The organism is Arthrobacter sp. EpRS71 (assembly GCF_001512285.1).
GTDB lineage: Bacteria > Actinomycetota > Actinomycetes > Actinomycetales > Micrococcaceae > Arthrobacter.
This window is the reverse complement of sequence record NZ_LNUV01000002.1, coordinates 1-57,671: the sequence shown is the minus strand read 5'-3', so window position 1 is coordinate 57,671 and position 57,671 is coordinate 1. Positions and strand designations below refer to the sequence as shown.

The 57,671-nt window shown below is 61.3% G+C and carries 47 protein-coding genes and 1 pseudogene (1 of these 48 running past the window's edge); 17 read left to right on the top strand and 31 right to left on the bottom strand.

Translation table 11 applies throughout. The features are described from left to right. Positions 1-22, bottom strand: partial view of a DegT/DnrJ/EryC1/StrS family aminotransferase gene (locus tag AR689_RS02240; protein ID WP_062066211.1) — the beginning only. Its footprint begins 1,070 nt before the window's first position; only the first 22 of its 1,092 coding nucleotides appear in the window; it begins with the start codon at positions 20-22; the stop codon falls past the left edge of the window. Further along, positions 19-636 carry an acyltransferase gene (locus AR689_RS02235; RefSeq protein ID WP_062066208.1) on the bottom strand — a complete coding sequence of 206 codons (618 nt, stop codon included), beginning with the start codon at positions 634-636 and terminating at the stop codon, positions 19-21. Before AR689_RS02235 ends, AR689_RS02240 begins: the two co-directional genes overlap by 4 nt. Before the next feature lie 34 nt (positions 637-670). Between AR689_RS02235 and AR689_RS23490 the strand changes: the two are divergent. Beyond that, positions 671-1,330 (top strand): annotated as a pseudogene (locus AR689_RS23490) (FHA domain-containing protein); the annotation flags it as partial. Between the two features lie 1,053 nt (positions 1,331-2,383). After that, positions 2,384-4,939 (top strand): FtsK/SpoIIIE domain-containing protein, encoded by a 2,556-nt coding sequence (locus AR689_RS23485; RefSeq protein WP_231745420.1) that lies wholly within the window; start codon positions 2,384-2,386, stop codon positions 4,937-4,939. 32 nt (positions 4,940-4,971) lie between these two features. Here the strand turns inward: AR689_RS23485 and AR689_RS02225 are convergent, their stop codons facing one another. Beyond that, the gene (locus AR689_RS02225) at positions 4,972-5,457 is read right to left on the bottom strand and encodes a hypothetical protein (protein ID WP_502685996.1); all 486 of its coding nucleotides are present in this window, start codon (positions 5,455-5,457) and stop codon (positions 4,972-4,974) included. 253 nt (positions 5,458-5,710) lie between these two features. Here AR689_RS02225 and AR689_RS02220 point away from each other — a divergent pair, with 253 nt between their 5' ends. Then, positions 5,711-5,959, top strand: coding sequence for a WhiB family transcriptional regulator (locus tag AR689_RS02220; protein ID WP_003804966.1), 249 nt, complete (start codon positions 5,711-5,713; stop codon positions 5,957-5,959). Between the two features lie 111 nt (positions 5,960-6,070). Here AR689_RS02220 and AR689_RS02215 read toward each other — a convergent pair whose 3' ends face one another. Genes AR689_RS02215 through AR689_RS02200 form a run of 4 tightly spaced genes read right to left on the bottom strand, consistent with a single transcriptional unit; the run spans position 6,071 to position 14,431 of the window. Continuing rightward, a complete protein-coding gene (locus tag AR689_RS02215) occupies positions 6,071-7,540 on the bottom strand; it encodes a sensor histidine kinase (protein ID WP_062066201.1) in 1,470 nt (489 codons plus the stop codon). Between the two features lie 31 nt (positions 7,541-7,571). Next, positions 7,572-12,428 carry an NAD-glutamate dehydrogenase gene (locus AR689_RS02210; RefSeq protein WP_062066198.1) on the bottom strand — a complete coding sequence of 1,619 codons (4,857 nt, stop codon included), beginning with the start codon at positions 12,426-12,428 and terminating at the stop codon, positions 7,572-7,574. Positions 12,429-12,485: 57 nt separating this feature from the next. Beyond that, positions 12,486-13,790, bottom strand: coding sequence for a CpaE/TadZ family protein (locus AR689_RS02205; protein WP_062066195.1), 1,305 nt, complete (start codon positions 13,788-13,790; stop codon positions 12,486-12,488). Continuing rightward, positions 13,787-14,431 carry a CpaB family protein gene (locus AR689_RS02200; protein WP_062066194.1) on the bottom strand — a complete coding sequence of 215 codons (645 nt, stop codon included), beginning with the start codon at positions 14,429-14,431 and terminating at the stop codon, positions 13,787-13,789. The genes AR689_RS02205 and AR689_RS02200 overlap by 4 nt, the downstream gene beginning before the upstream one ends. 155 nt (positions 14,432-14,586) lie before the next feature. On the opposite strand from AR689_RS02200, the gene AR689_RS02195 reads away from it, so the two are divergent. Next, complete coding sequence (locus AR689_RS02195; RefSeq protein WP_062066551.1) at positions 14,587-14,808, top strand: helix-turn-helix domain-containing protein; 222 nt, start codon at positions 14,587-14,589, stop codon at positions 14,806-14,808. On the opposite strand, the gene AR689_RS02190 is transcribed toward AR689_RS02195, so the two are convergent. After that, complete coding sequence (locus AR689_RS02190) at positions 14,805-15,392, bottom strand: hypothetical protein (RefSeq protein ID WP_062066191.1); 588 nt, start codon at positions 15,390-15,392, stop codon at positions 14,805-14,807. The genes AR689_RS02195 and AR689_RS02190 overlap by 4 nt on opposite strands. Positions 15,393-15,541: 149 nt before the next feature. Here AR689_RS02190 and AR689_RS02185 point away from each other — a divergent pair, with 149 nt between their 5' ends. Together AR689_RS02185 and AR689_RS02180 are read left to right on the top strand one after the other, a co-directional pair. Then, entirely contained in the window at positions 15,542-16,318 is a 777-nt protein-coding gene (locus AR689_RS02185) for a LysM peptidoglycan-binding domain-containing protein (RefSeq protein WP_062066188.1), read from the top strand. Positions 16,319-16,475: 157 nt separating this feature from the next. After that, a complete protein-coding gene (locus tag AR689_RS02180) occupies positions 16,476-16,898 on the top strand; it encodes an Rv3235 family protein (RefSeq protein WP_231745412.1) in 423 nt (140 codons plus the stop codon). A gap of 94 nt (positions 16,899-16,992) precedes the next feature. Here the strand turns inward: AR689_RS02180 and secA are convergent, their stop codons facing one another. The 7 genes from secA to mtrA all read right to left on the bottom strand — a co-directional run bounded on the left by secA (position 16,993) and on the right by mtrA (position 27,408). Beyond that, complete coding sequence (gene secA / locus AR689_RS02175) at positions 16,993-19,734, bottom strand: preprotein translocase subunit SecA (protein ID WP_062066183.1); 2,742 nt, start codon at positions 19,732-19,734, stop codon at positions 16,993-16,995. 42 nt (positions 19,735-19,776) lie between these two features. Next, positions 19,777-21,066, bottom strand: a complete 1,290-nt coding sequence (locus tag AR689_RS02170) for a winged helix-turn-helix domain-containing protein (protein ID WP_062066180.1) — start codon at positions 21,064-21,066, stop codon at positions 19,777-19,779. A 29-nt stretch (positions 21,067-21,095) separates the two neighbouring features. Then, positions 21,096-21,824, bottom strand: coding sequence for a ribosome hibernation-promoting factor, HPF/YfiA family (gene hpf, locus AR689_RS02165; protein ID WP_062066177.1), 729 nt, complete (start codon positions 21,822-21,824; stop codon positions 21,096-21,098). Between the two features lie 143 nt (positions 21,825-21,967). Beyond that, positions 21,968-22,975 carry a ComF family protein gene (locus AR689_RS02160; protein ID WP_062066174.1) on the bottom strand — a complete coding sequence of 336 codons (1,008 nt, stop codon included), beginning with the start codon at positions 22,973-22,975 and terminating at the stop codon, positions 21,968-21,970. A gap of 83 nt (positions 22,976-23,058) precedes the next feature. Next, the gene (locus tag AR689_RS02155; protein WP_062066171.1) at positions 23,059-24,777 is read right to left on the bottom strand and encodes an LpqB family beta-propeller domain-containing protein; all 1,719 of its coding nucleotides are present in this window, start codon (positions 24,775-24,777) and stop codon (positions 23,059-23,061) included. Continuing rightward, a complete protein-coding gene (gene mtrB, locus AR689_RS02150) occupies positions 24,774-26,762 on the bottom strand; it encodes an MtrAB system histidine kinase MtrB (protein ID WP_062066168.1) in 1,989 nt (662 codons plus the stop codon). Before mtrB ends, AR689_RS02155 begins: the two co-directional genes overlap by 4 nt. Further along, positions 26,734-27,408: an MtrAB system response regulator MtrA gene (gene mtrA, locus AR689_RS02145; protein WP_014922244.1), complete on the bottom strand. Its 675-nt coding sequence runs from the start codon at positions 27,406-27,408 to the stop codon at positions 26,734-26,736. Before mtrA ends, mtrB begins: the two co-directional genes overlap by 29 nt. A gap of 572 nt (positions 27,409-27,980) precedes the next feature. Here mtrA and AR689_RS02140 point away from each other — a divergent pair. From AR689_RS02140 to AR689_RS02115, 6 genes are all read left to right on the top strand, one after another. Continuing rightward, the gene (locus AR689_RS02140; RefSeq protein ID WP_231745411.1) at positions 27,981-28,946 is read left to right on the top strand and encodes a DUF7847 domain-containing protein; all 966 of its coding nucleotides are present in this window, start codon (positions 27,981-27,983) and stop codon (positions 28,944-28,946) included. A gap of 50 nt (positions 28,947-28,996) precedes the next feature. Further along, positions 28,997-29,632: a DUF4129 domain-containing protein gene (locus AR689_RS02135; RefSeq protein ID WP_231745410.1), complete on the top strand. Its 636-nt coding sequence runs from the start codon at positions 28,997-28,999 to the stop codon at positions 29,630-29,632. Beyond that, a complete protein-coding gene (locus AR689_RS02130) occupies positions 29,629-30,822 on the top strand; it encodes a DUF4350 domain-containing protein (protein WP_062066163.1) in 1,194 nt (397 codons plus the stop codon). Before AR689_RS02135 ends, AR689_RS02130 begins: the two co-directional genes overlap by 4 nt. Continuing rightward, entirely contained in the window at positions 30,819-31,892 is a 1,074-nt protein-coding gene (locus tag AR689_RS02125) for an AAA family ATPase (RefSeq protein ID WP_231745409.1), read from the top strand. The genes AR689_RS02130 and AR689_RS02125 overlap by 4 nt, the downstream gene beginning before the upstream one ends. A 32-nt stretch (positions 31,893-31,924) precedes the next feature. Continuing rightward, the gene (locus AR689_RS02120; protein ID WP_062066160.1) at positions 31,925-33,217 is read left to right on the top strand and encodes a DUF58 domain-containing protein; all 1,293 of its coding nucleotides are present in this window, start codon (positions 31,925-31,927) and stop codon (positions 33,215-33,217) included. Between the two features lie 68 nt (positions 33,218-33,285). Beyond that, positions 33,286-33,999 (top strand): DUF4166 domain-containing protein, encoded by a 714-nt coding sequence (locus AR689_RS02115; protein ID WP_062066157.1) that lies wholly within the window; start codon positions 33,286-33,288, stop codon positions 33,997-33,999. 10 nt (positions 34,000-34,009) lie between these two features. Here the strand turns inward: AR689_RS02115 and AR689_RS02110 are convergent, their stop codons facing one another. The 10 genes from AR689_RS02110 to AR689_RS02065 form a co-directional block, all read right to left on the bottom strand. Beyond that, positions 34,010-35,044: a uroporphyrinogen decarboxylase/cobalamine-independent methonine synthase family protein gene (locus AR689_RS02110; protein WP_062066155.1), complete on the bottom strand. Its 1,035-nt coding sequence runs from the start codon at positions 35,042-35,044 to the stop codon at positions 34,010-34,012. 3 nt (positions 35,045-35,047) lie between these two features. Continuing rightward, positions 35,048-35,437, bottom strand: coding sequence for a chorismate mutase (locus tag AR689_RS02105; RefSeq protein WP_062066153.1), 390 nt, complete (start codon positions 35,435-35,437; stop codon positions 35,048-35,050). A 146-nt stretch (positions 35,438-35,583) separates the two neighbouring features. Then, positions 35,584-37,290, bottom strand: coding sequence for an ABC transporter ATP-binding protein (locus tag AR689_RS02100; protein WP_062066151.1), 1,707 nt, complete (start codon positions 37,288-37,290; stop codon positions 35,584-35,586). Further along, positions 37,287-38,300: an ABC transporter permease gene (locus tag AR689_RS02095; RefSeq protein ID WP_062066148.1), complete on the bottom strand. Its 1,014-nt coding sequence runs from the start codon at positions 38,298-38,300 to the stop codon at positions 37,287-37,289. Before AR689_RS02095 ends, AR689_RS02100 begins: the two co-directional genes overlap by 4 nt. Positions 38,301-38,302: 2 nt before the next feature. Beyond that, complete coding sequence (locus tag AR689_RS02090; RefSeq protein ID WP_062066146.1) at positions 38,303-39,394, bottom strand: ABC transporter permease; 1,092 nt, start codon at positions 39,392-39,394, stop codon at positions 38,303-38,305. A gap of 128 nt (positions 39,395-39,522) precedes the next feature. Beyond that, positions 39,523-41,151 (bottom strand): ABC transporter substrate-binding protein, encoded by a 1,629-nt coding sequence (locus tag AR689_RS02085; protein WP_062066543.1) that lies wholly within the window; start codon positions 41,149-41,151, stop codon positions 39,523-39,525. 171 nt (positions 41,152-41,322) lie between these two features. Next, positions 41,323-42,462, bottom strand: coding sequence for a tRNA 2-thiouridine(34) synthase MnmA (gene mnmA, locus AR689_RS02080; RefSeq protein ID WP_024817389.1), 1,140 nt, complete (start codon positions 42,460-42,462; stop codon positions 41,323-41,325). Positions 42,463-42,629: 167 nt separating this feature from the next. Further along, positions 42,630-43,847, bottom strand: a complete 1,218-nt coding sequence (locus AR689_RS02075; protein ID WP_062066144.1) for a cysteine desulfurase family protein — start codon at positions 43,845-43,847, stop codon at positions 42,630-42,632. A 72-nt stretch (positions 43,848-43,919) separates the two neighbouring features. Further along, positions 43,920-44,591: a hypothetical protein gene (locus AR689_RS02070; RefSeq protein ID WP_062066142.1), complete on the bottom strand. Its 672-nt coding sequence runs from the start codon at positions 44,589-44,591 to the stop codon at positions 43,920-43,922. A 119-nt stretch (positions 44,592-44,710) separates the two neighbouring features. Beyond that, on the bottom strand, positions 44,711-45,637 hold the full coding sequence (locus AR689_RS02065; RefSeq protein ID WP_231745408.1) for a diacylglycerol/lipid kinase family protein: 927 nt from the start codon (positions 45,635-45,637) through the stop codon (positions 44,711-44,713). Between the two features lie 123 nt (positions 45,638-45,760). On the opposite strand from AR689_RS02065, the gene AR689_RS02060 reads away from it, so the two are divergent. The 4 genes from AR689_RS02060 (at position 45,761) to AR689_RS02045 (ending at position 48,889) form a co-directional block, all read left to right on the top strand. Continuing rightward, positions 45,761-46,705 (top strand): J domain-containing protein, encoded by a 945-nt coding sequence (locus AR689_RS02060; RefSeq protein WP_062066139.1) that lies wholly within the window; start codon positions 45,761-45,763, stop codon positions 46,703-46,705. Positions 46,706-46,791: 86 nt separating this feature from the next. Further along, the gene (locus AR689_RS02055; RefSeq protein WP_062066137.1) at positions 46,792-47,259 is read left to right on the top strand and encodes a tRNA (cytidine(34)-2'-O)-methyltransferase; all 468 of its coding nucleotides are present in this window, start codon (positions 46,792-46,794) and stop codon (positions 47,257-47,259) included. Positions 47,260-47,448: 189 nt separating this feature from the next. After that, positions 47,449-48,054 (top strand): ECF RNA polymerase sigma factor SigK, encoded by a 606-nt coding sequence (gene sigK / locus AR689_RS02050; protein ID WP_062066536.1) that lies wholly within the window; start codon positions 47,449-47,451, stop codon positions 48,052-48,054. A gap of 1 nt (position 48,055) precedes the next feature. Continuing rightward, positions 48,056-48,889, top strand: coding sequence for an anti-sigma factor (locus AR689_RS02045; RefSeq protein ID WP_062066135.1), 834 nt, complete (start codon positions 48,056-48,058; stop codon positions 48,887-48,889). 82 nt (positions 48,890-48,971) lie between these two features. Here the strand turns inward: AR689_RS02045 and AR689_RS02040 are convergent, their stop codons facing one another. The 6 genes from AR689_RS02040 to AR689_RS02015 form a co-directional block, all read right to left on the bottom strand. After that, entirely contained in the window at positions 48,972-50,375 is a 1,404-nt protein-coding gene (locus AR689_RS02040) for a GntT/GntP/DsdX family permease (protein ID WP_062066134.1), read from the bottom strand. Beyond that, positions 50,372-50,917: a gluconokinase gene (locus AR689_RS02035; RefSeq protein WP_062066130.1), complete on the bottom strand. Its 546-nt coding sequence runs from the start codon at positions 50,915-50,917 to the stop codon at positions 50,372-50,374. Before AR689_RS02035 ends, AR689_RS02040 begins: the two co-directional genes overlap by 4 nt. A 74-nt stretch (positions 50,918-50,991) precedes the next feature. Then, positions 50,992-51,771 carry a PIG-L deacetylase family protein gene (locus AR689_RS02030; protein WP_062066128.1) on the bottom strand — a complete coding sequence of 260 codons (780 nt, stop codon included), beginning with the start codon at positions 51,769-51,771 and terminating at the stop codon, positions 50,992-50,994. Between the two features lie 5 nt (positions 51,772-51,776). After that, the gene (locus AR689_RS02025) at positions 51,777-52,730 is read right to left on the bottom strand and encodes an electron transfer flavoprotein subunit alpha/FixB family protein (protein ID WP_062066126.1); all 954 of its coding nucleotides are present in this window, start codon (positions 52,728-52,730) and stop codon (positions 51,777-51,779) included. A gap of 14 nt (positions 52,731-52,744) precedes the next feature. After that, positions 52,745-53,548: an electron transfer flavoprotein subunit beta/FixA family protein gene (locus AR689_RS02020; protein WP_062066533.1), complete on the bottom strand. Its 804-nt coding sequence runs from the start codon at positions 53,546-53,548 to the stop codon at positions 52,745-52,747. Between the two features lie 270 nt (positions 53,549-53,818). Then, the gene (locus tag AR689_RS02015) at positions 53,819-55,423 is read right to left on the bottom strand and encodes a trypsin-like peptidase domain-containing protein (RefSeq protein ID WP_062066124.1); all 1,605 of its coding nucleotides are present in this window, start codon (positions 55,421-55,423) and stop codon (positions 53,819-53,821) included. Positions 55,424-55,743: 320 nt separating this feature from the next. Between AR689_RS02015 and AR689_RS02010 the strand changes: the two genes are divergently transcribed. Next, the coding region (locus AR689_RS02010; RefSeq protein WP_197412792.1) for a TPM domain-containing protein at positions 55,744-57,671 on the top strand (1,928 nt) is incomplete at its 3' end.

Genomic DNA, 57,671 nt, shown 5'->3' with positions numbered 1-57,671 from the left:
GGGGAATGAATTCGGGGCTCATGCCTCTACCTCTCGAAGGGTCTCGTTCTGTTCAACATATGTGGCGCCGGTCTCCGGGCAAACCCAGCTCTCACCTAAGCGCTGCAGCGGGAAACCAGCTTTTCCGACCCAACCGTGGCGTTTGGCCGGGACTCCGACCATCAGGGCAAAATCAGGGACGTCTTTGGCAACAACAGCACCAGCAGCCACTGTGGCCCATCGTCCGATTGTCACGGGCGCGACGCAAACAGCGCGGGCGCCGATTGAGGCACCTTCACGAATGGTTACACCAACAGGTTCCCAGTCGTGAGCGCTCTTCAATCCGCCATCCGGGCTAACCGCCCGAGGGTAAGTGTCGTTTGTGAGTACTACAGCCGGGCCGATGAAGACGCCGGCCTCCAGCACCGCAGGCTCGTAGACAAGTGCATAATTCTGAACTTTGCAGTTGTCCCCCATCTTGACCCCGGTGCCTATATAGGCTCCGCGTCCCACGATGCAGTTGACGCCCAATTCGGCCTGCTCGCGGACTTGGGCCAGATGCCAAATCTTTGATCCGTCACCAATTACCGCCTCGTCTGAAACATCGGCGCTCTCCGCAACCACTATCACCGGTGAAGGTCCTTCCTCATTGAGCACACGCGACAACGAGATTCATCTTAGCTGAGACAACATGCCACGGTGTCAAGGCGTTGCCTGTGCGGGCTCTGGCAAAAGTTGTCCACATAGGCCACAACGTCCCCAGCGCTTGAGTTCGCAGGGCCTTAGCGTGATGAGAGCCAGCCAGGCAAATATCCGCCGAGTCGTAGAGGAAGTACCCATGGCCTTGGAGTGCACATTGGTCAGCGCCCCCGGTGCCGCTGGAACGACGAAACCGGAAGAACTCAGCATCGACGTCCCGGACGGCACATCCGGTACCCAGGTGGAGCAGCTTCTCAAGGAAGCCCGTGGAACCGGGACTCTCTCGGTGAGCGGCCATCCTCTGACCGCTCTCACAGTGGGAGAGCCGCCTCTCATTAATGGCGCCGTCCTTGTGGATAATGCTCCGCATCATCCGGGCGGAAATGCCTCTTCCCCACCCTTGTTGCTTCTAACCCACTCAGGCCCCGGGGCAGGCTCTGTCTTCAGGATTCAACGGGGCCGGTACCGGGTAGGAAGGGCTTCCGCCGAAATCCTTGTGTTGGATCCCGGGATGTCCCGGGAACATGCCACGTTGGAAGTTTCCAGCACAGCCCTCGTGGCGAGGAGTGTACGCGGCGCCAACCCGGTGTTCGTGGACAACCGGCCCATCAAGCGAACCTTGCTGACATCCGCGTCCACGATGCGATGTGGAAACTCCACTTTCGGTGTCATTACGGACAGCGATCCCTACCAACCGATTTCCGGCGACGCAGGCCTGTCTATTGAAGAACCATTGGAAGTACCTCACAGTCCTCGCCACGCCAACCGTTTGGCGATGGCACTCGCGGCCGTACTGCCGTTGGCGGCCGGAATCGGGCTCTCCTTGGCAACAGGAATGTGGATGTACTTGGGCTTCACTGCAATCTCAGCGATCAGCCTGCTCGTCCCGTTGATCGCAGGGCGGAGAGGCCGCCTACAGGGGCAGCTGGCCATAGCGCTGGCTGTCCAAAGAGACCTTGAACGAAGGCGCCGATGCTCCCCATCGGCAGCAGAGCTGCTTTTAGCGGTTAGCGGTCCCTCTGCAGGGGACCAGCTGGCGAAAAAACCTGCCATGCGAGATCCATCAGACACCCCCTTGGCGCCGGCGGCATCTTCCCGGGCTCAGGGGGAAGGGACGTGGCTCCGCCTCGGAACCACGGAAACAGTGGCAAACATTCGGCTGGTTCCTGACGATCCACACTTTCGGCAACCACCTATTGGGTCAGTTGCGATGACTTTGGATCCCGGGAGCCCCGAAGTGACGCTGTGTGGACAGCCCCGTCACACGGATGCTTTGCTTCGCTTCTTCTTGATGCAGCTAGCCGGTTTCCCGGGTGCCGCTGAAACTCCGGTCATAGTATTCGGGCGGGTCGGAAGGTTGCCGTTGAGCGCACGGTTCCTACCCAGCGTGACGCTGACAAGCAGCGCGCACCACGTTCTTAAAGCGTTGCACCTGGCGGAAGGCAGTGCAAAAGGAAGGCTCTTCATGGTCGATGATCTTCCATCCGAAGACTCAGAATTCCGTTTGTCCGTCCTGAAAGCCGCACGATCCGCCGGGTGGCAAGTGCTCAGATGCTGCGTTTCGCCCCAACGTTCATCAGTTGTTATCGAAATCTCGCCATCAGGAACTGTCGGTCACCTGGAGACGAATGGCCTGCGCCGGACGTTCGTGCCGGACCTTCTTTCGGCCGAAGTTTTTGACAGGTTCTGCCGTAAGGCACCTGCCATGTCATTCTCTGAAGCTCTTGGCACAGCGATTCCGGAGGCATGCTTTCTGGCTGAGTTACTCCCCCACGGTCAGCGCAGAGTACTCCGCAAGTGGACCGAGTCGGCCGGCAACAATGGGCCAACCGCTGTGCTGGGCACGGGCCACGGCGGTCAGGTGACCTTTGACTTCAAGCTCGACGGTCCACACCTACTGGTAGCCGGAACCACAGGATCCGGCAAATCCGAACTCCTGAGGACGCTTGTGGCTTCCATCGCGTTGAGTCACTCTCCGGATCACACAACGTTTTTGTTCTTTGACTTCAAGGGCGGGTCGGGCCTGCAGCCACTTGCACGTCTTCCGCACTGCGTCGGGCTTCTCACAGACCTCAGTAAGCACCATTTGGAGCGAGCTCTTGTTTCATTGCGTGGTGAGATCCGATACCGAGAACAAATATTCGCTGCCGCAAACGCGTCTGACCTTACGCAGTACCGACGCGTGGCCTCCGCATCAGACCCACATGTGCCGTGTCTGGTCTTGGTGATCGATGAATTCCGCATGTTGGTTGACGAAGCCCCAAACAGCCTCCGTGAGCTCATGCGCATCGCGACCATTGGGCGCTCCCTGGGCATTCATTTGGTGATGGCTACGCAGCGACCCCAAGGGGCCCTGACCGCGGACATCCGCGCAAACGTGACCTCAAGCATAGCCATGCGGGTGCAAACGGAATCAGAATCCATGGACATCATCAACACGAAGGCGGCCGCGTCCATCAACGTAGGGGCTCCGGGACGGGCCTACTTTGCCAGGGCATCGACCAGCCCCGAAGAGTTCCAAACAGCCTCACTCTCGCGCCCCCCCGGCTTTGCGGTACACGGGCCAGGGCGTGACAGTTCCATGGAGCCCGTACAGCCGGCCTTGCAGGCTTTGCAGCAGCGTTGTGACGTCCGGAGTGCGTCCAGCCAGCAAAGCTCACTCCCGGACGCTGGTCCCGAGTGGGTCGTTTCAATAGCCCACGAGGCTTGGCGGTTGCTTGGCAAACCTCTCCCCAGACAGCCGATAGCAGCACCATTGCCCACATCGATCCCTTGGCACGAACACATTACTGCTGTGGCAGGAAATGGGTCCGGGGTGAAAGACCATTGGACGGTGGGGCCGTTAGCGATCATCGACAGGCCGGAGCACCAAATGGTGGAACCACTGCTGTGGTCGCCGTCCGAAGACGGCCATCTGGCCATGATCGGCAGCGAGTCCAGCGGAATGAGGGAATGTTTCAGTGCTTCGTCAGCGATGCTTGCTGCCCGGAAACCCCAACCCCATCTGTATATCCTCGACGCGACGGGCACGCTTGGCCACCTCGGCGACGAAGATCGGATCGGCGCCTCGGTGGGCCTGCACCAACTTCACCTGGCAACCCGGGTCTTGAAGCGCCTTGCCACAGAAATGGAACGACGACGAAGCGCTGGTGCATCCGCGGCAGGTGATTCACCCTTGGTCTTGATCGTTGCGGGGTGGTGCTCATGGGCCACTGCGCTCCGGACAGGGCCTTTCGCTTACGCAGAAGGAATCCTGCAAGACATCATCCGGGACGGTGGTTCCCTTGGCCTCACTGTACTCATTTCAGGGGAAAGGGAACTCGTTAGCTCGCGCTTTTTTGGCGCAATACAGAATCGCGCATACTTCCCTTCGGGATCCACTGAAGAGTCCCGGTTCCACTGGCCGCGGCTCCCGGACATGGAATCGCTTCCAGGCCGTGCGGTCGTCATGGGGAATTTCGCGGGAGAACCCGGTGCGGTGGCTCAGTTTCGCAGAGCCCCGGTCAAGGGGCTGTGGCCGTTCGAAGAACTCGAGCCATCCGAACCGCCGTTCCGTGTACGCCCCCTCCCGGACCTTCTACTCGCTGATGACTTTCCGGCCCTGTTGGCCTCGTACCGACGGAAATTTCCGAGCGGTGCCGGGACGATAACTCACGCTGCGGGCGGCCGAGCCGAGCACTCCCAAGCAGAGGCTCCGCTCTGGTTCGGCGTCGGCGGAGATGAAGCCGAACCCGTATCGATGCCTTTGCGCGAAAACGGCGTCAGCACGGTCCTCGGTGGCCCACGTTCTGGAAAGAGCTCCGCTCTGGCGTCACTTCATGCCCTAAACCCCTTGATTCCATGGGTTTTTCCGCCGGCAGCGTCGAAGCCTGGGGCCTTTTGGGTATCAGTCGCCTGCGAGGCCGAAGCCGGCAGCGTTGACCCTAGCAGCATCCTGCTCGTTGACGACGCAGATTCACTGGATCCCCAAGGCCGTCAGGCCTTGTCTGCCTTGATCGGAAAAGTACGCGGCATCATCCTGACCGCAACACCAGGTCCGTCCCTGCATCTGCATCTCCCACTGGCAAAGGAAGCGCAAGCTTCCAGCACGGGGCTGGTGTTGGCGCCCGGGACGCCCCATGATGGCGACCTTCTGGGCGTGAGACTAGATGCTGATCGGGACAGACGCCCGGGTCGCGGATTCCTCATCGACGGGCCCGCGATGAGGCCAGTTCACGTCGCATTCACCGCAGGCTTTACGCGACGTGCCGAAACCCGGTGAGGCGCAGTGTCAGGTCGCGAAGTGCCGGGGCTTCAGAGCGCCGCGGACGCTCCCCCGGTTCGTGAGGCGTAGGCCACGACGTCCTTCTGGAAGAGGAAAACAATCGCGACCAACGCTGGTAGCAGCATTGTCAGGCCCTGCCATACCAGGCCGCCGGTCATCGTGGGAAAGCCAATAGTGAGGACAAACAACTGGGCTACCAAGGCTGCTGCTCGAGTCCATCTAAAGCCTCTGAACAAGAAGTGGCCGACGGCAAATAACCATCCAGAAAATGCCAGCAGCAGGCCAAGGGTAAAAATGGCTCCCCAGAAAGTCAGTACCGGAGCACCGCTGAGCAGCTCAAATGCGTACCAGGCGGCGGCGCCGAGGAGGGCGAGAGCTTCAAGCAGCACAACCACTGAAATAACCACAATTCCCACGGGCCGGTGAGCTGCGCCGGGTCTGTTCGACGTGAGATTCCCCGTCGCATCGGAATCATCGCTTCCGTCCGGGCCGGAGGCGGGCTGGGCTGGGTTCACGGGAGGTCTTGACACACTGGCACACTACCGGACATAGTCATCTAGCAGTGAGGGCACTGGCGGCTGATGTGATGCATCGCTCACGGATTCCGAGCATTTCGACCACTAACACCCCTTGTTTACAAGGCGTTAACATGAAACGCTTGACTCAGACGACCAAGGGGGCCCATGCGGGCCCCTTTCCTTTGGAGCCTCTCGTGAATGTTTTCACAAAAGGCCCTTCTAGTTCTCACGAATGGAGTGACTGATCAGCATGGATTGGCGTAATCGCGCAGCCTGCCTCGACAAGGACCCGGAGCTCTTTTTCCCAGTAGGCAACACGGGACCAGCACTTCTGCAGATCGAGGAAGCCAAAAGCGTCTGCCGCCGCTGCCCCGTCGTGGACACCTGCCTTCAGTGGGCCTTGGAGTCCGGACAGGACGCCGGCGTTTGGGGCGGTATGAGTGAAGACGAACGACGCGCACTCAAGCGCCGCGCGGCACGCGCACGTCGCGCTTCCTAGCCCAACGAACAAAAAGGCCGCGGACCGTTTGGTCCGCGGCCTTTTCGTTAGCTTCTGCTCGCTCTTTTCGTTGACTTCTGCTCGCAGAGTCAGCCGTCTGGCCCCGGGGGGCTAAGCCCTGGCGAGGTTGAGGACGATCTCGACGGCGGTACCGCCTCCTTCACGCGGGATCCACTGAATAGAACCACCCAGCTCACTGGTCACGAGTGTGCGAACAATCTGTAGGCCCAGCCCCTCGGTGTACTGGCCGTCCGGCAGACCAACGCCGTCGTCGGCAATGGTCACCGTCAGGAATTCGTCGTCGCCATCGCCTTCCGCCCTGTCGGCCAGAAGCCACACTGTTCCTGTGCGCCCCTCAAGTCCGTGCTCAACAGCGTTGGTCACCAGTTCGTTGATGACCAACGCCAGTGGAGTGGCGAAATCGCTGGGCAGCTCTCCGAACATGCCGGCACGTTCCGTCCTTACCTGTTGGGACGGGGAGGCTACTTCCGCAGACAACCGGAATTGACGCCCGATCAGTTCGTCGAAGTCGACGCTCTGAGTCAGTCCCTGAGAGAGAGTTTCATGGACGAGTGCAATGGTGGCCACACGCCGCATCGCCTGCTCCAGCCCCTGCTTGGCTTCGTCGCTGACCATTCGCCGCGATTGCATCCGCAGAAGAGCCGCCACCGTCTGAAGGTTGTTCTTGACCCTGTGATGGATTTCCCGGATCGTGGCGTCCTTGGTAACAAGCTCCATTTCCCTGCGACGCAATTCCGAGACGTCGCGGCAAAGGACAAGGGCGCCGAAACGGTGCTGCTCGTCGCGCAGGGGGATGGCCCGCAGTGAAAGGCTGACACCCCTGGACTCGATCTCGCTTCGCCAAGGCATACGCCCTGTCACCACCAGGGGCAGCGTCTCATCCACCATGCGCCGGTCCTTCAGGAGGCCAGCTGTCACCTCTGCGAGCGACCTACCCTCCAAGGACTCCACTTCGCCAAGTCGACGGAATGCGGAGACACCATTCGGGCTGGCGTATTGCACGATGCCGTCGGCGTCGAGTCTGATGAGCCCGTCACCAACTCGCGGTGCTCCTCGACGGGAGCCCGTCGGCGAGGCAAAGTCAGGCCATAGACCCAGCGTTCCCATCCGCAGGAGGTCATAAGCGCACTGGCGGTACGTGAGTTCCAGCCTCGATGGCATACGCGAGCTGGATAAGTCCATATGCGACGTCACAACCGCAAGTGTCCGGCCGTTGCGCACCATCGGCACAGCCTCTACCCGGAGCGCCATCTCGCTGCTCCAGCTCGTTTCACTGGAGCGCTCGATCGATCGGCTGTTCCACGCCTTATCTACCAAGGGGCGTAGATCCGAGCGGATACCCTCGCCCACGAAGTCCGCGTGGAACACCGTATGCGATGTCGACGGACGGACGTGGGCGAGGGCAATGTAGCCGAATTCCGGGTGCGGGAACCACAGAGCAAGGTCCGCGAAAGCCAAGTCAGCGACCATTTGCCAGTCACCGACGAGGAGGTGCAGCCATTCGGCATCTCCAGGCCCGAAATCAGCGTGTTCCCTGATGGGGTCTGTAAAGATTGCCACTGCACCTCCATTTGCGACGCCGGGACTGACCCTAGCGTCGAACGATTGACCTCAAGAGCCTTAATGCTACCGACAGTGAAGCCATGTCGTCGGCTTCCAGCGCGTTGACCTCGTCGAACATGGTCTTGGCGCGTCCCAGCTGCTCGGCATTTTGCCCTTCCCAGGCTTTGAGACGATCCTCAGCCATGGTGCCGGAGTCAGTCGACTCAAGGACCGACGTCGTCATATCCGCCACTGTGGAGTACAAGTCATCCCTAAGGGCTGCTCGCGCCAAGGCCTGCCAGCGGTCATCGCGGGGCAGAGAACTGATGCGTTCCAAGAGCGAATCAACGTGGAAACGGTTGAACACCGTGTAATAGACGTGCGCAACGTCCTCCACGCCTTCGCTTCCGGTCTGGGCAATGCGAGCTATATCCAAAAGTGCGTAGCTCTCGAACAGCTCCGCCCACCTGTGCGCAAGGTGGTCCGGCAGCTCCCATCCACGGGCTTTATCCAACCAGCCTGAGATGCGGACTTTGTCCTCACCCCGCAGGTACTCCAGAAGCTTGGACCTTAGCGGGGCCAACATGGGCTTGAAGGATTCCACCACCTCGGCAATAGGCTGCGAAGCCATCCCTTGCCCCAGCACCCAACGCACTGCCCGGTCAAGTAAGCGCCGGATGTCCAGATGGACTTCACTCCAGTGTTCAGTTGGGAATGATGCCGGAAGTGCGTTCAGCTCAGCCACCATCGGATCGAGATCGTAGATTTCACGCAGCGCAACGAAGGCTTTGGCGACAGCTACCTCGTTGGCCGACGTTTCTTCGATGGCCCGGAAGGCGAAGGTAATGCCGCCCAAGTTGATAATGTCGTTGGCTACCACAGTGGCGATAATTTCGCGCCGCAGCGGGTGAGTGTCCAACTCATCATCGAACTTCTCCCGCAGCTGCCGCGGGAAGTAGTCGCGGATGGTGTCCGCGAACCACGGATCATCGGCGAGGTTGCTGTCCCGCAAGGCCGCAGCGAGCTCAATCTTTGCATAGGCTGCCAGAACCGCCAGCTCGGGCGAAGTGAGTCCTTGCCCTTGCTCCAACCTTGACCGGAGGGTGTCCGTGGTGGGAAGCGCCTCGAGCTCGCGCTTGAGGTCGGCGGACTTCTCCAACCAGTCCATGAGCCGCTCGTAGCTTGGGCTCCAGTCCGCCACCCGCGTGCGGTCGTTGAGAAGCAGAATGTTCTGGTCGATGTTGTCCTGCAGGACGAGCCGTCCCACCTCATCGGTCATATCGGCCAGGAAGCCGGCCCTTTCCGCTGAGTCAAGCTTGCCTGCCGCTACCATCCGGTCAACGAAGATCTTGATGTTGACCTCATGGTCGGAGCAGTCCACACCAGCGGAGTTGTCGATGGCGTCCGTATTCAGGATGACGCCTTGCAATGCGGCTTCAATGCGGCCCCGTTGAGTAAGTCCCAGGTTTCCGCCTTCGCCGACTACTTTGACCCGCAGGTCACGGCCGTCAACGCGGATCGCGTCATTGGCTTTGTCGCCCACCGCAGCGTGAGTTTCCGTGCTGGCTTTGACGTACGTGCCAATACCGCCGTTGTAGAGAAGGTCTGCCGGCGCCAGCAAAATCGCACGAAGAAGTTCCGGCGGGCTCAGCTGCGTTGTTCCATCAGGGAGTCCCAACGCCTTGCGTACCTGCTCCGAGACCGGGATGGTCTTGGCCTGACGTGGGTATACGCCACCGCCTTCGCTGATGAGCGTCCGGTCGTAGTCGTCCCAGGAAGACCGGGGCAGTTCAAAAAGCCTTTGCCGCTCATCAAAGGATGCTGCCGCCTCGGGTGAGGGATCCAGGAAAATGTGACGGTGATCGAACGCTGCCAGCAGCCGGATGTGGCGGGATAGCAGCATGCCATTGCCGAACACGTCACCGGACATATCGCCAACGCCAACTACCGTGAATTCCTCGGTCTGGGTGTCGAGGTCAAGCTCACTGAAATGCCTCTTGACTGATTCCCAGGCGCCGCGTGCCGTGATGCCCATGGCCTTGTGGTCGTAACCCACCGATCCGCCCGAGGCAAACGCGTCACCGAGCCAGAAGCCATAGTCGGCGGCCAGGCCATTGGCGGTGTCGGAGAACGTAGCCGTACCTTTATCGGCTGCCACCACCAGGTACGAGTCGTCACCGTCATGCCGGACAACGTCCGACGGCGGCACGAGCCTTTCGCCGTCTGCTGACGTAACCAGGTTGTCCGTGATGTCCAGCAGGCCTCGAATGAAAGTCTTGTAGCTCTCGATTCCTTCGGCCATCCAAGCGGCCCGGTCCACTGCCGGATTGGGAAGCTTCTTGGCGAAGAAACCTCCCTTTGCGCCAGTAGGAACGATGACGGCATTCTTGACCGTCTGTGCCTTGACCAAGCCCAGAATCTCGGTCCGGAAGTCCTCGCGACGATCGGACCAGCGAAGTCCACCACGGGCTACCTTGCCGAACCGCAAATGCACGCCTTCAACCCGGGGAGAGTAAACCCAGATCTCGTACATCGGGCGCGGGAAGGGAAGTCCATCAATCGAGGTGGGGTCCAGCTTGAAGCTGAGGTATTCCTTGTTCTGGTAGTAATTGGTCCGCAGAGTCGACTCGATAAGGTTCACGAAGGTGCGCAGGACGCGATCGGCGTCCAACGTGGCCACCTGCTCAATCGACTCCGCGAGGGCTGCCCGCGCCGCACCTTGGCGTTCTGACCGCTGCCCTTCAGCAACAGTGGGATCGAAGCGCGCGGAGAAGAGCTCGTTGAGCCCCCGCACAACATCCGGATTGCCCAGGAGCGTGTCAGCGATGAATCCGAAGGAGTTGGTGTTGCCCATCTGCCGCATGTACTTGGCATAGGCACGGAGCACCACCACTTGACGCCAGTGGATTCCTTCACGGAGCACCAACCGGTCAAAGTTGTCCGACTCGACAGCGCCCGTGATGGCTGCGCCGAAGGAGTCGCTCAGAAGGTCTCCCGTGGCCACGGGGTCGACGCCGGCAGGGTATTTGAGTCCGAGATCGTACAGGAAGAAGTCCCGGTGATCTGAGGTTTCAATTTCGAAGGGCCGCTCATCCAGGACCTCAAGGCCAAGATTGTGGAAGTAAGGAAGGATCTGGCTGAGGCTCTTGGGCTCCATCAGGTACAGCTTGACCCGGGCGTCCTCTTCCAAAGCCTCTCCGGCACCCTCGGGAAGATACACGTGGACACCGGGCTTTGTCTGCTTGGTGACCAGTCCTGCCCGCTCTGCCTCCGCCCCGTATTTCTCGAAGCGTTCAATGTCTTCAAGAGCGTCTTCCACTTCGTAATCGACGCGGTACCCCGCAGGGAATGCCTCGGCCCATAGCGCAGACAGAACATCGGCGTCGGCGGAAGAGCGGTGCTCGCGGAGAACCTCAGAGATACCTTCGCTCCAGGACCGGGACGCACGCATCAGCCGGTGTTCCAGCTCTTGTACGTCTACTTCCGCCAGTTCAGCAGTGCGGGGCAACCTGATCCTGAAGAAAACACGCGCCAAAGCAGACTCAGTGATCCGGGCCTCATAGTCAATGGTCTCGGCGTGGAAGGTTTCGCGAAGTTCCTGCTCGATGCGAAGGCGAACACTGGTGGTGTACCGGTCACGGGGCAGGTAGACCACCGCGGACATGAACCGGCCATAGATGTCCGGGCGCAGGAACAGCTTGGTGCGCCGGCGCTCTTGGAGTCGCTGGATCCCGGTGGCTGTCGCCGCAAGGTCCGGAATTTCGATCTGGAAGAGTTCGTCGCGGGGGTACGTCTCAAGGATTCCCAAGAGGTCCTTGCCAGAGTGGGAGTCAATGGGGAACCCGGCATTCCGAAGGACGGCGTCCACCTTGTCCCGAACGATCGGGATGCTGCGCACAGATCCGGTGTAAGCACTCGTGGCGAACAGTCCGATGAAACGGCGTTCCCCGTTGACGTTGCCCAACGCATCAAAGCTCTTAACACCGATGTAGTCGAGATAGGCGGGGCGGTGCACAGTGGAGCGCGAATTCGCCTTGGTAATCACCAAGGCACGCTTCTCCCGTGCGCGCTTACGGCCGGCATCAGTGAGATGCTGAACTTGACGGGTGGTGTCGCCCGCGCGCAGAAGGCCCAGGCCGCTGTCTTCACGGAGCTGGAGCACATCCTCGCCGTTCTCATCCACGAGGTCGTATTCACGGTAGCCGAGGAAAGTGAAGTTTCCGTTGTCCAGCCAACGCAAAAGGTCCTGTGCCTGCCTGAGTTCGGCCACTTGCTCAGGGTGGGTGACGCCACCCAAGGCCTCGGCCAGCTCGAGCGCCTTGCTTCGCATCTTTGGCCAGTCCTCCACCGCCGCCCTGACATCGCCGAGGACGCGCTGGAGCCCTGCGATTAATTCCTCCCGTGCATCATCACTAACCCGGTCAATTTCGACCGCTATCCATGACTCCATGTGCGAGGCGTTATCGCCATCGCCCAGGAGATGGGCAATGCTGGGTAGTGCTGCGGTATCGCCGCTGGAAATACCCACATTGGAGGGGACCCGGGAGATACGGTTGAGCTCGCCTGATTCCCGATCACGGGTGACCACGAACAAGGGGTGCATGACCAAACGGATTGCACAGTTTTGGCGAACCAATTCTGCATTGACGGAGTCGACGAGGAACGGCATGTCGTCGGTGACGATGTAAACGACGCTCCGCTCGGGTTCGCCGGCGATTTGGACGACGGCATTTCCGGGCAGACGGGACTGGGCGACGTCCCTGTGCTTGGTTGCCCGCGCAATCAAGAGTTCAGGCGAATACGCTCGGGAATCCTCCTCTGCGAGGTGTTCATAGTAGTCACCGAAGAACCCTTCACGGACAACTGTTGCATCGGACCGATCCTCCACGCTGGATCCTGACGACATCGACAAACGCCTCCATCACATGTTGATTGCTGCGACTCTGCAGCCCACATGGTGAGCCTAGCGCTTTAGTAGGTGCAAGGCTCTAATACTTCGGCCAAAGGAATGGCGTTTTTGATGGACAGGTGCACAAACCAAAGCTGCTATCGCTGTCCGCAGAGGCGAGTCGGGCGCTATCTCCAGCAGGACCGATCCGGATAACAACGCCGCATCGCATGCCACAGGGTCAGCTGGCAGGTAGGCATCCACTCCCACGCCCGGGCCATATCGGACCCACGCATCGTCTAATTGCTGCCTCGGCGAATGCCCCACGGCTGCGCGCTTAACCTTGTTCAACACGACGCGGGGAGATACTTCGGGAACCGCAGCCTCAAGCTCTGCCAGTCCACGCACCAACCGCGGCACGCCAATCGCATCCGCGGCCCCTATGGCGAACACAACATCAGCCAGCTCCAAGCTGCGAAGGGCGGCTGCATTCCGACGCGGAGCCAAGGTGTCGAAGCTTAGCTCTTCATCAGATTCCAGGCAGAACCCTGTGTCCACCACAACGTGATCCGCCAATTGCCGGGCCGCTTCCAGCACACTTGAGACAGCCCCCGCCCTGAGTTCAGTCCATCGATCCGCCCTGGTGGTACCCGTAAGGACTCTAAAGGTCCCGCCCTTGGTGAAGACGGGAATCGCCACGGCCGTGAGGGCTTCAACATCAAGCAGGCCTTGGTCTGCCAGCCGGCAAGCCTGCGCCAGTCCCGCCGACTCATCCAAGAGACCCAGCATGGCCGACACACTTGCGCCGTAAGTGTCTGCGTCCACGAGAATGACCGACTTGCCGTCGGCAGCCAACTCCGCAGCAATGTTGACGGCAAGGAACGTCCTTCCGGGGGCGCCAATCGGCCCCCAGACGGCGAGGACCTGCCCCTCCCCCTTCGGCGCTTCCTCATCCACAGGGTCCGACACCGGTGTGAGGCGCAGGTCTGCCCCCGGATCCGAAAATCCGGCGTCCCGGGCCAAGGATCTCCGACTCCCACGGCCGACAGCCTCCGATATTGTGGCCGCCAAGTCAGTCGCCTCAATGCCAGTCAGAGCCGGCATGGCACCTATGGCGGAGAGCCGTTTAGCTTCGACTGGATCATCCGTGAGGGCAATAATGGAGACGCCCACCGCCCCGAGACGATCAACCATCGTGGTGGTGAGTTCCTCGCAACCTTCCGATATTACAGCGGCCACCGCGAGGCCACTTTGGCAAGCAGCAATGAGTTCAGCCAGCTCCGAACAACGGCGAACCACAGTGACGGGGCCGTGCAAGCGCTCCAACCCGCCCACGACAGCCTCCTGCGCCGAGCCGACGGTAACAACAGGGATGCTCATCGGACCACTCCTGCGGGATTCCATACGACGGAGATCTTGGCCTTGTTCGCCTGAGCACCCAGCAGTTTTGGCATCTGTGCGTCCGTCACCAGCACCATCACCACAGTTGTTTTGGCGGAGCCCAGGGTGGTACTTCCGGTGCTGATCCCGGCGATTTCTGCGCTCGGCAGAAGCATTTCCGGTTCTTCAAAGGCTCTGCTGACGCCCGGCATCGAGACCCAGACGTCTACCCTGGAGCCTGGAACGGCCTGCGCGGGGAGTTCTTCGTCCAAGGCAATAGCTACCGGTTTGCGGTCCAACGCGTCGGCGACCCCCAGGCTTTCCCGAGGAACCAACTGGTTCTTTGCCACCCGCTGCAGTGCAACTCTGCTTTCTGTGAGCCCACGCTCCACTGTCACATAACCGGCCTCGACCTCATCCAATCGGACCTTGACAATGGCCAGGTCCGACTCCGTCACCACCTGGCCTACCGCGATGTCTTCCCGGGCTGCGAAGACCTGCGTTGTCCTGTCTGCGGTACCTACTAATGAAATGACGCCGGCGACAGACCCCAGGACCAGCAGCACGCCGATAAGAAGCCGGGGATCTTTCCACGACGGTTTCTTGAGCCTCGCGGCGGCGACGCTGACACTTTTATCCATTTTCCTGCTCCCCCGCTAGGAGTTACGGCATGGCGGACGCACCTGCCCCCTCATTCTTACCGGCGGATTTTCGCTGAGCCAAAGCCATCAGCATCAAAGAGGCCGAAACTGTGGATAACTACACCAAACGGAAGCAACGGTGGCAAAATGAAGCCATGCCCCGATTCTTGACTCTTGCGGACGTCGCAGAACAACTACAGATCAATTCGCCTCAGGCTTATGCATTGGTTCGAAGCGGCGAACTGAAAGCCATCCAAGTGGGTGGCCGGGGACAGTGGCGCATCGAAGAAAAGATGCTGGAGCAATATATTGAGGATCGGTATGCAGAAGCCGGCCGCATGATCGAGGAGACCAAAGCCAAAACCAGCCGGTCTTAATCGCGCCCACTCCTGAGGTCCTGGTTACCCGCCGAGCAAAGCGCTGCCAGTGAACTGAAAGGGATGGTCATTACCGCCGCCACATTGCCGGCCCGGCGAACCTCGCCATGCTGGACGACCGCGAGGTCAAAGTAGTCCCGGCCAACCCTGTCGATGACTCCTTGCAACTTGTATCCATCGCCTGCCGCCACCTTCAGATGAACGATTACTTCAGAGCGGTCCTTGGCCAAGGCCCTCAGCGCAGAGGCAATACCCAACGACTGCCGTATCCGCGACTCGGGTTTTAGCGCCACCCTCCCCAGACCCTGGTAAGACACCACGGAGTCGTAAGGCAGTAGCCACTGTCTCCCGTGCTCCGTCAGCACCAGCCATTCGCCTCCAACATGGCTCAGCCGGCCGCGAACAAGGCTGCCGTCAATCAACCCAATTTTGATCTCCGCTCCGAGGACTCCACGGAGACGGTCACCTAAGTGAATGCCTGCAAGCTCAACCCTCGCCCGCTCCGTGATCTCGGACTCGGCCTCCAAGGCGCGCCCAGCCGAGAATTGTCCTTCCAAATCCCTAAAGAGAGAGTCCCATCTCATGTGGCCAGACTAGGCTGCATGAAGGATGTGCGGCCACTCCGTAAGGTACATCAGGGTTGCAACTGGACAAGATATAGCAAATAAGTTCAGAATGGGTGAACTACAGCAAACTGCATCAAAGTGCATCAAATGAAGCATTGGGGCTTTAAATGGTAAAAGCATCGCGAAGTGACTACGCCCTTGCAGCGTTTGTTCTTGGCCTGGGCCTGTCCCTGGCACTTGTGGGCAATTCGCTCTTTGCGCAATGGCAGGCTGCTGAGCGGCACCGCCAGCACTTCACCTTCGAACATCTTGTCGGCTTTTTCGCCAGCGCCGTAGGACTTTCGGTGGTGAGCTGGTGGGCGCTGACCTTTCTCATCGCCTTCTCGGCGTCGGTGTTGCACCGTATCGGGCACAGGAAAAGTGCCGATCTTCTGTCCAAGTTCAGCCCTGGCTTCATGTTGCGGCTCGCTGCGGCTGTCATGAGCTTGAATATCATGGCCGCGGGGGCTGCCCAAGCGGATGCCGCACCACCGGAACCAAGCTGGCATAGCGCCGTGCCTCACAAAGTGGCGCCTGCGCAAGCGGCGTGGAAGCCCACCTCGTTGGATCGTGCGGGTTCTGTCCCGCCTTATATTGACGACGGCCACGCGTCGGATGTCCGGATACATGATCCGCGCTGGCAACCTCAGCCCCCCATGATTGATCCGGGGCTCCTTAGCCGCCAGTCCACACGAACAACCACCCTGTCTGGAGAGGCAGCCGTGGTGGTCAAGGATGGCGACTCACTGTGGTCCATTGCGGCCTCCAGACTGGGACCCTTCGCAACGGACCTTGATGTCGCACTGACGTGGCCCAGGTGGTACTCCGCCAACAGGACCGTCATTGGAAGTGACCCGGCCGTCCTGCTTCCGGGGCAGATTCTTCAGCCGCCCGCACCAAGCTAGCAGTTCAGGGGCCGTCAGCGCCCGATTTCTCCACAAAATGTCCGCTCAGGGACAACCTTCACATCTCAAAGCCAATTTTTAGTGTCATCCCAGCAGAAGCCATCGAGTAAAGCGTCCCCACGCTGCAGCTCATGTAGTGAATGCCTGAGGTATGACTATGACCCTTACAACAACCAGCCGACCAGTGAGCCGTCGGAGCACACAACGCACAACGGCTGCGGCAGGCCAGGGCGGCCCGGACATCGACGTCCGTCTTGTTGCCCGGAGCATCGCACAGGCTGCTCTTGAAGTTCTGGCGGGTACCCGTCCCGTTCATCAACTCTCCCGTTCCCTGGATGCCGCATGCTACTTGTCCCTCCAGCATCGGGCAGCACTGACGCGAAAGCATGCAGCCAGGAGCCGAGGTACTGCCCAACCGCATCGAAGTCCCATGGTCCGTTCTGTCCGGGTCTGTTCCATTTCTGAATCCATATGTGAAGCAAGCATCGTGGTGGCGGAAGAGCATCGTTGCCGCGCCGTCGCCATGAGGTTGGAACGGCTGGATGGAGTGTGGCAGGTTACCGCACTGGAAATCGGGTAGGCCCAACAGACCGAGGTGCAACGGGTAGACAAAAGGGTGAAGCCCGGACGTTCAGTCCGGGCTTCACCCTTTTTGGTGACCGTTAAGGTCGCGGCTAGCGACGCTTCTTCTTGGCCTGCTTACGCTGGTCCTGGCTTGCTGCCTTGGCGGGATTGCCGGAGCGACCCGATGCCCGGCCCTCAATGCGAGTCTGAGTCGCTCCGTCTTCTCCGGGCGCGGTGTACTGCAACTGCGCGGGCTTTTCCGGCGCTTGAAGGCCCGCCGCGCGGATCTGAGGATCGTGGTGCTCAGTGTGCGCGCCGGAGGCAGAATCGTCGGCCACCACCACATCTTCGGCCGGTGTTACCTCTACTTCCAAGTTGTAGAGGAACCCGATGCTTTCCTCACGGATGGCTTCCATCATGCTCTGGAACATGACAAATCCTTCGCGCTGGTATTCCACCAGGGGATCACGCTGGGCCATTGCACGAAGCCCGATTCCTTCTTTGAGGTAATCCATCTCGTACAGGTGTTCCTGCCATTTGCGTCCAAGGACAGAAAGCACAACCCGCCGCTCAAGTTCGCGCATGCTCTCGGAGCCAATGGACTCTTCGCGTGCTAGGTAAACGAGCCGGGCGTCCGAAAGGATTTCCTCCCTCAGGAACTCTGCAGTAACCCTGGACTTGCCTCCAGCTTCCTCAATGATGTCCTCAGCAGTAATGGTTGCCGGGTACAGAGTCTTCAGGTTTGTCCACAGCTGGTTGTAGTCCCAGTCGTCGCCTGATCCCTCGGCAGTGGCGGCATCAATGAGTGAGTTGATGGTGTCTTCCAGGAAGAACTGGACTTTTTCGTGCAGGTCATCGCCTTCAAGGATACGACGGCGGTCACCATAGATTGCTTCGCGCTGGCGGTTGAGAACATCATCATATTTGAGGACGTTTTTGCGCTGCTCCGCGTTGCGACCCTCTACTTGCCCTTGCGCCGATGCGATGGCACGGGATACGAGCTTGGACTCCAGTGCGACGTCGTCAGGCACGGAGCTGTTCATCAGCCGTTCGGCCGCACCTGAGTTGAACAACCTCATGAGGTCGTCCGTGAGAGAGAGGTAGAAACGCGATTCACCGGGATCGCCCTGACGTCCGGAACGGCCGCGCAACTGGTTGTCGATCCGGCGGGATTCGTGGCGCTCGGTGCCAAGAACATACAGTCCGCCGAGGTCCAGGACTTCTTCGTGCTCGTCCTTGACCTCCTGTTTGGCTGCAGCCAGCGCCTCCGGCCATGCGGCCTCGTACTCTTCCGAGTTTTCCTCAGGATCCAGTCCCCGCTTGGCGAGTTCGGCAATTGCAGTGAATTCGGCGTTGCCGCCGAGCATAATGTCAGTGCCTCGGCCCGCCATGTTGGTTGCTACAGTGACTGCGCCCTTTCGCCCGGCTTGGGCCACAATGGACGCTTCCCTTGCGTGGTTCTTGGCGTTCAAGACCTCATGCCGGATGCCTTCTTTGGCCAAGAGCTTCGAGAGGTATTCGCTCTTTTCAACGCTGGTGGTACCCACAAGGACAGGCTGGCCATTCTCATGCCGTTCAGCGATGTCCTGAACAACTGCATCGAACTTCACCACCTCGTTCTTGTAGACGAGGTCCGACTGGTCGATGCGCTGCATGTCGCGGTTGGTGGGGATGGGAACGACGCCGAGTTTGTAGGTGCTCATGAACTCTGCGGCTTCGGTCTCGGCAGTACCTGTCATGCCGGCCAGCTTGGAGTACATGCGGAAGTAGTTCTGCAGCGTCACTGTGGCGAGAGTCTGGTTCTCTGCCTTGATCTCTACATTTTCCTTGGCTTCAATGGCTTGGTGCATGCCTTCGTTGTAGCGACGGCCAGCCAGAATTCGGCCGGTGTGCTCGTCCACAATCAGGACCTCGCCGTCGAGGATGACGTAGTCTTTGTCCCGCTTGAAAAGTTCTTTGGCCTTGATCGCATTGTTAAGGAAACCGATCAGCGGCGTGTTAGCGGATTCGTAGAGGTTCTGGATTCCGAGGTAGTCCTCTACCTTTTCAATACCGGCTTCCAGCACGCCCACGGTGCGCTTTTTCTCGTCGACCTCGTAGTCGACGTCAGGCTGCAAACGGAGGACCACCTTGGCGAATTCGCTGTACCACCGGTTGGTATCTCCTTGCGCGGGTCCCGAAATGATCAACGGTGTACGTGCTTCGTCAATCAGAATGGAGTCGACCTCGTCCACGATCGCAAAGTTGTGTCCGCGCTGGACCAGTTCATTGGCATCCCAGGCCATGTTGTCGCGCAGGTAGTCGAAGCCGAATTCGTTGTTGGTTCCGTAGGTGATGTCAGCGTTGTACTGCTCCCTGCGCACCGTGGGGTCCTGGTTGGACAGGATGCAGCCACTGGTAAGACCAAGGAAACGGTAGACCCTGCCCATGAGTTCGGACTGGTATTCGGCGAGGTAGTCGTTCACCGTGACAACGTGGACACCTTTGCCGGAAAGCGCATTGAGGTAGGCCGGAGCTGTGGCAACGAGGGTCTTGCCTTCACCCGTTTTCATTTCCGCGATATTGCCCAGGTGGAGGGCCGCGCCACCCATGAGCTGGACATCGAAGTGCCTCATGCCCAGCGTTCTGGAGGAGGCCTCACGGACAGCGGCGAAGGCTTCCGGGAGGAGGGCTTCCAAGGTTTCGCCGTCTTGGTGGCGGGACCTTAGCCGGTCCGTTTCCTCGCGGATTTCAGCGTCCGTGAAGGACTTGAAAGTGTCTTCCAGGGCATTGATGGAATCGGCATAGTTCCGCAGTGTCTTGAGTGTCTTTTTGTCACCCGTGCGGAGAAGTTTTTCGATTAGTGATGCCACGTGAAATTGCTCCCAGTCTCATGCTGCCGAATTCTGGCTGTTTCAGTCTACGGGAGAGACCATCGCCACGTTGCCGGGTTCACCTCTGAGCGGACTGCCCGGTGGAAGGTGTTCTCCTGGGGCATCACCATCTTGTGCGAAGGCCGCCGACAACGCTTCGGCCAAGTCCCCCACCGGCCAGACGACCACCTCCTGGAGGCCGAGCCACGTTGCCATGAGCCTGAGTTCCGCGGCAAGTTCGACGGCGGTGTCCGACGGTGCGTTCTTCTCGCCAAATGCAGAGCGCACCAGAAGCTGACGGGACGCACGGTCCGCTTTCAAGTCCACTCTGGCAACGATGTCTTCCCTGAGCAGGAACGGCAGGACGTAATAGCCGAAGCGCCTCTTGGCTGCGGGGGTATAGATCTCAATCCTGTAGTGGAATCCGAACAGCTCCTCCAGTCTCCGCCTTTCGAAGACCAAGGAATCGAAAGGACTCAGAAGCGCCCGCCCTGTTGCCTTGCGCGGCAACTTGGCATCAACGTGTTGGAAGATCTCCCGGTCCCATCCCCGAACCACGACACGTTCGAGGCGGCCTGCGCGGACCAAGCGTTGTACAGAGCCTGCACCCGCCTTCAACGGCGTCCGGAAGTAGTCGGAGAAGCACCTTACTGTGCCAATTCCGTGGGCTTGCGCGGCTGCATCCATGAGACGGTCAAGGGACGCTTCAGCGTCGACGTGGAACGGTTTTGCGTCTGTGACGACCCGTGAGGTGAGCGTGTACTTTCGTTCGAATTGCGTAGTCCTCGATGCAGCGGAAATCCGGCCTTGCTCGAAGAGGTGCTCCAGTACCCGCTTGACGATGTTCCAGTTCCAGCCCCAATTGTCCCGGTCCGGGTCTTCGTCGTGGCCGAGCTCTGCAGTCAGCTCGGCTGCTGTCATGGGAGGTCCTGCTGTGAGGGCCACGAGGATCCGGTCTTCCATATCCTGCCGTACGGCCGGATCAAGACGATGCGCACCCACCCACGCCCGCTTTTGCCATACGAGCAGGTCCTGGAAGTGCTCCGGGCGGATAAAGCTTGCTTCGTGCGCCCAATACTCCATCATTTTACGGGGCTTTCGGCCGGCCAGCGCTTGGAGGATCAGTGGATCGTAGTTGCCCAGCCGGGAGAAGAACGGAAGGTAGTGGCTTCGTGCCACAACGTTCACCGAATCGATCTGGACGAGCTGAAGCCGGGCAAAGGTACGGCCCACCGCCCGTGAAGTTACGGGGCCTGTGGGCCGTACCTTGGCCAATCCTTGAGCTGCCAATGCGATCCGCCGTGCCTGTGAAAGGCTCAGCGAAGCGGTCATTGAAGTCCCTTCGTGACTAGGGCCAGGCGTTACTTGGCTGTGGCTGCCTGATCATCGGAGCGGTAGGCGTGAATCTTCTCCTCCACGGCTTCCTCGCCGGGCTCGCAGGTGGAGTCAAGGGTGATCACGCCATAGGTCCAACCACTGCGCCGGTATACAACCGATGGTGCGTTGGTTTCCTTGTCCAGGAACAAGTAGAAGTTGTGTCCGACCAGCTCCATGTTGTCCACAGCGTCATCGAGAGTCAGAGATGCTGCGGGGAAAACCTTCCGGCGGATCAGGACGGGTGAGTCGCCTGCCGGAATGTCGTTCTCAATGTCATACGGTGACCGCTCGTCCACCGCTGGCGCGGACTCGTTGTGATTACTTGCTTCGACGTAAAGCGGCTCACTAGCACTGGCTGGCTCGAGTGTTGCCGTAGCTTCCCGCACAGCCTTGGGTGTGTGGCGGCCGTGGTGCACCTTCTTGCGGTCCTTCGCACGACGAAGCCTCTCGAGGAGCTTGTTGTACGCGAGATCGAAGGCAGCAAACTTGTCAGCGGCTGTGGCCTCGGCACGGATAACGGGGCCCCGGCCCAGGACAGTTACTTCGACGGTGAGCTCACCAGGCGTCTGCCTGGGATTGGTTTCCTTGGAAACCTTTGCGTCAACCCGCTGGACCTTGTCCCCCAGCGATTCAATCTTTGAGATTTTTTCGCCGGCATATTCGCGAAAGCGGTCTGAAACGGTCAGATTTCGTCCGCTGATCATGAACTCCATGGTGCCCTCCAAATAACTCAGGTGACACGACAACGGCGCTGTTGGGGGCTTGTCTGACGGACAGTCGAGCCCCTTTCCGAGCCGCTATCGACAGGTACATCTTTTCTTGGTACCCACAACCGACGTTAGTTCATCGCCACCGGTTATTCATCCTTTAGCCACTTATTTTTTGATTGAGTCTTAATGACTGATCCGGGGTCGCCCGCGGCAGTCACGGAAGCGTAGGCTGGTGGCCTCGTGGCCGCCAGCACAACACCGCCGCAGACCAGGCCGCCAGCAGCCGTGACAGCCCGTGCTGCCTCAGCGAGCGTGGCACCAGTGGTCAGCACATCGTCAACGAGGATGCATTTCCGGCCCTTCAGGTCTTCGCTTCGTCCGCGCCGTACGCTCATGGATCCTCGGACCCGGCGGACGCGGTCGCCTCGTCCCAAACCCTTTTGGCCTCCACCCCCATGGTCCACGTGGGCACGTCCGAAGGCCTCGCCAACAAGCCGGGCAGCCATCTCTCGGACAGCGCCCGGGCCGGCCGTTAGTGGCCTCGTCTTTCCAGATTTCTTGAGCACGTCAACAATGGGGCAAAGGGGCAGCATCCGGCGCACGCGAATGAACAAGAGAAGGAGATGCACCGGGCTGAATCCTCGCCTGCGGTAAGCCTTACCACTGCTTGGAACAGGGACCAGGCAGTAACCGGAGCCGGCACCGATGGCAGCATCCACGGCTTTGCTGAGGCAGGGAGCAAGAACGTCGGCGAGGCGCCATTGGCCCTGTCTTTTGAAGGAGAGGAGGCACCGGGCCAGTTCATCCCGGTAGGGCCCCGCCGCCACCACCCCGATCTTCGCCGTTCCATCGACATCAAGCAGCGCCGGCGATTCCAGTTCGGCCCGGAACGGCTGCCTGCACAGCTGACGGACTTTTCTTGCGCAACTGCCGCAAAGTACCGCGTCCTCCTTCTCACAGCAGACGCAGTCGACGGGAATGAGCACTGCCAGCAGATCAACCAGGCTGCCCTGCAGCGCGGCGAGAACCCGGCCAGCTCTTTGTTGGTCCGGGGCACGGCGACGCGCCCCGGCGGATTCGGGAATAGTGAGGTCGGGGTCGGCACGGCGGGGCTGCCGGTTACGGTACCAGGTGCCAAGGAAGGAGAAGGTCACCTTGGCAGTCTGAACGTGTTGCTCTGCCGGCGGGGAAACTTGGCGAGATATGTGGATAAAGCAAGGACATCAGACACGGCCGGTCAGCCCGGGAAAGCCGGCTCGGTAGGTCCTTTGAGCTGTAGCTCCCAGCCATTTCCGACTCGTTGGAAGATGCCTGCAGGCGACTGTCCAAAAATTTGTTCGGCGCCGTTTCCCACGCTGAGGCTGGTGAGTCCATCCAAGGGTGCCAGTTGCTGCGGTTCACCCGACGCCAGCGACAGGAGTTCCGGAACCACCGTGGAAGTAGCGGAGCCGGACATCACCGCCACGGTGGACCCGTTAACCCAGGCGCCTTGATCGGCAGCACTATTACTGAGCAGTGTGATGGGAAGTGTGAGGTCCTTGGGAACCCCGTCCGGGTTGCGGACTATGCCCGTAATTTGCACCGCGGACTTACCGTTTGCCTCGGAAATAACCAGGGCCCTGGTTCCCTCACGGGAAACCCTGAAATCCTTGACTGTTCGTCCCGTGAGCCAAGCCGGCGTCATGGTGACACTGGGAATCGCGGCACCAGGAGCTATGCCCGTGGGTTTGTAAGCCACAACTTCGGCGGCGCCAGTGGCACCGGGACCCGATGTCCACACCCAATCCTTCGGACTGAACGAAGGACCCGTCAGAGTGCTTCTGGTGGTTAGCTGTCTCGCCGTCTGGCCAGGTTCGATGGAGTAGAGGGTGGTTTTGTCGCCGTTGAGGAAGGCCGCGGTCTGCGAGACCGGCGACTCAGCGGGCGAATGGGGGCCAAGACCGGCAACCGACTGTATGTCCGGCAGTGGGGTGACCCTGTTGTTTTCGTAGCGCACCAAGTCCCCGTTATTCACAGCGATCTGGCGGGCAGGAACGCTCTTATCCAGAACCGGAGGCAGAACAGTCCCGTTGTCTTCAACACGAACCAGGTCCTGATCGGCACGAAGCTGGACGTTGATGACATCAGGTTGACTACGGAATGTCAGTGCCAACTGGTTTTGCATCCTCTGGCGGTCCTCAGCGGACGCGTCAAACAGCTCCTTGGCTGAGAGATCCACCTGCGCTGCGCCGGAAACAACCGGCACGGATTCCCGGGCGAGTTTCATGCCCGACGGGAAGGCACTGACCACTGCCCCTCTCAAGTAGGGGGCCGGGCCCGCAAGCAACGCGCTCGTCATGGACTTCACGGTGTTCTTCTTGATGAACCATCGGTAGTCCGGCACCGCGTAGGTAAACGTGGGGTCATAGAAGTAGATGGGATTGGCCCCGTAGATCACCTTGAACGTCTCTTCGGGGATGGCGGTACCATCGGGCACTTTGGAAATCCGCCATTCACCCTCCACCTGCTCGAGCGTCAAGGGAATGGTTTCCTTGGTGCCAGGAGGGAACTGGGTTGCAACTCCGTCAGCATCCACTGAATATGCGATGTCGAGTTCGTAGAGGTACTCGTTCTCCCCCGCTGCCTTGACTACCCTCTGCTCGCGAAACACCAGGGCCCGCTTGTCCGGCTTCCACGTCACAGACTGCGCCTGCGTCAAGAACTGCCGTGCCACGGGGTAGTCGTCCTCATAGCCGCTGCCGGCCATGTAGAAATCCTCGATCACAGCCTCCGGGCTGGAACCGGCACGCGGAGCCGCAGGGAAAAAGACCGGGGCGTTGGGATTGCCGGCGCCTTCGTCCTTGCTCTTGCCAACAGGTCCGGAGCGGGGAATTTGCGCGCAGGAAGCCAGCAGGATCATTAGCGCGGCCAACAGCGCGACGACTGCCCTGCTGCGTTGTGACCTCACCGTTCTCATGAGTTCTCCCCTGCTCCTCCGTGGCCAGGAACGGGCTTCCCGTCGACGGCTTGTGGGCCCGCCAGGGCGCTTCCGGATTCCGGGTCCAGTACCACCATCTGCCGTTCACTTGCTGATCCGGGGAATTCAATGTCGGCAGGTTCCAGCTGGAGCGGAGATTTCACAATGGTGCCGCCTTGCCGCAGTGGAAGTGTCAACCGGAAGTTGGAACCCGCCCCCTTCCGCCCCCAGGCTTGGAGCCAACCATTGTGAAGTTTGGTGTCCTCGGCAGCGATGGAAAGGCCCAGGCCGCTTCCTCCGGTGGTGCGGGCCCGTGCCGGATCTGCCCGCCAGAAGCGGTCAAAGACCCGGGCAGCCTCGGTCTGCGTCATCCCGATGCCGTGGTCCCTGACCGACACTGCCAGAGCATCATTATTGGCGGCAACAGATATGTGGATCGGCTTACCCTCGCCGTGTTCCAGGGCGTTGAGCAACAGGTTACGGAGAATTCGTTCGATCCTGCGGGAATCCATCTCCACAATGATGCTCTTCTGCCGGGCATTCAGCCGTACGTCGGACCCATACTCCGCAGCCACCGGTGCCGCCCCTTCCATGACGTGAGTGATCACTTGGAAGATGTCCTGTGGTTCTGCATCAAGGGTGGCTGCACCGGCGTCAAACCGTGAAATCTCCAACAGGTCCGACAATAAGGACTGAAAGCGCTCAACCTGGTGGTAGAGCAACTCCGCCGACCTCTTGTTCATGGGGTCGAAGTCATCCCGGGCGTCGAACAGGACCTCGGCCGCCATACGTACCGTAGTCAGCGGGGTACGTAGTTCGTGCGACACATCGGACACAAAGCGTTGTTGCATCTGTGACAGCGTGGCCAACTGGGTGATCTGTTCCTGGAGACTTGCGGCCATGTGATTGAAGGACGCGCCCAGTCTCGCAACTTCGTCTTCTCCCTTGACCACCATGCGTTCCTGCAACTGGCCGGCAGCGAGTTTTTCCGACACCACGGCGGCATGGCTTACCGGGCTGACGACGTTGCGGGTCACGTACCAGGCGATAGCACCGATCATGATGACCAGTGCCGCTCCGCCCGCCCATAGGACGTTTTGGATCTCGTCCAGTGTCTGTTGGGCCGTGTTGAGGTCATAGATCAGATACAGCTCGTAGGCCGTTCCGTTGAAGGTGACCATGTTTCCCACGGCAATGCCGGGCCTGTCCTCGTTTCCCACCGGAAACTGTGTCGAGGCCCAGAACTGCTGTTTGCCGCCGCTTTGAACCGCTTTACGAAGCTCGGGTGGAATGACCCGGACCGTCAGCTGATCCGAAGCGCGCGACTCAACCCAGCGGTTGCGGGGTTTTGTTTGTTCCGGCGCCGCTTCGAAGACATATCTGCGCTGGATGACCGAACCACGACCTTCCACGGCCGTCAACGTGTCATAAACCAAGGTAATCACGCTGGACTGGTCGGTGACCTGCGCGCCATCGAACGTGTCCTGAACTTGCTTGACGTTGAAGCGTGACTCTGACTCCGCCTGCGCCAACCGCTCTTGGAAGAGGTTGTTGGCAATTTGGTTGGACAGGTACGCGCCCACAATCGCAAATGACGTCACTGCGAGCAGCAAGGTGGTGAGGACGGTACGGAACTCCAAGGAACGGCGCCAGCGGCGCAACAAGGAACGCCAAACCCAGCGCAGTCCAGGCTTGATCTGCCGAACCCCAAGGGACACCAGCCGTGAAACACGCAGAACCAGGATCAGTCCGCGGCGTGTCCAGATTCGCGTCCGGGACAGGAGCCAGGAAAGACTTCTGGCGTCCTTGGCGGGCCGTTCAGGAAGCGATTCCCGTTGCTCAAGGGAGGCTTCCGGGGACTCTGATGCGGCCGGGGTCACTTGCTGGACTCCGGCAGAATCGGGAGCAGTGGAGCCAGTAGTTCCGCCTGCCGTGCCGGTCTTACCGACCGGGGACTCAGGAACCTGCTTTATATCCGACACCACGCACCGTCAATACGACCTCGGGCGCTTCAGGATCACGTTCGATTTTGGAGCGCAGCCGCTGGACGTGGACGTTCACCAGCCGTGTGTCAGCGGCGTGGCGGTATCCCCACACCTGCTCAAGCAACAGCTCGCGGGTGAACACCTGCCACGGCTTGCGCGCCAGCGCAACCAAAAGGTCAAACTCCAGGGGCGTCAGCGAGATCCGTTCCCCGCCACGGGTTACCAAGTGCCCTGCGACGTCGATGGTGACGTCTGCGATACGCAGGGTTTCAGGGGCTTTCTGGTCACCGGGCCGCAAACGGGCGCGCACTCGCGCTACCAGCTCAGCGGGCTTGAAGGGCTTGGGCACATAATCATCGGCGCCGGATTCAAGACCACGAACGACGTCGGAAGTGTCAGACTTTGCGGTGAGCATGACGATGGGAACGTCCGATTCGCCGCGGATTTGCCGGCATACCTCAATCCCGTCCGAGCCCGGGAGCATCAGGTCCAGGAGCACAAGGTCCGGCTTCGAGGAGCGGAAGACCTCCAAAGCTTGGCCGCCGTCTGCGCAGAACACCGGCTCGAAGCCATCATTGCGCAGGACGATCCCAATCATCTCTGCAAGTGCTTCGTCGTCGTCAACTACCAGAATGCGTGCCTTCATAGTTATATATTCCCTTATCGCCAAGTCTTTGTCCCGTTGGGCGCGGCGCACGGCATGGCGCCCCCGGAGCACCTCCACCGTACTGCACTCCTCATCCGCCACGCCCCGGGACAGCCCTCAGGGCGGCAGGCTATGAGGGACGACGGCGGGACTATAGGCTGGGTGCGAAGGTCCGTGTTGGGGGACGTCGGGAGTCGGCGGGCCGGACCTTATGGGAGGGAATCGTGTCACAGCCAGAGCACGGCCAGAATCCGACGCCGGGCGGTCAGCCTGCGTGGGGAAACCAACCACCATGGGGAAACCAACCACCATGGGGAAACCAACCACAATGGGGAAACCAACCACAGTGGGGAAACCAACCGCAGTGGGGCGGCCCCCAGGGATGGGCTGCGCCGCAGAGCGGCGGGCAAAACCCCCCGGGTCAGCCTCCTGCGGGATGGCCCCCGGGGCCACCTTATGGCCAACCCTTATACGTCGCTCCGCCGAAGCCCGGAATCATTCCCCTGCGGCCGCTGCAGTTCGGTGAGATTCTTGACGGCTCTTTCCAGACGATCCGCCGCAATGCTGCCTCCATGTTTGGCTCTGCGCTGATCGTGCAAGCCCTCGGAGCAGTCATGATCGGCATTGTCACCGTGGGCATGGTCCAGGTATCGATGTCCTTTGAATCCGTTAGTTCGGAAGCGGAGTTCGCCGATGCGATGGGCCCGTTCTTCGCGTTCATGGCAGGCACCCTGGGAGTTTCGGTGCTGATCGGGTTCCTGGGATCCGTTCTCCAAGGTGTCCTGGTGGTGCCGGTTTCCCGCTCGGTCCTCAACCGGAAGACCGGCTTCAAACAAATGTGGAAGCTTGCTGCCCCCCGGATATTGCCCTTGCTCGGCGTTGCCGCGCTGCTGACCTTGGGCGGCCTCCTGGCTGCTGCCGCGGTGATCGGGATTGCAATCTTGTTGTTTACCACTATGGGACCTGCCGCCTTGGTCATCGTCCTTCCTCTTGGGCTGGGCGCCATCGTGGTCTTTGTCTGGATCGGACTGAAGTTGATGCTGGCCCCTGCCGTCATAGTGGTGGAACGAACCGGCGTTTACAACGGACTGCTCCGGTCCTGGCAGTTGACCAAGAACAACTGGTGGCGCATCTTCGGCATCACCTTGGTGGTAGCCATCATGGTGGGAGTCATCGCCCAGATTGTCCAAATTCCGGTGTCCTTGGTTTCCGCCGCCGTCGGTGGTGTAGTTGCTCCGCACCCGGACGCCGACTCGATGACCTCTACCCTGGTTCTGACTACGGTGATTTCCACGGCGATCGGGGCCTTGGTGGGGTCCGTAACGTTCGCCTTTCAAGCGTCCGTTTCCAGCCTGATCTATATGGACCTCCGTATGCGTCGGGACGGCTTGGACGTTGAACTTTTGAGGCTGATGGAAACTGGTTCCGATCCTGATGGGATCCCCGGCGGACCATCCACTGTGCCCGGAAGCACCGCCTGGCCACCGGGCGGGGGACAGTTTCCGGCCGCTCCCCCCGGGCAGCAACCCCAGGCATGAGAGCAGCCGCGATCGATGCTTTTTCCTCACGGCCGTTGATGGAACCGCCTGTGACACCGGACCGCGACGAAGCGCGGCGCTGGGCCGTTGAGGAACTCTCCAATCCCCGATACCCGGATGCAACGCCCGGCTGGCTGGAACAACTGTGGCGGGATTTCCTGGATTGGCTTTCGTCGTTGGAAGGTGGGTCAGGGACCGGTCCCAATCTTGCTGTTCCCCTGATGGTGGTTCTGGCTTTGGTGCTCATCGTCGTCGCCATCGTTTTCGTGCGGCCACGGCTGAACGCCCGGAGTGCAAAAGAGTCCGGCGATCTCTATGGAGACGACACCACCGTCGACGCCGAGGGCTACCGTGCGAGGGCGGCGTCAGCAGCCGACGGCGGCAACTGGACGTCCGCCGTCGTCGATCAGTTCCGTGCTCTTGTCCGCTCCACCGAAGAGCGCGACATCATTGATCCTCGAGCTGGCAGGACCGCGGACGAAGCCGCCGCTCAACTGGGCGGCGTTTTTGGAGTGGCACAGGCCAGACTCATCGCCGCTGCCGGTGTTTTCGACGCTGTACGGTACGGCGACCACCCCGCAACACGTGGGGACTATGAGGCGGTCCGCCAACTGGATGCTGATCTTCTTGGCCTCAAGCCTGATTTCGCTGGGCAGGCCCAGGCCGGATTCGCGGTACCCCGATGACAACAAAAGAACACGTGGGCCAGGACCATGCCGCCGCCGCAGAACTTTCAGCCCTAAGGGGCTTCAAAGCCTGGTTCCGCAAGCACCTCGTCTGGATTGCCCTCGTGGCTCTCCTGGCCGGTCTGGTGATTTTCCTGGCTATTGACAGCGTTGCCGGGGCCACCGACTCCCGGCGCCTGTCCGCACGAAACCCGGCACCGGATGGCGCCATGGCGGTGGCCGAAATCCTGGGGCGCCACGGTGTATCGGTCACCCCGACAGACACGTTCGAGGACACCTTGAAGGCGCTATCAAGCAGAGATGAGGCCACAGTATTCCTCTTCGACGCACAGGGCTTTCTCGACCGATCCCAACTTGAAGAAGTCACAGCAGCAGCAGACCGTGTTGTGGTGGTGTCACCGCGCCTCAGGACACTCAATGGCCTGACGGAAGGGATCCGCCCTGGCGGGGTGGTTCCCGAAGCAACACAGGTGATTGAACCCGGCTGCACCCAGGACGATGCCTTGGAAGCCGGCCCGGTATCTGCGCAGGGGTCAATCTTTTCGGGGCCCCTGGTTTGCTACGCTCCCCGTGGAAACGGCCCCGGGCTATATGCAGCATCGGCCGATGGCAGGGTCATCGTGTTGGGCAGCAGGGAGCTCTTGGACAATCAACACCTCGCGCTGGAGGGCAATGCCGCCCTCGCGCTCCGCACGTTGGGGAACAACGCGGACCTCGTATGGTACATCCCCGGCGTCGGAGACATCCCGGCGTCCACGTCGAACCCCACCCTCAATGAGCTCGCGCCGCGCTGGCTTGCCTTCGCCGGCCCGTGGCTGGGTTTGGTAGCCCTGCTGGCCATCGCGTGGCGGGGCCGGCGCATGGGCCCCCTGGTTTTCGAGCCGCTGCCCGTGGTGGTCAAAGCCGCCGAAACAGCGGAAGGCCGTGCACGTCTCTACCAGGACTCACGTGCTGTGGAGCGGGCCGCCCGAAACTTGAGGGCAGGAACGTTGTCACGGCTGGCCCGGCATTTCAACCTTGGGGCTGACGCCACCGCCGAAGCACTTTTGGACATAACAGCCCGCCATGTAGAGCTGCCAGCCACGGAAGTCCGGTCCATCCTGATCGACTTCATGCCGCAAGGCGAAGGACAACTGGTGCAGTGGGCACAACAAATTGAACGAATCGAACAGGAAGCGATCGCCCGATGAGCAGCCACACGGACAGCAACAGCCACTACGCGGAGACGACGCCCCAGCAGGAAGCCCTGCAGCACGAGGAGTCGCAGCACGAGGCGCCGCCCGCAGAAAACGGACAGAGGCATCCCCTCGAGGATCCGGCACGGCAGTCGCTGCTCAACGTCAGGAGCGAAGTTGGAAAAGCCGTTGTCGGTCAGGACTCCACGGTTACCGGCATGCTGATCGCCCTGCTCTGCGGCGGACACGTCCTCCTTGAGGGCGTTCCCGGCGTAGCCAAGACCCTTCTGGTCCGGGCCTTGTCCACTGCCCTGAGCTTGGACACCAAACGTGTTCAGTTCACTCCGGACCTCATGCCAGGTGACGTCACGGGGTCATTGGTCTATGACTCTCATACCTCTGAGTTCACTTTCCGTGAGGGCCCGGTGTTCACCAACATCATGTTGGCCGATGAAATCAACCGAACCCCGCCGAAAACCCAGGCATCACTCTTGGAAGCCATGGAAGAACGCCAGGTTTCCGTTGACGGCGTATCGCGTCCGCTTCCGAGTCCGTTCATTGTCGCGGCAACCCAGAACCCTGTGGAGTACGAGGGCACCTACCCCCTGCCAGAGGCACAATTGGACCGCTTCCTCCTCAAGCTGACCATGCCGCTGCCTGGACGGGCTGAGGAAATTGAAGTCATCCGCCGCCACGCCAGTGGTTTTGATCCCCGAAACCTTGCCGCAGCCGGCGTGCGGCCGGTGGCTGGCGCCGTCGAACTTTCCAACGCCCAAGCGGCCGTTGCCCACGTTGCGGTGGCCCCGGAGATCCTTGCCTACATTGTTGACGTCGTGCGTGCCACGAGGTCCGCACCCTCATTTCAACTCGGCGTTTCGCCCCGTGGGGCTACCGCGTTGCTCAAAACGGCCAAAGCCTGGGCGTGGTTGTCGGGCAGGTCATTCGTCACGCCGGACGACGTCAAAGCCTTGTCCTTGCCGTGCCTGCGGCACAGGGTAGGCCTGCGGCCGGAAGCCCAGATGGATGGCATCGTGGTGGACGATGTCCTGGGTAGCATCCTCGCGTCCGTCCCGGTACCCCGGTGATCCCCGGACCGATGTTGGCCGAGGGGGCTTGAATGGCCATTACGGGTCGTTTCGTGCTGCTGGCCCTTCTGGGTCTGGTGCCGTTGGTGGTGTTCCCAGCATGGAGCACCGTCCTGTTCGTTGGCGCGGGACTACTGCTTGTGCTGATCTCGGATCTGGTGCTGGCGGCATCGCCCGCACAACTTGTCCTGGATCGCGTCCTGCCTGGAAACGTGACACTTGAGGGCAAAGCGGACTCCGTAGTAACCATCACCAACCCCACCCGGCGCAAGCTGCGGGCCGAAGTCAGGGACACCTGGCAGCCATCTGCGGGGGCGCTGAACCCGTCACAGTCCCTTGTGGTTCCGCCCGGTGAGAGGCGCCGCATGACAGTAACCTTGGTCCCGCGTCGTCGCGGCGATCTCACAAGCCCCCACGTGACCATCCGCTCCGTGGGTCCCTTGGGCATGGCGGCAAGGCAGCGAACACGCGTCCTGCCCGGCCAGCTGAGGGTCCTCCCGCCGTTCCACTCGAAGCGTCATCTCCCCTCAAAACTCCGGAAGCTCCGGGAACTGGACGGCAGGGCCGCCGTGCAGATCCGCGGAGCAGGTACCGAATTCGATTCTTTGCGCGATTACGTCCGGGGTGACGACGTCCGCTCCATCGACTGGCGCGCCACAGCGCGACGCACCTCAGTTGTGGTGCGGACGTGGCGCCCGGAGCGCGACCGGCGAGTGGTGATCGTTCTTGATACTTCCCGGACAGCGGCCGCAAGAATTGAGGATGAACCACGGCTCGATACCGGCATTGAGGCGGCCCTGCTGCTCTCCGTGCTGGCCGAGCGCGGAGGCGACCGAGTGGACTTCCTCGCCTACGACCGCAGGCTCCGCGCAAGGGTTGAGTCGGCGTCAAAAGGGAACTTGCTGGGTCAGCTCGTCCAGTCCATGGCTCCTTTGGAGGCCGAACTGATCGAACTCGATTGGCAGCAGGTCCCGGCTCAGGTGCGTGCCGTCTCCGCGCACAGGTCACTGGTTGTGCTCCTGACGGCGCTCGACGGCGGTGCCCCCGAGGAAGGGCTCCTCCCCACGGTGGCTCAATTGTCCCGCCAACATGTCGTGGTGGTGGCCTCAGTGAGGGATCCCCTTCTTTCTGCCATGAAGGAAAAGAGGACCACGGCCAGCCAGGTTTTCCGGGCAGCGGCAGCCGAACGCGCGCTGTTGGAACGCTCAGCGGTGATGGCTCAGCTCCGCCAACTCGGCGCCGAAGTGGTGGATGCTGAACCTCACGACGTTCCGCCGATGCTTGCTGATACGTACATACGGCTCAAAGCAGCAGGACGGCTCTAACGCGGGATGATGGTTCCAGGCTCCGTTTTTCAGGTGCGCCCCCATGGTGTTTTCAAGGAAGGACTGCCATGAATACCCCCATCTATCAGCTGGCACTGGGCGAGGAATTCGCCCGGCTTACCCCGGAGCTCCAGGAGTATTTTGCCTTGGCGGCCGGGTCCGGTTCCTATGGAATTGGCGAAGGCGTCTTTGATGTAGTGGGGTGCCGGCAGAAGTGGCTACGGCCGCTCCTCGCTCTGACAGGAAGTGAGGAGGCGTTCTTTCCTGAATACGGCGAGGGTATACCGTTCCGGATAGAAAACCACGCCCACATGGATCCCTTCGGACGTCCTGCGCTCACTGCCCGCCGGGAGATCCACTTCCCCTCGGGAACACGGCTCTTCCACGATACGACCAGCGCCATCCTGCCTGCCCGTGCCGATCAAAACGCCCGTTTGGTGGACCATGTAGGCCGTTACCGCCGGCTGGTCACGGACTTGGATGTCAGCGTCACCGCCCAGGGCCGTCTCCGGGGTGTGTCCCAAGCGAGCAGGCTCTTCCTGGGGCCGCTCCGCATTCCACTGCCGGCAGCCCTCGACGCCCGCGCGTATGCCGAACAATGGTGGGACAACGACGAGGGCAAGCACCGCATTCAGGTCAAGGTCATCCAGCCTCAGATCGGTTTGGTTCTTGTCTACGCAGGGCGCTTCGACTACCGCCTCGCGCCGTACCTGCCGGGAGCAGCCCCCGGTACCTCACTGCCCCGGTACGCTGAACCAGACCGCTGGGAGAAGAGATACTGAAGTGTTCCAGTCAGCCCTGAGCCAGCTGGTCCAGTCCGTCAGCCACGTGGGTCAGCTTTTTCAGGACATCTTTGGCCGCTGAGGGATTGAAGTCCGCCAGTCCCGTCGAGGGCGTGACCCGGAGCCCGGCCAATCCGGAAGCCGGAAGGCCCAGTTGGCGCCACGGCTTCCAGATGCTTTCAATGACCTCGGCCGTGCGTGGTAGCTGAGTTTGAGGGTTGTTGGTGGAAAGCGCGCCTGCCCAAACGCGTTTTCCGCCTTCGACGGCTGCGGCGAGTTGCTCCCACTGACGCGACGTCAGGGCCTTCAAGGGCACCGCGACGCCGTCTGCGCCAGCAGCAAGTATCCGCTCGATGGGCGCTTCGATTTCCGGGACAGAGACCACGGTCTCGACGACGCCCGCAGACTTCAGGGAATCAATGACCACCCGCCATGCCCCTGTGACTTCCTCACCGGATATGGACCGCAGGGTGCGGTAGCCACTGGCCGTGGGGATTGTCCCTGCCATGACGGAGGCAATGTCCGGTTCATCAATCTGGACCACCAGGCGGGCGCCCGGGACGGCCGCGACGATGCGCCTGAGGTGCCCTCCGACGCCGGCGGCCAGGGATTCCGCAATGTCCCTGCGGGCGCCGTAGTCCAACAGTGCCCGCTCTCCGCTGTGCAGGTGAAGATTGGCCGCGAGGCTCATGGGTCCCAGCAGCTGGATCTTGAACTCCGTTGCTGACACATCCTCGGAACCGACGATGTCCGCCAGAATGTTGATGTCCGTCGATAACGCCGAGCTGGCGCGCCGGGCATCCTTCCCGGGCCTGTCCACCAGGCGCCAACCGTGCGGCTGAACGTCCAGTGCCAAGTCAACGAGCAGGGAGCCAGTCCGGCCGACACCATCCGAACCCACTCCGCGATCCGGCAGTTGAGGCAGGAAAGGAAGGTGGGGGTCTCCCAACTCGCCCCGGATGATCCGCGTTGCCTCCGTGGGATCAGTGCCAGGCCACGGTCCCAGTGCGGTGGCGCTTGCGCGCACGCTCTCCAAATCCGGCACGGGTCACGCCTGCTGGCTGGAGATCTGGTGATCCTCGGCGATGGCCTCGTGGTGGCGGATCACTTCACTGATGATGAAATTGAGGAATTTCTCTGCAAAAGCCGGATCAAGGTGTGCGTCCTCTGCGAGCCTGCGCAGCCGGGCGATCTGGGCGGATTCGCGGCCCGGATCCCCGGCGGGAAGCTGGTGGGTGGCCTTCAGGATGCCAACTTTTTGGGTGGCTTTGAAGCGTTCCGCAAGCAGGAACACAAGTGTTGCGTCAATGTTGTCAATGCTGGACCGGATGGACAGCAGCTCGTCCATGACGGCACGGTCCACCTGCCCGGCTAAGGAGCTCGCTGCCGGGTTGAAGGAATCGGCGTCGTGGGGAAGGGCGTTGTTCTGCTCGGTCATGCACCCCAGTCTATGGTGCGGGGCGGTGCCGTCGCCGGTGTTACTTGGTAGCGCACCGTGTGGTGCGGAGAAGGCTTACCCCTCCCCTGGCCAGGCCACAGGGAGGGGCGCACCTTCTTCACCTTTACGCAGGTCCTACGGACGGTTCAGCCGCCCAGCAGCGATCGGTGCGCTTCCCGGCGTCGTGCTTGCTCATCGGGGTCCGGCACAGGCAGCGAGGCGATGAGCCGCTTGGTGTAGTCGTGTTGCGGTGATCCCATCACCTGATTGCCGATCCCCTGCTCCACCAGCCGGCCCTTGTACAACACACCAACCCAGTGGGACAACATGTCCACTACTGCGAGGTCGTGGCTGATGAAGAGAGCCGCGAAACCGTACTGCTCTTGGATGTCTTTGAACAGGTCCAGGACTTTCGCCTGCACGGAGACGTCAAGCGCGGATGTGGGTTCGTCGGCGATCAACAGGCGCGGGTTGAGCGCCAGCGATCTCGCCAAGGAGGCACGCTGCCGCTGCCCACCGGACAGCTCGTGCGGGTACCGTTCCGCGTACGACGCCGGCAGCTGGACTGCTTCGAGCAGCTCACCTACCTTCTTCCTCGCCCCAGCAGCTCCTGGCCGGGTGTGGATCAGGAGCGGTTCGGCCACGCACTCGCCGATGGTGAGGTGCGGGTTGAAGGACGCCGCCGGATCTTGGAACACAAAACCAATGTCCTTGCGAAGCGGACGGAAGGTTCGTTCCTTGAAGTCCAACATCTCGTACCCAAGGACCTTCAGGCTGCCCCCCGTGGTGCGGGTCAGGCCGGCAATGGCTCGTCCGATGGTTGATTTTCCGGAACCGGACTCACCCACCAATCCGAAGACCTCATTTTCGGACACCGTAAAGCTGACGTCATTCACGGCCTTGAATCCGTGCCTGCCGAACCGCCCGGGGTATTCGATGGTGAGGTTCTTTGCCTCCACCAGGATTTTGCCATCTTGGTGGAGCCGGCCTCGGGCGCCCTCGGATGCGGAGTTTCGTCCGAGGTGCGGCACCGCGGCGAGCAGCTTCTTTGTGTACTCCTGCCGGGGTTCAGCAAAAAGGACCTTGGCCGGCGCCTCCTCCACAACGTCACCCTGGTACATCACCACAACACGGTCCGCCAGATCCGCCACTACTCCCATGTTGTGGGTGATGAGCACGATCGAGGTGCCGTAGTTGTCCCTCAAATCGCGCAGGAGCTGGAGGATTTCGGCTTGGACTGTGACATCCAAGGCCGTGGTGGGCTCATCGGCCACGATCAGTCCGGGATTGAGCGCCAACGCCGCAGCTATGACCACACGTTGCTTCTGGCCACCGGAGAACTGATGTGGATAGTAGTTGACCCGCGTTTCAGGATCCGGGATGCCCACCTTGCGAAGTGCCTCGGTTGCCCTTTCCTTGGCTTCCTTGGCTGAGAGGCGCCGCCCGTCCGTGGAGTGCGCACGGATGCCTTCGGCAATCTGCCAGCCCACGGTGAAGACCGGATTCAGCGCCGTGGAGGGCTCCTGGAACACCATGGCCACATCGCGGCCCCGGATTTTGCGGAGGGTGGATTGGCTGACGCTAATGACGTTGTTGCCGTTGATCACCACAGCTCCCGAGCTGATGGCGGTTTCCGGAAGCAGGCCCAGGATGGTCTTGGCCGTCACCGTCTTTCCGGAACCCGATTCGCCCACAATGGCAACTACTTCTCCGGCTCCAACGTTCAGGCTTACGTCTTTGACGGCGTGAACGTCGCCGCCGTCCGTGGCAAAGGTGACTTGGAGCCGATCGATGGTGAGTACCGGCTGTTCCGTGCCTGCCCCGTCTGAGAGGTTTCCAAGGTTGGTGGTCATGACTTTCCTGCCTCTGCCGGGTTTGCCGGCAATTCCGGTCCTGCCGGTGTACCGGGTACTGGTGTTCGGCCCGCGCGTTTGCGGCCACGGATCCGGGGATCGTTGAGGTCGTTGATGCTCTCGCCCACCAGGGTCAGCCCCAGGACGGTGAGGACCATCGCGACGCCGGGGAAGACGCCGGTCCACCAAATACCGGAGGAGGTATCAGCCAGTGCTTTGTTGAGGTCAAAACCCCATTCAGCCGCAGACGTCGGTTCGATCCCGAAGCCAAGGAACCCCAGTCCGGCAAGGGTCAGGATCGCTTCGGAGGCGTTGAGGGTGAACATGAGCGGCAGGGTCCGGGTGGCGTTCTTGAAAATGTGCCGCCCAATGATGCGAACACTGGACGCCCCCAGGACCTTGGCTGATTCCACAAACGGCTCAGCCTTGAGCCGGATGGTCTCTGCACGGATGACCCGGAAATACTGGGGCACAAAAACCACGGTGATGGAGAAAGCACAAGAGAAGATGCCGCCCCAGAAGCTGGACTGCCCGCGGCTGATCACAATGGAAATCACGATTGCCAGGAGCAAGGTTGGAAAGGCATAGATGGCGTCTGCCACAACCACCAGGATCCGGTCCAGCCAACCTCCGAAGTAGCCGCTGAGAAGGCCAAGGACCACACCGAGGAACAGGGACATGGCCACGGACACAATGATGACTGTCACCGCTGTTTGGGAACCCCACACCACCCGCGACAGGACGTCGTAACCGCCAACGGTGGTTCCCAGCAGGTGCTTGGCGCTTGGAGCTTCCTGGGTGGGAAACGAACCGGAGTCATCGCTGAGTTGGGAGTATCCATAGGGAGCAAGGAGAGGGGCGAAGATACTGGTCAGCAGGAAGATTCCGCTGAGGACAACACCCACAATGAGCATGCCCCGCTGAAGGCCTACGCTCTTCTTCAGGTGGCTGATTACAGGAAGCCGGGAAAACAAGGGCTCCTTGGCTCGGGTTAACTGTGGAGTGCTCATGGTCAGTACCTCACTCGGGGGTCGATGAGCGCGGCAATGATATCCACGATGAAGTTGGTGACGGCGACGATGATGGCCAGCAGGACCACTATGCCTTGGACGGCCACGAAGTCGCGGGCATTCAAGTACTGCACCAACTGGTACCCCAGGCCCTTCCACTCAAAGGTGGTTTCGGTCAGGATGGCGCCGCCCAGCATCAGTGCTATTTGCAGGCCCATGACGGTAATGATGGGAATCAATGCCGGTTTGTACGCGTGCTTGGTCACCAGCCGGAACTCGCTGACGCCCCTTGAGCGCCCTGCCTCGATGTAGTCCTTCCCCAGGGTTCCGATCACGTTGGTGCGGACCAGGCGAAGGAAAACACCGGCGGTGAGTAAGCCCAGTGCGATTGCCGGGAGGACTGCGTGGGAAACAATGTCACCGAGTGCCGTGAAGTTTCCACTGCGCAGCGCGTCCAGCCAGTAGATACCGGAGGGGGCTGCCAAGGCACTCATGGTGAGTTCCGTAAGGGTGGAGGCACGGCCGGCTACCGGGAACCAACCGAGCCATACGGAAAACGTCAACTTGAGGAGAAGTCCCGAGAAGAAGACAGGGGTTGCGTAGCAAAGGATGGCGAAAAACCTCAACAGGGCGTCGGGGGCTTTGTCCCGGTGTTGGGCGGCGATAAGTCCGAACGGGATACCGACGGCGAGAGCCACGATCAGTGCGTTGATGGAGAGCTCGAGGGTGGCTGCGCCGAAAGTAGTCAGCACCTCCAGTACGGGACGCCGGTCAGTGATGGTGGTTCCGAAATTCCCGGTGATCAGCTGGCCAAGGTACTCGAAGTACTGAACCAGGACCGGTCGGTCATACCCGGCGTCGTGAATGCGTTGGGCCAGGACGTCCGGGGGCAGGCGTCCGCCTTGAGATGCGGTGATGGGATCTCCGATGACCCTCATCAGGAAGAAAACCAGTGTTACCAAAATAAAAACGGTGGGAATGATCAGGAAGAACCTGATCACGATGTACCTTCCCAGCCCTCCCCCGGCTTTGGACTTGCTCTTTGGAGCAACGATCCCGGGCTCCGCCTCGGGAACGTCAATAAGTGTTGTCATGTGTTACCTGCATTTCCTGCCCGTGGATTACACGGGGTTGTCTCATGCGTGCCGGCCACTTGGTGGTCAGCAAAGGAGGCGGGACACCGGATCAGTGTCCCGCCTCCCTTCTCATCGCAAAGGTGCGGTTACTTGGAGATGACGCCCAGGCGGAACTTGAAGGACGGATCCAGGGTCTTCTCGACTCCATTGACGCCGCTTCCGGCTACCGCCACCTGCGCGCCTTGAAGCAGCGGCAGTGTGGAGATGTCCTTGGCGAGGGCGGTCTGGACTTCCTTGATGGCCGCTTCGCGCTTGGTCTTGTCCGCTTCGGTGAGCTGCTTGCCGATGAGATCGTTGACCGTGGCGTTGTTGTAGTGGTTTTTCAGGAAGCCGCCCTCAGGGAAGAACGGGGTGAGGTAGTTGTCGGCATCGCTGAAGTCCGGGAACCAGCCAAACTGGAACACCGGGTATTCGTCCGCACGGCTGGCCTTGCTGTACGTGACCCATTCGGTGGACTGCAGGTTCACAGTGAAGAGCCCGGACTTTTCAAGCTGCTCTTTGACCATGGCGTATTCATCTCCGGAGGATCCACCGTAGTGGTCCGGGTTGTACTGCAGGTTCAGGGCCACAGGTTCAGTAATGCCGGCGTCCGTGAGGACCTTCTTGGCCTTGTCCAGGCTGGGCTTACCGCCATCGCCATAAGCATCCTTGAAGGACTCGTTGGCACCGAGGAATCCGCTGGGAACATTCGAGTACAGGGGCAGGTAGGTGCCCTTGTAGACCTGATCAGCGATCGCTTGACGGTCAACCAGGTTGGCTACGGCCTGGCGAACGGCCAGTGCCTTCGCCGGGTCCGCGCCGGCCGCCTTGGTTCCGTATGGCATGGTGTCGAAGTTGAAGGTGACATAACGGATCTCGCCACCCGGACCGGTGAGGACCTTGACCTTGGAATCCTTGCGGAGATCGTCAATGTCCGTGGCGCTGAGGCTGCGGAAAGCGACGTCAATGGCGCCTTGCTGGATTTCGAGCTTCAGGTTGGTGGGGCTGGCGTAGTACTTGATGGTGGCGGCATCGTTGGCCGGCTTGCCAAGAACACCCTGGTAATCCGCAAAGGCCTTGAAGCTGACCAGTTCGTTCTTCTTGTAGCTGTCAATCGTGTACTGGCCGTAGAACGCATTGGCCTTGATGATCTCGTCGTCTGAAAGGATCTTGTCGGCCGGGAAGACTTCATCGTCCACGATCGGCGCGGCGGGGCTGCTGAGGATCTGGCTGAACGTCTGGTCGTTGGCGTTCTTCAACTTGAACACCACTGTGGTGGCATCCGGCGTGCTCACGCTCTCGATGTTGGTCAGTAGCGACGCTGGCCCGGCGGGGTCGTTGATTGCCACCTGCCGATCGAAGGAATGCTTCACGTCTTTCGAATCCAAGGTGTGACCGTTGGCCCACTTGAGCCCGGACTTGAGCTTGACGGTGTACTCCGACGGCGCCGTGAACGACGACGATTCCGCGAGGTCCGGAACGGGTTCCGCACCGCCGGGCTTGGAATTGAGCAGGAATGAGTAGACCTGGTTCATCACCATAAATGAACCGTTGTCGTAGGATCCTGCGGGGTCCAGCGAGGTGACTTTGTCAGTAGTGCCGTAGGCGATGGGGCCTGCGGCTGCCGGAGCGGAGGATGAGCCGCCGCCGGAGGGTCCCGTGCATGCCGTCAAGGCGAGCGCGGAGATGCCCGCCAGCGCGATAACGCCGTGCAGGGCCTTCTTGTTCAGTGCCATCTGGTGAACCTTCTGTTCGATGGATTCGGCGCGCCGCCGTGGGTAATTTGTGACGGAGCGCACTCTTGATTCCACGATTCAACCAGACTTCGAAGGCCGCGAACCCCTCATTTTGTGATTTGAGACACAAAATTTACTTTCCAGTAGGTTTTACTGCGAGAGCCTTAGCTCTTAGAGCGCTTCCCTCTGGAGGGAACGGGCAGCATCAATGGTTGCCTGTCCCAGTACCCGGCTGCCTTGATAGAGAACCACGGTCTGTCCCGGTGCGACGCCGCGCAACGGGTCTGTCAGCGTAACGACGAGTTGGGCTCTCTCCACGCCGGAATCATCCGCGACGGTTTCCACGCGGGCGATCGCTGGAACGGGGTCGCCGTGGGCCCTGACCTGGGCATGGCAGTCGAACTCAACGCCACTGCTCACTTCGGCAATGGGCAATCCGGCCCAGGAAACCTTGATGCCGCGGATCTCGTCGATTGCCAGCAGGGCTTCCGGTCCTACAACCACCTTGTTTTCCTTGGGACGGATCTCCAAAACGAACCGTGGTTTGCCATCTGCCGCGGGCGTGCCCAATTTCAGGCCTCGTCGCTGCCCTACCGTAAAGGCGTTGGCGCCCGGATGCTCGCCGACTTTGGCACCCGTTTCGTCAACGATGTCCCCAGTGGTCATGTCAATCTTTTCGGCCAGCCATCCGCGGGTATCACCGTCGGAGATAAAGCAGATGTCGTGGCTGTCCGGCTTGTTGGCCACGGACAAGCCCCGGCGCTCCGCCTCTGCACGCACCTCGGCCTTGGACGGAGTGTCCGCCAACGGGAACATGGAGTGCTTCAGTTGCTCATGGGTCAAGACACCCAGAACGTAGCTCTGGTCCTTGGCCCAATCTGCCGCGCGGTGGAGCTCCCGGTTACCGTCGGCGTCTTCGATGACCTTTGCGTAGTGTCCGGTGCATACGGCGTCGAAACCCAAGGCGATGGCCTTCTCCAGAAGGGCTGCGAACTTGATCCGCTCGTTGCATCGCATGCACGGGTTCGGTGTCCTGCCGGCGGCGTACTCGTCAATGAAATCCTGGACGACGTCTTCCTTGAAGCGCTCCGAGAAGTCCCACACGTAGTAGGGAATTCCCAGGACATCGCAGGCTCGCCAAGCGTCGCGCGAATCTTCGATGGTGCAGCAGCCTCGGCTTCCCGTACGCAGGGTGCCAGGCATGCGCGACAAAGCAAGATGGACTCCCACAACGTCGTGTCCGGCCTCGACGGCCCGGGCTGCGGCCACGGCGGAGTCAACTCCGCCGCTCATTGCTGCAAGTACTCGCATGCTGGCTTTCTGTCTGTGGGAGTTGGAGCAACCGATCCGGCTGTGGAAACAGCCGGCGTGCCCATCTATTCTAGCCTGCCTCGCCATCTGCCCCTAAAACACCGTGGTAGGCCCGCTTCTGAATCCAGAGGTCAAAGACAGGGTTGAGGACTTGCACAGCCCACAACCTAGGCCTGCCGGGCCACCGTCGCCGCCGTTTGGATGCTGGATTCGTGGCCAGCCATTCCAGCCTGGCGCGCCCTGAGGCACGCCTCGGGAAGCGCCTTGAGGAGCTCATCCACGTCTGCATTGGTGGAATTGTGGCCCAAAGTGAAACGCTGGGCCCCACGGGCGGTGTCCTCATCCAATCCCATGGCCAGGAGAACATGTGATGGCCTGGGCACCCCGGCTGTGCAGGCAGAGCCCGTAGAGGACTCGACACCGGCCAGGTCCAGGAGAAAGAGCAGCGAATCGCCTTCGCAACCAGGGAAGGTGAAATGGGCGTTTCCCGGGAGTCTCCCGTCTCCGGCGGCACCCCTGAGGACTGCATCCGGAACCGACTCGCGCACCCCGCTGATCAGGCGCTCACGTAACGTGCTGAGGCGCTCCCGCTCAGCCGCAAGGTTTGCAGTGACAACTTCAGCGGCTGCGGCAAAGGCGGCAATTGCCGGAGTGTCCAGCGTCCCGGAACGAACATCACGCTCTTGACCGCCTCCGTGCTGTACCGGCGTCAGCTTGACGGCCCGCCCCAGGAAAAGGGCCCCAACGCCGACCGGACCACCGAGCTTGTGCCCCGACACGGACATCGCTGCAAGTCCTGAGCGCCGGAAATCAACAGGGATGGATCCGAAAGCCTGGACGGCGTCGGAGTGAACCGGGATTCCATGCGGTGCCGCCAACTCCACGATGTCCATCACGGGCTGGATGGTGCCGACTTCATTATTGGCCCACATCACAGTGACCAACGCTACCGATCCAGGATCGTGTTCAATTTCCTGCTTGACTGCCTCAAGCCGGACCTTGCCGTCGGCATCAACGGGAAGCCATACAACCTCTGCGCCCTCGTGCTTTTCAAGCCATTCAACGGTATCCATGACCGCATGGTGCTCGACGGCGGAGCAAAGGATGCGGGTCCGGCGGGAGTCTTCGTCACGCCTGGCCCAGAAAAGCCCCTTAACAGCCAGGTTGTCCGATTCAGTACCGCCGGAAGTGAAAATGACCTCGGACGGATGGGCCCCGGCTGCAGCTGCCAAGGTCTCCCGTGCGTCCTCGACTGCCCGCCTGGCGCGGCGTCCTGCTCCGTGCAGCGACGAAGGGTTGCCCGTCCGCGCCAACTCGCGCGTCATGACAGCGAGCGCTTCGGCCGACAGGGGCGTGGTTGCAGCATGGTCAAGGTATACAGGCACCCTCTAATTCTACCGATGCCCCATACGGCCGATGCCGGCCTCAACAGATAGGTGCCGCATGCCGGGGCACGATCAGGACGGCGGGACCACAACGAGCTGCGCCAACGCCTCTGCACGCGCTGCCGCCAGGGTGGCATCGTCCGGGCACGACAGGGAAACATAGACGGAGGACGCGGGGGCGCTGAACAACCTGGCCAGGACCAAGGCCGGCTTGCCACCTGAAGCTGCCGAAGATTCCAAACCAAGGAACTCCACGCTGTGTTGGGGTTTATCGGACCCTTCTCCCCAACGCAACGACGCGGGCCTCAGAGCGTCCAGCGCACCTGCATTGAGGTAGGTGAACAATTCCTTGGTTGACGCGGCGTCGTCGCCAGCAACCACCAGCGGGCCCTGATTCACGCTGACCCGGACCGCGAGTGTGCACCCGTCCGTCTTCTTGTATCTGTTTTCGCCCTGCAACGCGGAATGAACCACCGACCAACCTGGAACCTCCTCCAACCGCGTGGTAACGGTCACGGGGTCCCCCGGGGCCAAAGTCCCTCCCGCCGCGAGCGGCAAGTCCTTCGCAGCCACAGCGGCCGCGTCGTGCCCCGGAGTGATGGTGGGAGTTGCCAGCGTGGATAACGACGGCGACGGTTTTGGCGCAGCGGGATCAGGGACGTTGACGCTGCAGCCGGCCAGTAGAACGCCGGCGGCTCCGATGGCAACCGGGCCGGCCAGTCGTCGTCGAACGTTGCTCGCCACTATGTCTCCTTGCCGTGCAGTCTGGAATAGGGTGTCGGAACCTTGCCGACCGACTCGCCGCGCAGTTCCCGCGGCCTGTCACCGCGATCGAGTCTAGCTGCCCGAGGCAGCGGGGCTAACTATGCGAGAACCCACAAACCCGCAGGAACTAGGTCGACGTCCACAGGCAATTCGGCGATTCGCTCGCCGTCCGCGTATGCCACTACTCCTGCGGCTTCCAAACGCACCTTCCGGACGCGCCGGATCTCCACAGCGGGATGGCTGGTGTGCTCCCCGGCGAAAACCTTGGGAAATACGGCCAGGAAACGGAGTCTGGACAGGGGCTTGACCACGAACATGTCCAGCCAGCCATCATCGGGCACCGCCTCAGGGGTAATCTTCATGCCTCCGCCAATGAACTGTCCGTTGGCCACCGAAATGAGCAGGGCAGGTTGAAGCCAGGTGACGTCATCGGCAGTGACGGTGTAGCTGATCCGGCGGAAAGAGAGCAGCTCCCTAAGCATCGCAAGGTTGTAACGGCTCTTTCCCCTGGGCCAGCTCCACGAGTTGGCCCGCTCGTTGACGGCGGCATCGAACCCGGCGGAGAGGACTCCGGCGAAGTACGTCGTCCGGCCGCCTGCGGTGATCCTGCCGGCGTCGATCCTGCGTCCGCCGGTTTCCAGCGCATCCAGCAGTCGGCCGCACGCGGCCCGGGGGTCTTTCAAGGGCAAAGCCAAAAGCCGCGCCACGTCATTGCCTGTCCCGCCGGGAACGATGCCGAGGGGGATGTCCAATCCTGCGAGCGCATTCACGCCCAGGTGAACCATGCCGTCGCCGCCCACCACTACCAACGCCTTCACCCCGGTGCCCAGCGTCCGGTCCACGGATCTGCGCAGGGCGTCATAGTTTTCCGCTTCAAGCACGACGACGTCCCACCCGGCTGCGCGGATGAATTCTGCGGCTTGGTGCCCGACACTGCGCGTACGACCAAAAGAGGCCGCGGGATTAATGGCAACAGCGATTTTCATCGGCGTACTGAAGGGGTTCTCGTCCGCCGGAGGTTTCACAGCCTGAATTATGCCAGCGGGAACCACACGCCCCGTTACCGACGTTCACATAGTGGCTGGATAAACTTGCCAGTACCGCACCTCTTCAGAGGCGCGACCATCACCATAGAGAAGGGCCCGTGCTTGGCCGAGGGCAGCAGTTCGCACTATCAGGTTCTCCGCGTTTCCGTCACCGCTACGGACAAGGAGATCAAAGTGGCCTACCGCAAGGCTGCCCGGAAAGCCCACCCCGATCATGGCGGAGAAGCTGAGATGTTCCGGCGCGTGACCCTCGCGTACGAAACGCTCATTGATCCCCGGCGCAGGGCCGACTACGACCGACGGTACGCCCAGGGCGCTTCGGGTGTGAGCCAGCCCCGGCCCGGTGATTACTCAGGTACCGCCGCCCCGGGTCCTTCCGCCACCACAAACGTCAAACGGCCCCAAGCCCAGCGCAACACTGCCGGTGATCCCGCGGTGTACGTTCCCTCCTTTGACGATCCCAGCGAGGTTCCGCTCATTTCAGCGGCGGAAGCGGCCCGGCAGGTTCACGGACTCCCCCGAAAACGGGGCATTTTTGGTGCCGAGGCCCGTATTCAGCGCGAAATGCGCACGGTCCAGCTCATCAGCCGGCAAGTCCTGCCCGCCATACCCGCAGCCCGGCTGATCAATGGCCTGCGCTCACCGTCGGATAACAACCACATTGACCACGCGGTCCTTTCCGGCTATCGGCTGGCATTGATCGGTTCCATGCTGTTGCCCAAAGGCGCCTATGCATGGGACGGCCATTCACTGCGCCATGGCGGCCGTTCGGTGGCTCCTCCACAGCTCGCCCACATCGTGCGACACATGCAGGACCTCTTTCCGGAACTCAATGTCACCGGCTGGGTGGTCCTTCACAGTCCTGACGGAAATCTTCACGAACCCGTCATCGACCAGTACGGCAAGGGACAGTCGAGCAACAATGCAGTGGAGGTAGTCAACGCTGCGGGCCTGGTGAGGGGACTGAAGCAATTCCTCAGTTCAGGGCCGGCGCCCAACACCGTGGTAGTGCCTGTGTTGGCCCGTCTTCTTCGCGGAATGCACTAAGCCCGCCTACGCTGCGTGTGCGTCCACCCTGCGTCAACCTGCCATGGGCCACCGCGACCAGTCCGCAGGCTGACTAGGATGTAACAGTGTTCCGAATCCTCTTCCACACCCCAGAAATCCCGGGCAATACGGGCAACGCCATCCGCTTGGCCGCCATCACAGGGGCTGAGCTCCACCTGGTGGAACCTCTCGGCTTCGATTTTTCCGATGCCAAGCTGCGCCGCGCCGGTCTCGACTACCACGATCTCGCGGTAGTCACGGTGCACAAGGACATAGACGCCGCATGGACAGCCCTTAAGCCCGAGCGCGTTTTCGCCTACACCTCCGACGGCGAGACCTCGTACACGGATATCAGCTACCGCGAGGGGGACGTCCTCATGTTCGGGCCGGAATCCGTGGGACTGCCGGACTGGCTCAAACAGGACCCGCACGTCACGGCCCGTGTCCGCCTTCCCATGAAACCTTCCTTGCGCTCACTGAACCTTGCCAATGCTGCCTCGATTGCCGTCTTCGAGGCCTGGCGGCAGAACGGATTTGCCGGCGCCAAGGTCTAGCCCATCCAACGGGGCATCTGCACCGAATACCTTATGCAGGAACAAGTCCTGCCGTGGATATTCATCGAGGGAGCCTACGTGAGCGCGCTGCAGACCAGGGTGATGACGGCAAACCGCTGCACCGCCGCGCCGTCGACGCAAACCCGTGATGCTGCCGGTTTCAGACGGGAGCACATATGCTGGACGGTGATGGACATCCCCAACAATCCCGGCCCCCCGGTCTTCGAGGCCACCGGCAGCGCGACAGACTTGAACTCGCAACTGACTGCTTTGCTTGAGCTCCTGGCAGGAGGCGACCAGCAGGCTTTTGCTGAGTTCTACCGCCTGACCTCGCGGCGCGTCTTCGGCATGGCACGACGCGTCTTGATAGACCCTGACCTCAGCGAGGACGCAACTCAGGAGGTATATCTCCAAGTATGGCAAGGTGCAGCCAAGTTTGACCGCGCCGCAGGGACCCCGCTGGCTTGGCTCATGACCATTGCTCATCGACGAGCCATTGACCGGGTCCGCGCCGTACAAGCGGCAACGGACCGCGAAGCCAAGTACGGCGCTGCGAGCCAAGACCCGGACCGTGACGTCGTCGCGGAAGAAGCCGACACGAATCTTGAGGCGGAGGCGGTCAGCAGATGCCTCGGCACGCTGACGGACACCCAGCGTGAATCAGTCCGGCTCGCCTACTACGGCGGCCTGACGTACCGTGAGGTCGCCGAGCACCTCGGCGCGGCCGTCCCGACCATCAAGTCCCGCATCCGTGATGGACTGCTGCGACTGAAGACCTGCCTCGGGGTGGGTTGATATGACCGAAAACACCGGTGGAGGCTTTATCCGCAGAATGTTTGCCAACGACATCGCTACCGACCTCGCTGAGGGCCGAGTCCTCGAGCTGGCGGAAATCTACGCCCTGGACGCCTTGAGCGACCACGAACGGGCCATGATCGACGACTACCTTACCGATACCCCGGAACGCACTGAGTTCCTGGAGCGGGTCCGCGAAGCGCGCGAAACCCTGGCCGTCAGTTTTGCCCCCGAGGAAGAACCGCCCGCAGGTCTGTTCGACAACATCTTGGAGCGCATCACCAAGGATGCCGCCGCCCAACCCCTCGAAGAGCCGGAGGCGCCCTCGGTGGCAAGCCCCGCCGTCGACGACCTCGCAGCCGCCAGAATGAGGCGTGAGGAGCGTGCACGCGCCGGTGGCGCGCGCCGATGGATCATCGGCGCCGCGGCTGCAGCAGTGATTGCCCTCGGGGGGATCGGAGTAGGCACCTACGTCACGGCACAGAACGACCCCGTCAACCAAGTGCTCCAAGCGCAGGACGTCCAAAAGACCTCTGCGCCCGTTCCCGGCGGTGGTACGGCCACCATCTCAGCATCATCGGCGAAGGATTCCTTCGTGGTTCTGATGGATGGTGTAGCACCCGCGCCGGAAGGCAAGGTCTACCAGTTGTGGACCCTCCCCAAGGACGGCTCTGCCCCGGTGCCGCAGGGCACCATGGATGCCCAGACGCTGTCCAAACCGGCCGTCGTGAAGGGCTTGGCGTCAGCTTCGTCCGTAGCCATCACTGTGGAACCCACAGGCGGATCGAGCGCCCCCACCACGGACCCTGTTCTGGTGGTCGGGCTCAGCGCCTGACTCTTGAAAATTCAACGCACGACGGCGGCCGTCCCCTCAGTGGGACGGCCGCCGTTGTGCTTTCACTCGGCTTCTTCGGCAGCTACACCACGAGTGATAGAAGCATCACGAAGCCGAAGCCCACGACGGAGATCAGGGTCTCCATCACCGACCAGGTCTTGAAAGTCTGCCCAACGGTTAGCCCGAACAGTTCCTTGACCAACCAGAATCCGGCGTCGTTGACGTGGGACAGGAACAAGGAACCTGCGCCAATAGCCAAAGCCAACAGAGCTGCGTGCGTGGGGCTCAGGCTGCTGGCAAGGGGCGCCACAATGCCCGCCGCCGTCACAGTGGCCACGGTTGCCGAACCCGTGGCCAGGCGCAGGGCCACTGCCACGATGAAGCCGAGCACCAGGACTGACATGTTGGCACCCTCGGCCCATTTCTTGACGGCGTCGCCCACGCCGGCGCCAATCAGGGTTTGCTTGAAACCACCGCCGGCACCCACGATGAGGAGGATGGCGGCAATGGGTCCCAGGCTTTCACCCAATTTGGCTGTGATCCTGCTTCCCGTGAAGCCCACCGCATATCCGAACGTTACGATCGCCAGAAGGACTGCCAGTGTCATGGCCACCAGGGGCTGGCCCACGAAGTCGAAGAAGATCCTGATGGCCGGCGCCGTTTCAGGGTTTGGCCAGATGATGCCGCCCAAAGCCTTCAACAGCATGAGGACCACCGGGAAAATGATCGTCAACAGGGTCACCAGGAACGACGGCTGGCGCTTCACTTCGCTCAGGTCCGCTGAGTGCCGGGTGTCGATGCCACCGGCTACGGCGGGCGCGTCAACGGGGACCCAGCGGGCAGCCAACCGTGAGAAAAGCGGACCACAGATGATCACTGTGGGAATCGCTACGAGGATGCCCAGGCCCAGCGTCGTTCCCAACTCCGCTTTGACTGCACTGATCGCGATCAGTGGTCCCGGGTGCGGTGGCACCAGCCCGTGGAGGACCGAGAGTCCGGCCAGCGCCGGGATCGCGATGCGCATCAGTTTCATTTTGGATCGCTGAGTCACCAGGACGATCACCGGAAGCAACAAGACAAGCCCGATTTCGAAGAACATCGGCAGTCCGATGATGACGGCTACAAGCGTGATCATCCAGACCAACTTGTTTCCGCTCGCCTTGGCCAGCAACGTGTCCACCACACGGTTTGCGCCACCTGAATCGGCCAGCAGCTTGCCGAGCATGGCCCCCAGGGCAATAAGCAGGCCAACTTCCTTGAGGACTCCCCCAACGCCGTCCTCGAAATTGGTGATGACTTTGCCCAGCTCCACGCCTGACGCCAGGCCAACAAAAGCCGAGCCCAGAACCAGTGCAAGGAACGGATGCAGTTTCAGTTTGGCGATCAGCACCACAATCAGTGCGATGCCCAGCGCTGCGACCACCAGCAACTGGGTGTCATGCGCCGTCCATTCCTGTACCTCTGTGGCGGCCTCCAGGAACCTCACGAAGCGTTCGTTTCGGTACCGGCAACTACAGGGTGCAGGCCGAGGCGTTCAATGACCTCGTCCGCTTCTTCGGCAGGAGACGCCGAAACACACAAGGAGATGTAGCTCTCGTCCTCCGTCGGTTCCTCGAGGGCGTCGAACTGCGATTCCAGGAGGGACGGCGGCATGAAGTGGCCGTGCCTGGAGGCCAGACGATCGGAAATCTTGTCCTTGCTCCCCTGCAGGAAGACGAAAACCACGTTCTCGCCGCGGAGCACATCGCGATACCTCTTTTTGAGTGCCGAGCACGTAATGATTGCCGGCGTTCCGGCATCCGCGCGCTCACGGATCCACTCCGAGATGATGCCCAGCCAAGGCCATCGGTCCTCATCGCTGAGAGCCAGCCCCGATTGCATCTTGGCCACGTTGGACTCTGGGTGCAGGTCGTCCCCCTCGGCGAGATCCCATCCAAGCTTCCCGGCGAGAACGCCGGCCACGGTGGACTTGCCGGAACCGGAGACTCCCATAATCACCAGCACGGGTTGTTGCGCAGTCTTCGCCATCAAAGTCTGCCTTCCTCGAATAAATATGATTTAACCGAGATCAAGCATATGACACGGGTTACACCACGGCAATGTCAGAACCCTGCGATGGTGGTGGATCCGTTGACTGCAACTACGTGGAAGAACTCAGCGCTCGCTCCGTCAGGCAGGCCGGCCCGCTCAGCATTGCCCAGCATCATGCCCCTGACCATGCGGTCCATTCCCTCGATATCGGGATGCTGGCTCGCATGGACCCTGATGGCGTCAAGCTTGGCGTCCACATGCTCCGAAACATCCACAGAATGGTTCTCCCTGGACTCCGGGCTGGAGATAAACCACAGCCACGGCAGCTTATAGGCCTCAAGTCCGGCCTCAGCCAGTTCCGGGTAGGCGAACGGATTCTCCACTGCCGGATACACCGCCCGGGTCACGGCTTCCCCCGCTGCCAGGTGGTCCGGGTGGCTCTTCTGGAGGCGGTCCCAGTTCCGTTCCGGGTGCATGGTCAGCACGATGTCCGGACGGATTTCGCGAATCAGCTTCACTACCTGCTTGATGACGCCATGCGTCGGTTCCAGGTACCCGTCCCGCTCATGAAGGTAGTGGATATCCGTAACACCCACCAGAGCAGCTGCGCGCTTTTGCTCCTCGGCCCGTAGATCAATGATCCGTTCGCGGTCCGCGGGGTCGAAACCGCCCGCATCCCCATCGGTCATGATGCAATAACTGACCTCGACCCCGGCAGCCGTCCAGGCCGCAATGGTTCCTGCAGCACCAAAATCGATGTCATCGGGATGGGCAGTAAAACAAAGCACCCGCTCAACGCGCTCCGTGGAAGCGTCGAACGGGCTCTTTGCTGACGGAACGTCAGTAGGCAAAGGGATCAGCCTTTCCGCTTCTGGATTTCGGCAGTGGCCTGCGGCAGCACCTTGAAAAGATCCCCGATGATGCCGTAGTCCGCAATCTCGAAGACAGGCGATTCTGCATCCTTGTTGATGGCCACGATGACCTTGGAGGTCTGCATGCCCGCCTTCTGCTGGATAGCACCTGAAATGCCAGCCGAGATGTACAACTGCGGCGACACCGTGACGCCGGTCTGGCCAACCTGTGCATCATGGCCAATCCAACCTGCATCGGTGGCAGCGCGGGATGCGCCAACAGCTGCGCCCAAGGCATCCGCGAGCTCCTCAACGGGCCCGAAGTCGCCATCCACGCCACGACCGCCGGCCACGACGATCCTGGCCTCGCTGAGGTCCGGCCGCCCGCTGACAGGCTTCTCGGTGCGGGCTGCGATGCGTGCGGAGTTCGCCAGGCCTTCGGCGGGAACCTCAACAATGGCAGTGGCCGGTGCAGTTGCAGCACCGGCCGCAGCAGGTTCCACGTTGTTGGCCTTGACCGAAAGAACGGTCACCGGAGTAGTGGCTTTCGCGGTGGTGTTGTAAGAACCTGCCAACACCGACTTATGCGCAGTACCGTCAGCCTCAACGCCCACCACATCGGTAATGACACCGGCGTTGAGCTTAATGCCAAGCCTGCCCGCAATTTCCTTGCCCTCAGGCGAGTTATCCACCAAGACCGCCGTAGCGCCCGACGCAGCCACTGCAGCGGCCAGATAGGCAGCCTTCGGCCCCACCAAGTAATTGTCGAGGTCGTCCACCGACGGCTGGAAAACCGTGGTGGCGCCGTACGCGCCCAACGTCGCGGCGACGTCGTCGTTCAACTCTCCGGTGAACGCGACGGCGGTCTCCCCCAGCGAGCGGGCGATGGTCAGGAGCTCCAAGCTGCTCTTCTTAAGAGCTGCTCCCGGGTTATCAATGAAAACAAGTGCATTTGCCATGGTTGGAGTCCCCTTTAGAGCAGCTTCTGTGCGGCGAGGAAGTCGACCAGCTTGATGCCGGCGTCGCCGTCGTCGGTAATGATGGTTCCTGCTGTCCGCGGTGGGCGGGCCTCTGCAGACTCCACCACCGTCCAAGAGCCGGCCAAGCCAACCTGTGAGGCGTCCACACCAATGTCAGCCAAAGACAGGGATGCGATCTTCTTCTTCTTCGCGGCAAGGATGCCCTTGAAGTTGGGATAGCGCGGCTCGTTGATCTGGTCCGTGACAGAAACAACTGCTGGAAGCTGCGCTTCAACCGTTTCCGAGAAGGCGCCGGCGTCGCGGCGGGCGCTGACCTGGCCGCCCGAAACCTCAAGCGTTGAAGCGAACGTGACCTGTGGGAACTGCAGGCGCTCGGCAAGCTGGGCCGGGATGAGCGACGTCTCGCCATCGGTGGAGGCCATGCCCGTCAGGACGAGGTCCACCGGGCGGCCATCGGCTGAGATGTGGCGGATCGCAGCGGCAAGCGCCAGCGAGGTTGCGGCAGCATCCGAACCCGCCAGAGCGTCGTCGCTGAGGTGGACACCGGAATACGCACCGATCTGTAGTGACTTCTTCACGGCATTGACCGCACCGGACGGGCCCATGCTCAAAGCAATGACCTCATTCCCGGCCTTCGGTCCGCCGCGTTCTTCCGCCAACTGGAGGGCTGCCTCAAGGGCGTACTCGTCCAGTTCAGACAAGATGCTCTCATCACGGTCTGTGGTGTTGCCAGGGCCGGTGATATGCCGGTCGAACTGGGCGTCCGGGACGTGCTTGACCAGAACGACAATCTTCAATGTCTCTTCCACTGTCTTCGAAGCAGCCTTCCATGCTTGTGGACGGCCAAACGCAACAGCGTGGCCGTGGATTGCCCAACGCGTGGGCTCGTCCTAGCTAAGCATATTGCCCGCAGAAAACCACTCCCAGCGTTAAGCCCTGTTTCAGCTACGCGCGATGCTGCTTCCGATGCCACCGTTCGGGCCTGGGCACAGAAACCGGCGGGCGACACCTGCGTGAGGTGCCGCCCGTCGTCGTCAATTCGAGTTGCCTGCTGCTGTTCTGGCTTATTACTGTTGTGCGGCGTCGAGGGTGACTTCAACCTCTTGAGACTGGCCACCACGCTGAATGGTCACCTTGACCTTGGCACCGGCAGGCTGCTCCCGGACTGCTGCGGTCAGCTGGTTGGGATCGCTGACGGCATAGTCACCGAACTTGGTCACCACGTCACCAACCTTGAGTCCAGCCTTGGCTGCAGCCGACCCCGACGTCACTGAGGCGACCTCCGCACCCACCGAGAAGCCCGAATTGCTGCCCGTGGACGACTTCGACCGAACTGACACACCGAACTGTCCATGGCTGGCCTTACCGGTTTCGATGATCTCTTGCGCCACGCGCTTGGCGTGGTTGATGGGAACACTGAAACCAACGCCAATGTTGCCGCTGGACGATTCGGACGTTCCGCTGCCCGCTGAAGCAATAGCCACGTTCACGCCGATCACTTCGCCCTTGCTGTTCACCAGTGCGCCGCCGGAGTTGCCGGGGTTGATGGCCGCATCAGTCTGGATGACGTTGATGGCAATCGAGCCTTCGTTGGCAGTGCTCTGGCTCTGGCCCCCGTTTGGCGGTGCGAACTGGAAGCCTTCGTCGCCGCCCTGGCTCTCATCCGGCGTACCCTCCGGCACGGCCGAGGACGCAACGCTGATAGTGCGGTTGAGCGTGGACACAATGCCGTCGGTCACAGTGCCGGTGAGACCCAAAGGCGAACCGATGGCGACGGCGGTGTCCCCCACGTTGATCTTGGACGAATCACCGAGCGTAGCCGGGACCAGGCCCGAGGCGTCGCTCACCTTGATGACTGCAAGGTCTGACAAAGGGTCCGTTCCAACAACGGTGGCCTTCAGGACCTTGCCGTCGCTGGTACGGACCTCAATGACGGCGTTGGCGGTGGCACCATCCAGGGTGACCACGTGAGTGTTGGTGAGGATGTGGCCTTGGTCGTCCAGGATGATGCCGGAACCCGTGCCACCTTCATTTCCGCTGGTCGCCTTGATGGTCACCACGCTGGGCGAGGCTTTCGCGGCCGCAGCGGTAATGACGTTGACGTCGTCTTTGTTGTTCACGATGACGGTACTGGACTGTCCGCCTGTTGAAGCGGCCGGGGCGGGGTTATCCCACAGTGCATTGCTGCCGGCTACTACGCCGCCACCAATCAGACCCGCCGCAAGCATGCTGGCTACAAGAGTTCCGACGCCGAAGGCCGGCTTACGCTTGGTGTTTACAGAAGAGTGACCGGGGGCTTGCTGGAATCCGGAGCCATGGTGACCCTGCGGGTTCTGGAATCCTTGCTGCTGAGGGTGCGAGGCACTGTTGCCGCTGTTTCCCGGGTTCGAGCCACCGTAGAACGGCTGGTGCTGTGGGTAGCTGGGTCGGTGAGCCGGATCATGCTGCTGCGGAGCGCCGTAGTACTGCGGCTGCTGCTGGGTTGCAGGAGGCTGGAAGGCTGGCAGCGGAGTAGTGGGCTGTGCCGGGTTTTCCGTCCCCGCCCCCTGCCCGGAAGTCCACGCAGGCTGCTGTCGGGTGGCGCCGGCGTCGCCCTGCTCCCCCGTGGTGTCCCGCGGCTCTGATGGCTCGCGGTTCTCTGGTGCATTGCCCTGCGCTGGGTTCTCCGTCATGGGTCTTCCTTTCGTCCTCGTCTTCAACAACTATGTACCCAATAACTGGAACAAAAGCGGACGTTCGCTGGGAGCTTCCTGAAAGGGGCTGCGACCACGTCCCCACAGGTCAATAGGTCCTTCAACGCCTCAACAATCCAGCTCTCTCCTATATTTCGCTGGTGGCATATTCACCCCTGTGGACGGGTTGGGGGGTGCACCATAGAATCAAGAGGAATTGCCACAGCGACCTGCGGCTTTACACCATGCGTGGGGGCGCTGAGCATTCTGTGACGATTGGTACGCCTTGTTCCAGTCGCAGACGTGCTGAAGGGTTGCACATGCGGTCAATAGTTAAACGCGTACTCGCCGTGATCGGCCTGGCTGGAATGTTGGCCCTACCGGCCACCTCCGCTTGGGCGGAAAGTCCGGTAACACTGGATCCGACCACTAAAATCGTGGACTCCGCGGGCGTGCTCGGCGGCGACAAAGCCAAAGTCCAAGAAGCCATTCAGAAGCTTGGCACAGACCACGCCATGACACTTCATGCCGTGTTCGTCAAAAGGTTCGAGAACCCCTCAGATCGCGTCCAATGGACAGAAGACGTCGCGGAGAAGGCCCAGCTCGGCCCGAACGCCCTCGTTCTCGCCGTAGCGACGGAAACACGCCAGTACCAACTGAGCAAGCCCGCCAACAGCAAGATCACCAACGCCCAACGGGATACGATCACCAGCAAGGCAATTGACCCGCAGTTGCGTGCCGGGAACTACGCCCAGGCTGTCATAGACGCCGCGGCTGCCATCGGCGATGCCGCGGGCGGCGGCAGCGGTACGGTTCCCAACGGTAACGCTGGTGTCGGCGTACTTGTGGGGGTCGGAGTTGTAGCTGCAGGCGGTGCCGGCACCTACCTCTACCTGCGAAACCGCAGGAAGAAGGGCGGCACCAAGGCCGTCAGCGCCAGCTACGGCCCGCAAGGCGAGCAGCTTGATCCCCTCGCCGGACTGAGCATTCCGGAACTGCGTCAAAAGAGCGGCTCGCTGTTGATCGAGGCGGACGACGCCATCAAGTCCAGCGAGCAGGAACTAGGCTTCGCCCAGGCGCAGTACGGTGACTCGGCGATCGGCAACTTTACGAAAGCCTTGGAGGAAGCCAAGGGACATATGACGGAGTCGTTCAAGTTGCAGCAGCAGCTGGATGACCACATTCCTGACACCGAAGAACAACAGCGGAGTTGGCTCGGAGAAATCATCCGCCGCTCCGAGGCAGCACTGGCCTCTTTGCGCGACCAGAAGGCGGATTTCGACTCTCTGCGAGAGCTGGAGAAGACTGCGCCGCAGGCCCTGGCAGCGGTTTCGGCAGGCGCCAAGGACGCGGACTCAAAGATCGCCAGCGCAGAACAATCTCTTGAGGGCTTGCGCGCAAAGTACGCCGAGTCTGCTCTGACGCAGGTTTCCGACAACATCCTGCAGGCAAAGGAGCGACTCGCTTTCGTGCAGAACGCAGCCACAGCCGCTCAGGAGAAGTTGGCTGCCGGCGAGAACAGCCTGGCTGCCGTGGCAGTCCGGGCCGCAGAGGAAAGTCTGCACCAGACCAAAGTGCTGATCGACGCCATCTCCAAGACGGCGGGCAGCCTCGATGAGGCCCGGGCGTCCCTGGAAGGTGCGGTCGCCGAAACCAGCCAGGACCTCGCCCAAGCCAGGGCCATGATCCAGTCCGGCGAACACCCGGAGCTTGCGGGGCCCGTGGCCGGGGTTGAAGCCGCTCTGGCTCAGGTGAAGACCGAAATCCAAGGCGGAAAGATTGACCCCATTGCGACGCTTAGCCGCGTGGAGTCAGCCCACCAGGCGCTGGACCAGTCGTTGTCCGGCATCCGCGACCAGCAGGAGCAAGCCCGCCGGGCCCAGGCCTCACTTCAGCAAACCATCATGGCGGCACAGGCTCAGATCAGCGCAACCTCGGATTACATCACAGCACGTCGCGGTGGCGTGGGGACTGAAGCCAGGACGCGACTGGCTGAGGCTCAGCGCAACCTCGATTACGCTCTGTCGATCTCCCGCAATGATCCCGTCACGGCGCTAACTTATGCTCAGCAAGCGCATTCACTTGCTGCCCAGGCAGCCCAGCTGGCGCAGTCCGACGTCGACCAGTTCGGCTATGCAGACCAAGGCCAAGGGTACGGACGCGGTGGCATGTTCGGCGGTGGCGGCGGAGGTGGCGGACTCGGCGGTGCCATCCTCGGCGGCATCCTCATCAACTCCATCCTTAATGG

Coding starts and splice junctions, on each gene's coding strand:
- AR689_RS23485 (WP_231745420.1), top strand. CDS start 2,384: ATGTCATTCTCTGAAGCTCTTGGCACAGCGATTCCGGAGGCATGCTTT.
- AR689_RS02220 (WP_003804966.1), top strand. CDS start 5,711: ATGGATTGGCGTAATCGCGCAGCCTGCCTCGACAAGGACCCGGAGCTC.
- AR689_RS02210 (WP_062066198.1), bottom strand. CDS start 12,428: ATGTCGTCAGGATCCAGCGTGGAGGATCGGTCCGATGCAACAGTTGTC.
- AR689_RS02205 (WP_062066195.1), bottom strand. CDS start 13,790: ATGAGCATCCCTGTTGTTACCGTCGGCTCGGCGCAGGAGGCTGTCGTG.
- AR689_RS02200 (WP_062066194.1), bottom strand. CDS start 14,431: ATGGATAAAAGTGTCAGCGTCGCCGCCGCGAGGCTCAAGAAACCGTCG.
- AR689_RS02195 (WP_062066551.1), top strand. CDS start 14,587: ATGCCCCGATTCTTGACTCTTGCGGACGTCGCAGAACAACTACAGATC.
- AR689_RS02190 (WP_062066191.1), bottom strand. CDS start 15,392: ATGAGATGGGACTCTCTCTTTAGGGATTTGGAAGGACAATTCTCGGCT.
- AR689_RS02185 (WP_062066188.1), top strand. CDS start 15,542: ATGGTAAAAGCATCGCGAAGTGACTACGCCCTTGCAGCGTTTGTTCTT.
- AR689_RS02180 (WP_231745412.1), top strand. CDS start 16,476: ATGACCCTTACAACAACCAGCCGACCAGTGAGCCGTCGGAGCACACAA.
- AR689_RS02170 (WP_062066180.1), bottom strand. CDS start 21,066: ATGACCGCTTCGCTGAGCCTTTCACAGGCACGGCGGATCGCATTGGCA.
- hpf (WP_062066177.1), bottom strand. CDS start 21,824: ATGGAGTTCATGATCAGCGGACGAAATCTGACCGTTTCAGACCGCTTT.
- AR689_RS02155 (WP_062066171.1), bottom strand. CDS start 24,777: ATGAGAACGGTGAGGTCACAACGCAGCAGGGCAGTCGTCGCGCTGTTG.
- mtrA (WP_014922244.1), bottom strand. CDS start 27,408: ATGAAGGCACGCATTCTGGTAGTTGACGACGACGAAGCACTTGCAGAG.
- AR689_RS02140 (WP_231745411.1), top strand. CDS start 27,981: ATGTTTGGCTCTGCGCTGATCGTGCAAGCCCTCGGAGCAGTCATGATC.
- AR689_RS02130 (WP_062066163.1), top strand. CDS start 29,629: ATGACAACAAAAGAACACGTGGGCCAGGACCATGCCGCCGCCGCAGAA.
- AR689_RS02125 (WP_231745409.1), top strand. CDS start 30,819: ATGAGCAGCCACACGGACAGCAACAGCCACTACGCGGAGACGACGCCC.
- AR689_RS02120 (WP_062066160.1), top strand. CDS start 31,925: ATGGCCATTACGGGTCGTTTCGTGCTGCTGGCCCTTCTGGGTCTGGTG.
- AR689_RS02115 (WP_062066157.1), top strand. CDS start 33,286: ATGAATACCCCCATCTATCAGCTGGCACTGGGCGAGGAATTCGCCCGG.
- AR689_RS02105 (WP_062066153.1), bottom strand. CDS start 35,437: ATGACCGAGCAGAACAACGCCCTTCCCCACGACGCCGATTCCTTCAAC.
- AR689_RS02100 (WP_062066151.1), bottom strand. CDS start 37,290: ATGACCACCAACCTTGGAAACCTCTCAGACGGGGCAGGCACGGAACAG.
- AR689_RS02095 (WP_062066148.1), bottom strand. CDS start 38,300: ATGAGCACTCCACAGTTAACCCGAGCCAAGGAGCCCTTGTTTTCCCGG.
- AR689_RS02090 (WP_062066146.1), bottom strand. CDS start 39,394: ATGACAACACTTATTGACGTTCCCGAGGCGGAGCCCGGGATCGTTGCT.
- AR689_RS02085 (WP_062066543.1), bottom strand. CDS start 41,151: ATGGCACTGAACAAGAAGGCCCTGCACGGCGTTATCGCGCTGGCGGGC.
- mnmA (WP_024817389.1), bottom strand. CDS start 42,462: ATGCGAGTACTTGCAGCAATGAGCGGCGGAGTTGACTCCGCCGTGGCC.
- sigK (WP_062066536.1), top strand. CDS start 47,449: ATGGACATCCCCAACAATCCCGGCCCCCCGGTCTTCGAGGCCACCGGC.
- AR689_RS02045 (WP_062066135.1), top strand. CDS start 48,056: ATGACCGAAAACACCGGTGGAGGCTTTATCCGCAGAATGTTTGCCAAC.
- AR689_RS02035 (WP_062066130.1), bottom strand. CDS start 50,917: ATGGCGAAGACTGCGCAACAACCCGTGCTGGTGATTATGGGAGTCTCC.
- AR689_RS02025 (WP_062066126.1), bottom strand. CDS start 52,730: ATGGCAAATGCACTTGTTTTCATTGATAACCCGGGAGCAGCTCTTAAG.
- AR689_RS02015 (WP_062066124.1), bottom strand. CDS start 55,423: ATGACGGAGAACCCAGCGCAGGGCAATGCACCAGAGAACCGCGAGCCA.